This is a genomic window from Nocardioides sp. YR527 (assembly GCF_900101045.1).
Lineage (GTDB): Bacteria > Actinomycetota > Actinomycetes > Propionibacteriales > Nocardioidaceae > Nocardioides.
Genome location: NZ_FNFN01000013.1, coordinates 1 through 56832, shown reverse-complemented (window position 1 = coordinate 56832; position 56832 = coordinate 1). Strand labels below are relative to the sequence as shown.

52 protein-coding genes (1 of these 52 only partly in view) are annotated in these 56832 nt (G+C 69.7%); 28 read left to right on the top strand and 24 right to left on the bottom strand.

Going from position 1 to position 56832, the window contains the following annotated elements; translation table 11 throughout:
* The 3 genes in view from BLT25_RS27850 to BLT25_RS27840 are tightly spaced (at most 44 nt apart) and all read left to right on the top strand, a layout consistent with a single transcriptional unit that may run on beyond the window.
* Positions 1-299 carry the 3' portion of a 2'-5' RNA ligase family protein gene (locus BLT25_RS27850; RefSeq protein ID WP_091052823.1) on the top strand. The gene continues 226 nt to the left of window position 1, outside the view, so the window shows 299 of its 525 coding nt (coding positions 227-525); its start codon lies beyond the left edge, outside the window; its stop codon occupies positions 297-299.
* Positions 300-343: 44 nt separating this feature from the next.
* Entirely contained in the window at positions 344-1237 is an 894-nt protein-coding gene (locus BLT25_RS27845) for a YihY/virulence factor BrkB family protein (RefSeq protein ID WP_091052821.1), read from the top strand.
* 12 nt (positions 1238-1249) lie between these two features.
* Positions 1250-1474 (top strand): SCO4848 family membrane protein, encoded by a 225-nt coding sequence (locus BLT25_RS27840; protein ID WP_091052819.1) that lies wholly within the window; start codon positions 1250-1252, stop codon positions 1472-1474.
* Between the two features lie 3 nt (positions 1475-1477).
* On the opposite strand, the gene BLT25_RS27835 is transcribed toward BLT25_RS27840, so the two are convergent.
* Complete coding sequence (locus tag BLT25_RS27835) at positions 1478-1939, bottom strand: MarR family winged helix-turn-helix transcriptional regulator (protein WP_091052818.1); 462 nt, start codon at positions 1937-1939, stop codon at positions 1478-1480.
* Positions 1940-1987: 48 nt separating this feature from the next.
* Between BLT25_RS27835 and BLT25_RS27830 the strand changes: the two genes are divergently transcribed.
* Both BLT25_RS27830 and BLT25_RS29615 read left to right on the top strand, forming a co-directional pair.
* Positions 1988-2404, top strand: coding sequence for an organic hydroperoxide resistance protein (locus tag BLT25_RS27830; protein WP_091052816.1), 417 nt, complete (start codon positions 1988-1990; stop codon positions 2402-2404).
* A gap of 430 nt (positions 2405-2834) precedes the next feature.
* Complete coding sequence (locus BLT25_RS29615; RefSeq protein ID WP_143033891.1) at positions 2835-3095, top strand: hypothetical protein; 261 nt, start codon at positions 2835-2837, stop codon at positions 3093-3095.
* 80 nt (positions 3096-3175) lie between these two features.
* On the opposite strand, the gene BLT25_RS27820 is transcribed toward BLT25_RS29615, so the two are convergent.
* The 4 genes from BLT25_RS27820 to BLT25_RS27805 form a co-directional block, all read right to left on the bottom strand.
* Positions 3176-3916 carry a succinate dehydrogenase/fumarate reductase iron-sulfur subunit gene (locus BLT25_RS27820; RefSeq protein ID WP_091052813.1) on the bottom strand — a complete coding sequence of 247 codons (741 nt, stop codon included), beginning with the start codon at positions 3914-3916 and terminating at the stop codon, positions 3176-3178.
* Positions 3913-5967, bottom strand: a complete 2055-nt coding sequence (locus BLT25_RS27815; protein WP_091052811.1) for a fumarate reductase/succinate dehydrogenase flavoprotein subunit — start codon at positions 5965-5967, stop codon at positions 3913-3915. The genes BLT25_RS27820 and BLT25_RS27815 overlap by 4 nt, the downstream gene beginning before the upstream one ends.
* Before the next feature lie 13 nt (positions 5968-5980).
* Positions 5981-6700 (bottom strand): succinate dehydrogenase cytochrome b subunit, encoded by a 720-nt coding sequence (locus BLT25_RS27810; protein WP_176884358.1) that lies wholly within the window; start codon positions 6698-6700, stop codon positions 5981-5983.
* Between the two features lie 108 nt (positions 6701-6808).
* Positions 6809-7912: a glycosyltransferase gene (locus tag BLT25_RS27805; protein WP_091052808.1), complete on the bottom strand. Its 1104-nt coding sequence runs from the start codon at positions 7910-7912 to the stop codon at positions 6809-6811.
* Between the two features lie 104 nt (positions 7913-8016).
* Between BLT25_RS27805 and BLT25_RS27800 the strand changes: the two genes are divergently transcribed.
* From BLT25_RS27800 to BLT25_RS30100, 3 genes are read left to right on the top strand one after another with little or no spacing between them, the layout of a single operon-like run.
* The gene (locus BLT25_RS27800; protein ID WP_256328829.1) at positions 8017-9600 is read left to right on the top strand and encodes a sulfatase-like hydrolase/transferase; all 1584 of its coding nucleotides are present in this window, start codon (positions 8017-8019) and stop codon (positions 9598-9600) included.
* Positions 9601-9648: 48 nt separating this feature from the next.
* A complete protein-coding gene (locus tag BLT25_RS27795; RefSeq protein WP_091052804.1) occupies positions 9649-11193 on the top strand; it encodes a sulfatase-like hydrolase/transferase in 1545 nt (514 codons plus the stop codon).
* Positions 11190-11531, top strand: coding sequence for a DUF1707 SHOCT-like domain-containing protein (locus BLT25_RS30100; protein WP_176884356.1), 342 nt, complete (start codon positions 11190-11192; stop codon positions 11529-11531). Before BLT25_RS27795 ends, BLT25_RS30100 begins: the two co-directional genes overlap by 4 nt.
* Here the strand turns inward: BLT25_RS30100 and BLT25_RS27785 are convergent.
* The gene (locus BLT25_RS27785; RefSeq protein WP_091052801.1) at positions 11528-11983 is read right to left on the bottom strand and encodes a hypothetical protein; all 456 of its coding nucleotides are present in this window, start codon (positions 11981-11983) and stop codon (positions 11528-11530) included. The genes BLT25_RS30100 and BLT25_RS27785 overlap by 4 nt on opposite strands.
* An 89-nt stretch (positions 11984-12072) precedes the next feature.
* On the opposite strand from BLT25_RS27785, the gene BLT25_RS27780 reads away from it, so the two are divergent.
* The 5 genes from BLT25_RS27780 to BLT25_RS27760 are packed head-to-tail and all read left to right on the top strand — an operon-like array spanning position 12073 to position 20010.
* A complete protein-coding gene (locus tag BLT25_RS27780; RefSeq protein WP_091052799.1) occupies positions 12073-13863 on the top strand; it encodes a methylmalonyl-CoA mutase family protein in 1791 nt (596 codons plus the stop codon).
* Positions 13860-16052 (top strand): methylmalonyl-CoA mutase, encoded by a 2193-nt coding sequence (gene scpA / locus BLT25_RS27775; RefSeq protein WP_091052798.1) that lies wholly within the window; start codon positions 13860-13862, stop codon positions 16050-16052. The genes BLT25_RS27780 and scpA overlap by 4 nt, the downstream gene beginning before the upstream one ends.
* A gap of 57 nt (positions 16053-16109) precedes the next feature.
* Positions 16110-17801, top strand: a complete 1692-nt coding sequence (locus tag BLT25_RS27770; protein ID WP_176884354.1) for a serine/threonine-protein kinase — start codon at positions 16110-16112, stop codon at positions 17799-17801.
* Positions 17802-17814: 13 nt separating this feature from the next.
* Positions 17815-18813, top strand: a complete 999-nt coding sequence (gene meaB / locus BLT25_RS27765; protein ID WP_371113357.1) for a methylmalonyl Co-A mutase-associated GTPase MeaB — start codon at positions 17815-17817, stop codon at positions 18811-18813.
* A gap of 12 nt (positions 18814-18825) precedes the next feature.
* Positions 18826-20010: an amidohydrolase gene (locus BLT25_RS27760; protein ID WP_091052793.1), complete on the top strand. Its 1185-nt coding sequence runs from the start codon at positions 18826-18828 to the stop codon at positions 20008-20010.
* Here BLT25_RS27760 and BLT25_RS27755 read toward each other — a convergent pair.
* The 4 genes from BLT25_RS27755 to BLT25_RS27740 all read right to left on the bottom strand — a co-directional run bounded on the left by BLT25_RS27755 (position 20007) and on the right by BLT25_RS27740 (position 25315).
* The gene (locus BLT25_RS27755; protein WP_176884352.1) at positions 20007-21290 is read right to left on the bottom strand and encodes an ABC transporter permease subunit; all 1284 of its coding nucleotides are present in this window, start codon (positions 21288-21290) and stop codon (positions 20007-20009) included. The two genes, BLT25_RS27760 and BLT25_RS27755, sit on opposite strands and share 4 nt — an antisense overlap.
* Positions 21291-21295: 5 nt before the next feature.
* Positions 21296-22603, bottom strand: a complete 1308-nt coding sequence (locus tag BLT25_RS27750; protein WP_176884350.1) for an ABC transporter permease — start codon at positions 22601-22603, stop codon at positions 21296-21298.
* On the bottom strand, positions 22600-24114 hold the full coding sequence (locus BLT25_RS27745; protein ID WP_091052792.1) for an ABC transporter ATP-binding protein: 1515 nt from the start codon (positions 24112-24114) through the stop codon (positions 22600-22602). Before BLT25_RS27745 ends, BLT25_RS27750 begins: the two co-directional genes overlap by 4 nt.
* Before the next feature lie 112 nt (positions 24115-24226).
* A complete protein-coding gene (locus BLT25_RS27740; RefSeq protein ID WP_091052790.1) occupies positions 24227-25315 on the bottom strand; it encodes a BMP family lipoprotein in 1089 nt (362 codons plus the stop codon).
* Positions 25316-25494: 179 nt separating this feature from the next.
* Between BLT25_RS27740 and BLT25_RS27735 the strand changes: the two genes are divergently transcribed.
* The 3 genes from BLT25_RS27735 (at position 25495) to BLT25_RS27725 (ending at position 28392) form a co-directional block, all read left to right on the top strand.
* A complete protein-coding gene (locus BLT25_RS27735) occupies positions 25495-25908 on the top strand; it encodes a cytidine deaminase (protein ID WP_091052788.1) in 414 nt (137 codons plus the stop codon).
* Between the two features lie 17 nt (positions 25909-25925).
* Positions 25926-27209 carry a thymidine phosphorylase gene (locus BLT25_RS27730; RefSeq protein ID WP_091052786.1) on the top strand — a complete coding sequence of 428 codons (1284 nt, stop codon included), beginning with the start codon at positions 25926-25928 and terminating at the stop codon, positions 27207-27209.
* A 139-nt stretch (positions 27210-27348) separates the two neighbouring features.
* On the top strand, positions 27349-28392 hold the full coding sequence (locus BLT25_RS27725) for a S66 family peptidase (protein WP_091052785.1): 1044 nt from the start codon (positions 27349-27351) through the stop codon (positions 28390-28392).
* 6 nt (positions 28393-28398) lie between these two features.
* Here BLT25_RS27725 and BLT25_RS27720 read toward each other — a convergent pair whose 3' ends face one another.
* Entirely contained in the window at positions 28399-28854 is a 456-nt protein-coding gene (locus BLT25_RS27720; protein WP_091052783.1) for a MaoC family dehydratase, read from the bottom strand.
* A gap of 35 nt (positions 28855-28889) precedes the next feature.
* Here BLT25_RS27720 and BLT25_RS27715 point away from each other — a divergent pair, with 35 nt between their 5' ends.
* Positions 28890-29969 (top strand): adenosine deaminase, encoded by a 1080-nt coding sequence (locus BLT25_RS27715; RefSeq protein WP_091052781.1) that lies wholly within the window; start codon positions 28890-28892, stop codon positions 29967-29969.
* Here BLT25_RS27715 and BLT25_RS27710 read toward each other — a convergent pair.
* Positions 29944-30555: a uridine kinase family protein gene (locus tag BLT25_RS27710; protein WP_091052780.1), complete on the bottom strand. Its 612-nt coding sequence runs from the start codon at positions 30553-30555 to the stop codon at positions 29944-29946. The genes BLT25_RS27715 and BLT25_RS27710 overlap by 26 nt on opposite strands.
* A 30-nt stretch (positions 30556-30585) precedes the next feature.
* Entirely contained in the window at positions 30586-31254 is a 669-nt protein-coding gene (gene deoC, locus BLT25_RS27705; protein ID WP_091052779.1) for a deoxyribose-phosphate aldolase, read from the bottom strand.
* A gap of 45 nt (positions 31255-31299) precedes the next feature.
* Here deoC and BLT25_RS27700 point away from each other — a divergent pair, with 45 nt between their 5' ends.
* Positions 31300-31869, top strand: a complete 570-nt coding sequence (locus tag BLT25_RS27700; protein ID WP_091052777.1) for a hypothetical protein — start codon at positions 31300-31302, stop codon at positions 31867-31869.
* A 64-nt stretch (positions 31870-31933) separates the two neighbouring features.
* On the opposite strand, the gene BLT25_RS27695 is transcribed toward BLT25_RS27700, so the two are convergent.
* The 3 genes from BLT25_RS27695 to BLT25_RS27685 form a co-directional block, all read right to left on the bottom strand.
* Positions 31934-33583 carry a phospho-sugar mutase gene (locus tag BLT25_RS27695; RefSeq protein WP_091052776.1) on the bottom strand — a complete coding sequence of 550 codons (1650 nt, stop codon included), beginning with the start codon at positions 33581-33583 and terminating at the stop codon, positions 31934-31936.
* 411 nt (positions 33584-33994) lie between these two features.
* Complete coding sequence (locus BLT25_RS27690) at positions 33995-34792, bottom strand: purine-nucleoside phosphorylase (RefSeq protein ID WP_091052775.1); 798 nt, start codon at positions 34790-34792, stop codon at positions 33995-33997.
* Positions 34793-34821: 29 nt separating this feature from the next.
* Positions 34822-35274, bottom strand: a complete 453-nt coding sequence (locus BLT25_RS27685) for a gamma-glutamylcyclotransferase family protein (protein WP_091052774.1) — start codon at positions 35272-35274, stop codon at positions 34822-34824.
* 71 nt (positions 35275-35345) lie between these two features.
* Here BLT25_RS27685 and lpdA point away from each other — a divergent pair, with 71 nt between their 5' ends.
* Positions 35346-36749, top strand: a complete 1404-nt coding sequence (gene lpdA / locus BLT25_RS27680) for a dihydrolipoyl dehydrogenase (RefSeq protein WP_091052773.1) — start codon at positions 35346-35348, stop codon at positions 36747-36749.
* Between the two features lie 104 nt (positions 36750-36853).
* On the opposite strand, the gene BLT25_RS27675 is transcribed toward lpdA, so the two are convergent.
* On the bottom strand, positions 36854-37423 hold the full coding sequence (locus BLT25_RS27675) for a TetR/AcrR family transcriptional regulator (RefSeq protein ID WP_091052771.1): 570 nt from the start codon (positions 37421-37423) through the stop codon (positions 36854-36856).
* Positions 37424-37513: 90 nt separating this feature from the next.
* Here BLT25_RS27675 and BLT25_RS27670 point away from each other — a divergent pair, with 90 nt between their 5' ends.
* Positions 37514-38332: an oxidoreductase gene (locus BLT25_RS27670; RefSeq protein ID WP_091052770.1), complete on the top strand. Its 819-nt coding sequence runs from the start codon at positions 37514-37516 to the stop codon at positions 38330-38332.
* Positions 38333-38336: 4 nt separating this feature from the next.
* Here the strand turns inward: BLT25_RS27670 and BLT25_RS27665 are convergent, their stop codons facing one another.
* Positions 38337-40142 (bottom strand): flavin-containing monooxygenase, encoded by a 1806-nt coding sequence (locus tag BLT25_RS27665; protein ID WP_091052768.1) that lies wholly within the window; start codon positions 40140-40142, stop codon positions 38337-38339.
* Positions 40143-40278: 136 nt separating this feature from the next.
* Between BLT25_RS27665 and BLT25_RS27660 the strand changes: the two genes are divergently transcribed.
* A complete protein-coding gene (locus BLT25_RS27660; RefSeq protein WP_091052766.1) occupies positions 40279-41343 on the top strand; it encodes an SDR family NAD(P)-dependent oxidoreductase in 1065 nt (354 codons plus the stop codon).
* 3 nt (positions 41344-41346) lie between these two features.
* Here BLT25_RS27660 and BLT25_RS27655 read toward each other — a convergent pair whose 3' ends face one another.
* On the bottom strand, positions 41347-41880 hold the full coding sequence (locus tag BLT25_RS27655; RefSeq protein ID WP_091052764.1) for a TetR/AcrR family transcriptional regulator: 534 nt from the start codon (positions 41878-41880) through the stop codon (positions 41347-41349).
* 120 nt (positions 41881-42000) lie between these two features.
* Here BLT25_RS27655 and BLT25_RS27650 point away from each other — a divergent pair, with 120 nt between their 5' ends.
* The 3 genes from BLT25_RS27650 (at position 42001) to erm (ending at position 45006) form a co-directional block, all read left to right on the top strand.
* Positions 42001-42513, top strand: coding sequence for a DinB family protein (locus tag BLT25_RS27650; protein ID WP_091052762.1), 513 nt, complete (start codon positions 42001-42003; stop codon positions 42511-42513).
* Between the two features lie 35 nt (positions 42514-42548).
* Entirely contained in the window at positions 42549-43949 is a 1401-nt protein-coding gene (locus tag BLT25_RS27645; RefSeq protein WP_218131500.1) for an NAD(P)H-quinone dehydrogenase, read from the top strand.
* A gap of 298 nt (positions 43950-44247) precedes the next feature.
* Entirely contained in the window at positions 44248-45006 is a 759-nt protein-coding gene (gene erm, locus BLT25_RS27635) for a 23S ribosomal RNA methyltransferase Erm (protein ID WP_091052757.1), read from the top strand.
* Between the two features lie 193 nt (positions 45007-45199).
* Here the strand turns inward: erm and BLT25_RS27630 are convergent, their stop codons facing one another.
* On the bottom strand, positions 45200-48577 hold the full coding sequence (locus tag BLT25_RS27630; RefSeq protein WP_091052915.1) for a pyruvate carboxylase: 3378 nt from the start codon (positions 48575-48577) through the stop codon (positions 45200-45202).
* Positions 48578-48714: 137 nt separating this feature from the next.
* Here BLT25_RS27630 and BLT25_RS27625 point away from each other — a divergent pair, with 137 nt between their 5' ends.
* A complete protein-coding gene (locus BLT25_RS27625) occupies positions 48715-49635 on the top strand; it encodes a hypothetical protein (RefSeq protein ID WP_091052755.1) in 921 nt (306 codons plus the stop codon).
* A gap of 3 nt (positions 49636-49638) precedes the next feature.
* Here BLT25_RS27625 and BLT25_RS27620 read toward each other — a convergent pair whose 3' ends face one another.
* From BLT25_RS27620 to BLT25_RS27610, 3 genes are all read right to left on the bottom strand, one after another.
* Positions 49639-50304, bottom strand: coding sequence for a helix-turn-helix domain-containing protein (locus BLT25_RS27620; RefSeq protein WP_091052753.1), 666 nt, complete (start codon positions 50302-50304; stop codon positions 49639-49641).
* Positions 50304-51470 (bottom strand): sensor histidine kinase, encoded by a 1167-nt coding sequence (locus tag BLT25_RS27615; protein WP_143033890.1) that lies wholly within the window; start codon positions 51468-51470, stop codon positions 50304-50306. The genes BLT25_RS27620 and BLT25_RS27615 overlap by 1 nt, the downstream gene beginning before the upstream one ends.
* Positions 51471-51563: 93 nt before the next feature.
* The gene (locus BLT25_RS27610) at positions 51564-52472 is read right to left on the bottom strand and encodes a LysR family transcriptional regulator (RefSeq protein WP_091052750.1); all 909 of its coding nucleotides are present in this window, start codon (positions 52470-52472) and stop codon (positions 51564-51566) included.
* Positions 52473-52566: 94 nt separating this feature from the next.
* Between BLT25_RS27610 and BLT25_RS27605 the strand changes: the two genes are divergently transcribed.
* On the top strand, positions 52567-53952 hold the full coding sequence (locus tag BLT25_RS27605) for an MFS transporter (RefSeq protein ID WP_091052748.1): 1386 nt from the start codon (positions 52567-52569) through the stop codon (positions 53950-53952).
* Positions 53949-54737, top strand: coding sequence for a 3-hydroxybutyrate dehydrogenase (locus BLT25_RS27600; protein WP_091052746.1), 789 nt, complete (start codon positions 53949-53951; stop codon positions 54735-54737). The genes BLT25_RS27605 and BLT25_RS27600 overlap by 4 nt, the downstream gene beginning before the upstream one ends.
* 5 nt (positions 54738-54742) lie before the next feature.
* Here the strand turns inward: BLT25_RS27600 and BLT25_RS27595 are convergent, their stop codons facing one another.
* Entirely contained in the window at positions 54743-55672 is a 930-nt protein-coding gene (locus tag BLT25_RS27595) for an NAD-dependent epimerase/dehydratase family protein (protein WP_091052744.1), read from the bottom strand.
* A 125-nt stretch (positions 55673-55797) separates the two neighbouring features.
* Here BLT25_RS27595 and BLT25_RS27590 point away from each other — a divergent pair, with 125 nt between their 5' ends.
* On the top strand, positions 55798-56508 hold the full coding sequence (locus BLT25_RS27590) for a TetR/AcrR family transcriptional regulator (RefSeq protein ID WP_091052743.1): 711 nt from the start codon (positions 55798-55800) through the stop codon (positions 56506-56508).
* Positions 56509-56832 lie beyond the last annotated feature (324 nt).

Sequence of the window (56832 nt, the reverse complement as noted above, 5' to 3'; positions counted from 1 at the left end):
CCTTCCGGCCGGTCTCGCCGGTGGTGTTCGTGGCAGTGGTGCAGGGCATCTCGGGCTGTGAGCAGCTGGCCAACGCGGTTCGGCAGGGTCCGCTCGACCAGAAGCTCTCGTTTCCCTATCACCCGCATGTCACGATCGCTCACGACCTTCCCGACGCTAGCCTCGACAAGGCTTTCGGCGAGCTTGCCGACTTCGAGTGCGAGTGGTCGGTCGAGGCGTTCCATCTCTATGTCCACGACGACACGGACGGCTGGCGCCCGACGCGGGAGTTCGCGCTGAGAGCAGCACTGACTGGCTGAGGCGGGCTCGGGTCCGCCCACGAACGACGGATGGGGACCTCGGGATGCTCAAGGAGAAGGTCAAGGCGAAGATCGCCGAGCTGCGCGAGCGCTTCCCGGCGCTGGACCGGGTGGTGCGCACGCAGGAGCACTACGGTGAGGTCGGTGCCGCCCAGCAGGCCGGCGCGATCACCTACTTCGGCTTCCTGTCGACCTTCCCGATCCTCGCGCTCGCGTTCTTCGCCGTGGGCCAGATCGCCAAGGTCTACTCCGGAGCCGAGAGCGACCTCGTCGAGGCGATCGACCACGTCCTGCCCGGGCTGGTCGGCGACAGCCCCGGACAGCTGAAGATCGCCGACATCGAGAGTGCGGCCAGAACGGTCGGGATCATCGGTGTCATCGGTCTGCTCTACGCCGGCCTCGGATTCATCGACGGGCTGCGCAAGGCGCTCGACGCGGTCTTCTTGGTGCCCGAGGAGGAACAGCCGGGTTTCCTGGCGGCCAAGGCCCGTGACCTGGTCGCACTCATCGGGCTCGGCCTGATCCTGCTGGTGGCGGTGGCGTTCACCGGCCTCGTACGCACCTTCTCGGTCAACGTCCTGGACTGGATCGGCCTCGACGAAGGCTTCGGCTGGCTGATCGTCCTCCTCACCCTGGTGCTCGGCCTCGCCGCCAACACGGTGCTCTTCTTCGCGATGTTCCACCTGGCTCCCCAGAACGACACCCCGAAGCGTCCCCTGTGGGCCGGGGCCGTGCTCGGCGCGATCGGCTTCGAGATCCTCAAGCAGGCCTCGACCCTGCTGCTCCAGGCCACTCAGGGGCAGCCCGCCTTCCAGGCCTTCGGCATCGCGCTCATCCTGGTCGTCTGGATCCACTACACCTCGATGGTGATCCTGTACGCCGCCTCCTACGCCCACGTCCGCGCGACGCCCGAACATCAGAGTGTGGTCGGTGGATGAGAGAGTCGTCCCATGAAGCTCGAGAAGACTGACGGCGCTCTCCTCCTGGTCATCGGGGTCTGGACGATCGCGATCTGGACCAACTTCGGCCGCAACCTCGTCAAGACCGCCAAGGACCCGGAGCAGACCCGTCCGAAGCCCTACTACATCGCCCACGCGGTGCTCGTGGTCGTCGACGTCCTCCTCGGTGGCCTGCTGATCAAGCTCGGCGTGCAGCGGCTGCTGACCAGGGGATAGCCCTCAGGAGGACTCGGCCGTGTCGAGGTGGTCGACCAGGTCGGTGAGCTGGTCGCGCAGCGCGAGCGCCTCGTCACGGGTGATCCCCATCGAGGTGCCGAGCTGCTGAGGTACGCCGGAGACCTGCTCCTCCAGCGCCCGGCCGTCGCCGGTGAGGCTGACCAGCACCCGGCGCTCGTCGCCGGGATCGCGGTCGCGCCGCACCAGGCCGGCGGTCTCGAGACGCTTGAGCAGCGGCGTCAGGGTGCCGGAGTCGAGCCGTAGCCGATGGCCGAGGGAGGTCACCGAGCGCGGCTCCTCGCTCTCCCACAGGACCAGCATCACCAGATACTGCGGATAGGTCAGCCCGGTCCCCTTGAGCAGCGTCACATAGCGCTTCGTGACGGCTCGGGTTGCCGCGTACAACGGGAAGCAGAGCTGCAGGTCGAGCGCGAGCTGCGGATAGGTACGTCCGGACACATCCATCAGTCTACTCCCTTGCGCTATTGAGTTGTGCACAATATAGTTGTGTACATGACACCGATCTACACAGCCACCGCAGTCAGCACCGGCGACGCCCGTAACGGCCACGTCCAGTCCACCGACGGTCTCATCGACGCCGACGTCCGCATCCCCAAGGAGATGGGTGGTGAGGGCGGTGCCACCAACCCCGAGCAGCTCTTCGCCGCCGGGTACGCCGCCTGCTTCCACTCCGCGCTCAAGCTGGTCGCCGGCAAGGCCAAGGTCGACATGACCGACTCCGAGGTCGTCGCCGACGTGAGCATCGGCGACAACGGCCAGGGCGGCTTCGGCCTCGCCGTGCAGCTCGAGGTCACCATCCCCGGCGCCGACGCCACCACCGCCCAGCAGCTCGCCGAGCAGGCCCACCAGGTCTGCCCGTACTCCAACGCCACCCGCGGCAACATCGAGGTCAACCTCACCGTCGCCTGAGCGGTTCCTTCGTCAAGGTATGCAGACGAAAGAACACATCCCGTGCGGAGCTCCGCACGGGATGTGTTCCGTTTGCTGCACACCTTGACGAAGGGTCAATCGGCAAACAGATGGCGCGGCCGCCGATATTGTTCGGCGCGCCATGACATCTACAACGACACAACCCGAAAAAGCTCCATCGGTCCTTGCTTGGAGAAGCCGTCACATCCTGGTGATTCGGGGCCGACGGATTGACGATGTGAAGGGGATGCTCGACGAGCAGAGGATCGGATCTTGGTGGTCCGATGGGCTTCGGGTTCGGTACAGGGCCGGTCGCATCACCGCGAGGATCGTTGAGACTGGGCAGTATGGAAACCACCGCCCGGTGTTCCGGGCACGAATCGAGGCCCATGAGCGTGAAAGTCGCCTGGTGGGTCACGTCAGTTGGGGCATGCTGAACCTGCAGGCGGTGGTCTTCGCGGCATTGCCGATCATCGGCGTATGGGGAATCGCGTCCCTGATCAGCATCGCCCTCGACCGGAATGAGTGGCTCGACTGGGTCTTCATCCCCGTGTTCATCGGCATGACAGTGATGGCCGGCCACCTAGCCTGGATCTGCGGAATCGAGCGGATGCTGCCGGCATCTCGTATCGCTGAGATCGAAGATCTGGATGACGAGCTTCGTCAGGCGCTCGGCGCGCGCCGCTACTGATCTCGACACGCGCCGGCGTCGGAGGGGCACAGGGGCCGCCCTCCCGAAGGAGAGCGGCCCCTGTCGTTCGAACCGTGGTGTCAGCCGAGGATCAGCGACTTGCGCAGGTCCTTGTTGAGCTGGGAGATCACGTCGAGCGGGATCTCCTTGGGGCAGGCGGCGGCGCACTCACCGATGTTGGTGCAGCCACCGAAGCCCTCGGCGTCGTGCTGGCCGACCATGGACTGCACGCGGGAGTAGCGCTCCGGCTGGCCCTGCGGCAGCTCACCGAGGTGGGTGATCTTCGCGCCGAGGAACAGCGAGGCGGAGCCGTTGGGGCAGGCGGCGACGCAGGCGCCGCAGCCGATGCAGGTGGCCGTGTTGAAGGCACGCTGGGCCTTGTCACGCGGCGCGGGCACCGAGTTGGCCTCGGGGGCCGAGCCGGTGTTGGCCGAGATGTAGCCGCCGTTCTGGATGATCCGGTCGAACGCGGAGCGGTCGACGATCAGGTCCTTGACGATCGGGAACGACGAGGCGCGCCACGGCTCGATGGTGATGGTGTCGCCATCCTTGAACGAGCGCATGTGCAGCTGGCAGGTCGTGGTGACCTCCGGGCCGTGTGCCTCGCCGTTGATCATCAGCGAACACATGCCGCAGATGCCCTCGCGACAGTCGGAGTCGAACGCGATCGGCTCCTCGTCGTTGTGCAGGAGCTGCTCGTTGAGCAGGTCGAGCATCTCGAGGAACGACATGTCCGAGGACACCCCGTCCAGCTCGTACGTCTTGAGCGCACCCTTCTCGGACGCGTTGGCCTGCCGCCAGATCTTGAGGGTGAGCTTCACTTGTACGACCTCTGCTTCATCTCGATGGCGGTGTAGATCAGGTCTTCCTTGTGGAGGATCGGGGCGCCGTCCTCGCCGCCGAACTCCCAGGCCGCGACGTAGGAGAACTCGTCGTCGTGACGCAGCGCCTCGCCCTCCTCGGTCTGGGACTCGCCACGGAAGTGGCCGCCGCAGGACTCGCGGCGGTTGAGCGCGTCGATGCACATGAGCTCGCCGAGCTCGATGAAGTCCGCGACGCGGTTGGCCTTCTCGAGGTCCTGGTTGAGGGAGTCGGCGGAGCCGAGGACCTTGACGTTGGTCCAGAACTCCTTCTTGAGCTCCCGGATCAGGCCGATGGCCGTCTTGAGGCCCTCCTCGCGGCGGTCCATCCCGCAGTATTCCCACATGATCTGACCGAGCTCCTTGTGGATGGACTCCACGGAGCGCTCGCCGTTGATGCTCATCAGCTTCTCGACCCGGGAGGTGACCCCTTCGAGAGCCTCGACCACGGCCGGGTGAGACTCGTCGATCTTGTCGAACGGCCCGTCGGCGAGGTAGTCGGTGATGGTGTTCGGCAGCACGAAGTAGCCGTCGGCCAGGCCCTGCATCAGCGCCGAGGCACCGAGGCGGTTCGCGCCGTGGTCGGAGAAGTTCGCCTCGCCGGTGCAGAACAGACCGGTGATGCTGGTCTGGAGCTCGTAGTCGACCCAGAGCCCACCCATGACGTAGTGCACCGCGGGGTAGATCCGCATCGGCACCTCGTAGGGGTTCTCGCCGGTGATCCGCTCGTACATGTCGAGGAGGTTGTCGTACTTCTCCTCGATCTTGTCCTTGCCGAGACGCTCGATCGCGGCGCCGAGGTCGAGGTAGACGCCGCGGCGGAACTTCTTCACCGTGCCGTCGGCCTGGGTCTCGTCGACCTCCGGTCCGACACCGCGGCCCTCGTCGCACATGTACTTCGCGGCACGCGAGGCGATGTCGCGGGGGACCAGGTTGCCGAACGCCGGGTAGATCCGCTCCAGGAAGTAGTCGCGGTCGTCCTCGGGGATCTCGCGCGGGTCCTTGGTGCAGTCCTCGGCCTTCTTCGGCACCCAGATGCGGCCGTCGTTACGCAGCGACTCCGACATCAGCGTCAGCTTCGACTGGTGTGCGCCGGTGACCGGGATGCAGGTCGGGTGGATCTGCGTGTAGCAGGGGTTGGCCATGTAGGCGCCCTTGCGGTGCGCGCGCCACGCGGCCATGACGTTGGACCCCATCGCGTTGGTCGAGAGGTAGAAGACGTTGCCGTAGCCGCCGGTGGCGAGCACGACGGCGTCGGCCAGGTGGGTCTCGATCTCACCGGTGACCATGTCGCGGGCCACGATGCCGCGGGCACGGTCGTCGACGATGATCACGTCGAGCATCTCGTGCCGGGTGAACTGCTCGACGGTGCCGGCAGCGACCTGACGCTCCATGGCCTGGTAGGCGCCGAGGAGCAGCTGCTGGCCGGTCTGACCGCGGGCGTAGAACGTACGCGAGACCTGGACGCCACCGAAGGAGCGGTTGTCCAGCAGGCCGCCGTACTCGCGGGCGAAGGGCACGCCCTGCGCCACGCACTGGTCGATGATGTTGGTCGAGACCTCGGCGAGGCGGTAGACGTTCGACTCGCGCGAGCGGTAGTCGCCGCCCTTGACCGTGTCGTAGAAGAGCCGGTAGTCCGAGTCGCCGTCCGACTTGTAGTTCTTGGAGGCGTTGATGCCGCCCTGGGCGGCGATCGAGTGGGCGCGACGCGGGGAGTCCTGGTAGCAGAAGGACTTCACGTTGTAGCCGGCCTCGCCGAGAGTGGCAGCCGCGGCGCCACCGGCCAGGCCGGTGCCGACGATGATGACGTCGAGCTTGCGTCGGTTGGCCGGGTTGACCAGACGGTTCTCGAACTTGCGGGTGGTCCAGCGGTCAGCGATCGGCCCGGTGGGCGTCTTCGGGTCGACCAGCTTGTCGCCGAGGACGTAGTAGCCCGCGGCGTCGTCGGATTTCTGGACCGAGGCCTCGTTGGTCGGGGTGAGGCCCGGCAGGTAGTGGGTTCCAGCAGCCATGTGTCAGATGTCCTTACGAGATGACGCCGAAGACGGTGAACAGGGGGACCAGCGAGAAGCCGCCGGCGATCACGATCGCGACGACCCAGCCGGCGACGCGGGCCCTGGCACGCGACTCAGCGGTGTTGGTGAACCCGAGCGTCTGGATGGCGCTGAAGGTGCCGTGGTGCAGGTGGAACGCGAGCGCGAGCATGGCGAACAGGTAGATGAGGACCATCCACCACTGCTCCGGCTGGAACGCCGCGGTCAACAGCCGGTACGGGTTCTCGGTGATGTCCACAGCCTGTCCGCCCTCGCCCACGTTGATCTTCACGATCGTGAACTGGAGCAGGTGCCAGACGACGAAGAGGAGCAGGGCCACGCCGCCCCAGCGCATGGTGCGCGAGGAGAGCGACGAAGCCTTGTTCTTCTTCACCGCGTACTTCACCGGGCGCTGCGCGTGAGCGCGCATCGAGAGCGCCACCGCCGAGCCGACGTGAGCCACCAGCGACGCCAGGAGCACCACTCGCAGGATCCAGAGGAGGCCGCCGTACGGCAGCATCGGCTCCCCGAACGTACGCAGGTGCTCGGCATACTCGTTGTAGGCCAGCTCGCCGCTGAAGGCTTTGAGGTTGCCGTACATGTGCAGGAGCACAAACAGGATGAAGACGATGCCGCTGGCCGCCATAAGGAGCTTCAGGGCGATCGTCGAGCGCGTCGACCGCGCGCCTTTGATCAGAGTCGTGGTTGCCACGGCACGCACGCTACTACCCCTCATACCCGAACTTGAACGCAGGGAGTATGTGACATTTTCGGCGCTGCGGGGGCGGGCGGGGTTACTGATGAGTATCTTCGTAACGGGTTAGGCAAGCCTAACAGCAGGGTGCGCATTCTCCGTGGCGATGGCGTGAGATCGTGAGGACCGGGCCTCGCGCAGCGCGACCAGGCCGGCCAGCAGATCGTCGGCCGCATCGGTCCACGGCCGCGTCGCGACCAGCTCCCGACCGCGGTCGCCGAGCAGGTGTCGCCGGGGGTCGGAGACGACCGAGGCGACCGCGTCCGCGAGCTCGCGGGCGCGGGCCGGGTTGTAGAGGATCCCGGTCTCCATGTGCTGGACGATCTCGGCGGCAGCGCCGGCCCGCGGGGCGACCACCGGGAGGGCGCTGGCCGCGGCCTCACGCAGGATGTGGCCGCATCCTTCCTCCTCGCCGGGGTGGACGAGGACGTCGAGCGAGGCCAGCGCGATGGCCAGGTCGCCGGTGCCGAGAGGGCCGGTCAGCTTCGCCTGCGGGACCCGCTGCTTGAGCCAGCCGCGCTGGGGCCCGTCGCCGATGATGACGAGGCGGATCCCGGGCACCACGGTGAGCTCGGCGAGGCGGCGTACGCCATGGCTCTTGGCGAGGTTGCCCGCGTAGCCGACCACGACCAGAGGTGTCGGGCGGGACTTCGACCTGGACCAGCGGCGGTGGAGCCAGTCGTCGCGCAGACTGGGTGAGAACGCGGCCGCGTCGACCCCCGGCTCCCACACCTCGGCGGTGACGTCGATCGTCGCGAGCATGCGGCGCAGGAACTCGCTTGTGACAAAGATCTCATCGGCGTACGCGGCGATCGAGGTGCCCCAGGTGAGCGCCGCCTTCGGGGCGAGAGGGGACTGCTGGACGACCACGGTGGTCGCCGTTGTCGCCGTCGGCGAGGAGAGCGCCTTGCGGCCCAGTCGGCCCGGATCGAAGGTGACCACGACGTCCGGCTCGAAGGACTCCAGGGCGCTGCGTACCTGGCGGCCGGTCTTGGCGATCGGCGAGACGCGGACGACCCGGCTGTTGCGGTAGACCGGGAGCCCGGGGCCGGGTGCGATGAACCGCACCTCGTGGCCCGACTCGATCATGCGGTCGGCGATGGCCTTCACCGTGGTTGTGACACCATCGATGGTAGGAAAGAAGCTCTCGGTGACCAGCGCCATCTTCATGGGACCAGCGTCCTGGCCGGGGATGGCGAGAGCGCGACGTGTGCGTTGACCTGGGATGAACCATCGGCACGACCAGTAGACGACCAGCGTGATGAGGACAATCAGTGGCGCTATCCAGACGGGTCTGGACGCTTTCGGCAGCAGCACTCGCGGTTGCTGGGTTCGTAGGGATGTCGGGCTGTGGTCGGGCGCCGACCCAGCAGCCGACGGCCGAGCGTGTTGCTGAGCAGCCCTCGACCGCGACGCCGGCCTTCGAGATGCCGGTCGAGAAGCCCAACCTGCTGATGATCACGGTCGATGACCTCTCCGCCCTCGACATGGACTACCTGCCGAGCGTGAAGAAGCTGGTCGGCGAGAGTGGGGTGACCTTCACCGACGCGGTCGCGCCGACGCCGATCTGTGTGCCGGCCCGCGCCTCGCTGCTCTCGGGGCAGTACGCGCACAACCACGGTGCCCACACCATCCATGGTCCCGAGGGCGGATATCCGTCCTTCGACGACTCCGCGACCCTGGCCACCTCGTTGCAGGAGGCGGGCTATTCGACCGTGTTCACCGGAAAGTACCTCAACGAATACGGCGAGGCGGGGAGCGAGCGCGACCTGCCTCCGGGGTGGGACGAGTGGCGCGCAACCGTCGACCCCTCGACCTACAACTACCTGGGCGCCAAGTTCAACGTCAACGGACGCCTGGTGAAGCCGAAGGGCTACTCGACCACCGTCATCACCCAGCAGGCGCAGGCGGCGCTGAAGGCTGTGCTCAAGGATGGGCGAAAGAAGCCGGGGGTCGCGCAGAAGCCGTGGTTCCAGTGGGTCAACTACGTGGCACCGCACATCGGCGGCCCGACGGAGAAGGGCGACCCCAAGCAGCGCTTCCCCGGCACCAAGGGCGCGATCGGCGTGCCGGTGCCGGACAAGCAGGACCGGGACACGTACGCCGACAAGCCCATCCCGCAGCAGCCCAACCTGTTCCCGGAAGCGCGCAAGAAGTTCCCGAAGGGGTCGCCGTCGCGGAAGAACCCTTCGCAGATCGAGAAGGACGCCTACCGGCTCTCCTATCAGCGGCGGATCGAGTCGGCGCGCAGCCTGGACCGCAACATCGCCTCCCTGCTCGGCGGGCTGAAGAAGAGCGGCGACCTGGCGCGCACGCTGGTCGTGTTCACCTCCGACAACGGCTTCTCCAGCGGCTACCACAACTTCAACGGCAAGCTCTGGTACTACGAGGAGTCGCTGCGGATCCCCGTGCTGATGAGCGGACCCGGCGTACCGAAGGGGCGCGAGGTCGCGACCACGCTGACCAACCCGGACATCGCCACGACGCTGCTCGCGGCGGCCGGCGCGGGTGACCCGCACGAGCCCGACGGCATCGACATCATGCCGTGGCTGCGCGCGCCCGAGCAGACCCGCGTCGTCCCGATCGAGGCGTGGCCGACCACCGACGGCACCTCCCGGCTCTGGTCCGGGGTGCGCGTGGGGCGGTGGACCTATGTCGAGCTCGACAACGGCGAGGTCGAGCTCTACGACCGCACCAACGATCCCTACGAGATGACCAACCTCGCCGACGACCCGGGCCACGCCGAGACGGTCTCGCAGTTGGCCGACCTGACCGAGAAGTACCGCGACTGCGCAGGCGACAGCTGCCCGAAGAAGATGTACGCCGCGGATGGACCGCTTGATCTGACAGGGATCTAAGGGGTTAAAGTGGACTAAATAACTCTTATTACTTGGGAGTGTTTGGCCATGCCGGTAGGCAACCTGTTCACCCGTCGCAAGCGTGCTGCTGTCGCGACGGTGGCGATGAGCGCCCTCGCGGTGACCGGCCTGGTGCACGAGCCGGCCGCGGTGGCGGCGGCCCCGTCGCGTACGCCTGCACTGGAGCGGCCCGTGGAGAGGCCGAACCTGCTGATGGTCACGGTCGACGACCTCTCCTCCCTCGACATGGACTACCTGCCGCGGGTGCGGAGGCTGGTCGAGCGGACCGGGGTCGCCTTCTCCGAGGGGATCGCGCCGACGCCGATCTGCGTGCCGGCGCGGGCCTCGCTGCTGACCGGGCAGTACGCCCACAACCACGGTGCGCGCACGATCGAGGGGCCGTACGGCGGGTATCAGGCCTTCGACGACTCCTCGACGGTGGCCACCTCGCTGCAGGACGCGGGCTACTCGACGATCCTCGCGGGGAAGTACCTCAACGGCTACGGCGAGGGCGCGACCCGCGGCGACGTGCCGCCCGGGTGGGACCAGTGGCGCGCGACGGTCGACCCGTCGACCTACAACTTCCGGTCGCCGAAGTTCAACGTCAACGGCGAGGTCATCAAGTCCAAGGGCTACTCCTCGACCGTCATCACCGAGCACGCGAAGGCCGGGATCGCGGCCGAACGCGCGAGCGGCAAGCCCTGGTTCACCTGGGTCAACTACGTGGCGCCGCACCACGGCGGGCCTTCCGGGCCCGACGATCCGAAGAGGATCTACCCGGGCACCGACGCCGCGCTGTCCGTGACCGTGCCAGACACCCAGGACCGCGGGTTCTACGACAACGTGCAGATCCCGGCGCGGCCCAACCTCTTTCCCGAGGACACCTCCGGCTACGCGAAGGGCTCGCCCGGGCGCGGGAAGTTCAACCCGCGGAAGAAGGACGCCCTCCGGATCGCCTACCAGCGCCGCCTCGAGGCCATTCGCAGCCTGGATCGCAACATCGCCTCGCTCCTGGGCGGGCTGAAGAAGAGCGGTGAGCTGAAGCGGACGCTGGTCGTCTTCACCTCCGACAACGGCTTCTCCAACGGCTACCACAACCTCAACGGCAAGCTGTGGCACTACGACGAGTCGCTGCGGATCCCGGTGCTGATGAGCGGCCCCGGAGTGCCGCGCGGGCGGACGGTCCGGACCCCGGTCACCAACCCGGACATCGCCGCGACCCTGCTCGCGGCGGCCGGGGCGCGCGCTCCCGGCCCGCTGGACGGGATCGACATCATGCCGTGGCTGAGTGCGCCCGAGCAGGTCCGCGTGATCCCGGTCGCGGGCTGGCGGGTCACCGACGGGAGCAGGCAGCTGTGGTCCGGTGTCCGGGTCGGCTCCTGGACCTACGCCCGCCTGCACACCGGCCAGGTCGAGGTCTACGACCGCTCCTCGGACCCCTACGAGCAGCACAACCTCGCCGCGGACCCCTCCGCTGCGCAGACCGTGAAGGCGCTCGCCAGGCTCGCCGACCGCTATCAGGACTGCGCCGCCTCGACCTGCCCGAAGGATCTGTACGCCTCCGGCCGGGCGCTCGATCTGGAGGCGCTGTGACGCGGGTCGGCGACCTCGAGCGCGAGGCCGCGCGGGCGCGGCTCGTCGAGGCGTACGCCGCGGGGCGGATCGACGCGCCCGAGCTGGACTCGCGCGCCGAGGCGGTGTGGGGCGCGGCGAGGACTGCCGACCTCGCCGCGGTGGTCGACGACCTGGGGGAGGAGGAACCCGTCTCCTCGCCCGGGGCGGGGCGGCGCTTCGTACGGGATGTTCTGGTGTTCCTGATCTGTGGCGCGATCGCCGTGGTCGCGTGGCACGTCACCGGTCGGGGGTTCTTCTGGCCGGTGTGGGTGCTGGTCTACACGGGGCTGCCGCTGCTGCGCCTCTGGCGCGACTAGGACTGCTTGGCCGACTGCTTGGCCGGCTGCTTGGTGAGGGTGTCGGCCGGGACGTTGCCCGACTCGATCTCCCGCGCCAGCTCGGAGATACGTACGGCACTGGCGGCCCACCTGCCCGCGCGCTCCTCGTGGATGGGCGTGAAGCCGCGGCGCACCTCGACGGTCCAGTGGCGGCCGAAGACGACCCGGGCGCCGACGGCGAAGGGGAGGATCGCGAGCAGGAGGAGGAGCTCGATGCCGGTCAGGAGCATGACCGCGACGACCACGACGATGATCGGCAGCGCGATGATGAGCCAGAGCACCATGAGGATCGCGCTGATCGGATCGTCGCCCGAAGGCGGGCCGAGAGGGACGTCGAATCCGTCGAGACTCATGCGGCGCGACTTCCGCTGCCAGGGGACCCAGCGGCGGGTGATCCGGTAGGTCTGTCCGGCCGGGGTGCGTACCTTCACGGCGCTCAACCTAACGGCGCGTCTCAGTTAGCGGTTGTAAACCTCACACTTTGTGGTCACCGCCACTCCATCGGCCTAAGGTTCGATTCATGAACGACGCCGCTCGCGACGACTCGTTGCGCCTTGCCCAGCCGGCGGATGCCCATTCCCAGGCCGAGTGGGAGGCGGCGACTGCTGCCGTCCTCCGGAAGAGCGGTCGGCTGTCGGCCGACGACGCCGACTCGCTCGTCTGGGACAAGCTGACGCGCACCTCCCTCGACGGACTCAAGATCGCCCCGCTCGGGCTGCCGGAGGAGTCCTTCGCTGACGCGGCACGTCCCACGCGCTCCGGCGCCTGGGACATCCGCTCCCTCGTCTCCGGTCTCTCGGGGGTCGACGCCAAGACGGCCAACGAGGCCGCCCTGGTCGACCTCGACGGCGGGGTCTCCTCGCTGTGGGTGGCCGCCGACGAGACCACCGACCTCGCGGTGCTCCTCGACAAGGTGCTCCTCGACCTGGCGCCGGTCGTGCTCGACGCGCCGATCGGTGCGGTCAAGGTCGCCCAGAACCTGCTCGCGCTGATCGCCGAGCGTGGCGCCGGTCTGCACGCCGGGACCAACCTCGGCGCCGACCCGATGGGCGCACTGCTGCGCGACCTGCCGCTGGCGCCCGACGAGGCGTTCGCCGAGCTGGTCGACCTCGCCCGTCTGGCCCAGGGGATCGGGGTGCGCGCGATCGTTGTCGACGCCACGGCTGCGCACGACCTGGGCGCGTCCGACGTGCAGGAGCTCGGCTGGTCGATCGCGGTCGGCGTCGCCTACCTGCGCGCGCTGACCGAGGCGGGGTTCTCGCCGGCAGTCGCGGCGAGCCTCATCGAGTTCCGGTACGCGGCCACCGACGAGCAGTTCCCGACGACCGCCAAGCTGCGGGCCGCCCGCCAGCTGTGGGCACGAGTCCTCGAGCTCTCCGGGGCCGAGGGCGTGGAGATGCGCATCCACGCGGTGAGCTCGCGGCCGATGCTGTCGAAGTACGACCCCTACGTGAACATGCTGCGCGGCACCGTCGCCGCCTTCGCCGCCGGCGTCGGCGGCGCGGACGCGGTGACCGTGCTGCCCTTCGACTCCGCCAACGGCGTCCCGGACGGGTTCGGGCGACGGATCGCCCGCAACGTGTCCCACCTGCTGATCGACGAGTCCCACGTCGCGGCCGTCGCGGACCCCGCCGGCGGCTCCTTCGCCGTCGAGCAGTTGACCGCCGACATGGCCGCCGCCGGCTGGGAGGCGTTCATCCAGCTCGAGGAGGAGTGGACCGGGGCCAACACCGTCGGAGGCCACGACTTCTCGCCCTTCCGCGACCGGATCGCCGCGGTCTCCGCCGCGCGCGAGAAGGCGATCGCGCGGCGCAAGCGTCCGATCACCGGGCTCACCGAGTTCCCCAACCTCGCCGAGACGCTGCCCTCGCGGCCGAACGATCCTCTCAACGAGCGGGTCGTGCGCTACGGCGCCTCCTTCGAGGCCCTGCGGGACACTCCTGCCACCGCCAAGGTCTTCCTCGCCACCCTCGGCACGGTCGCCCAGCACACCGCCCGGGCAACCTTCGCGACCAACCTGCTCGCCGCGGGCGGGATCGGCGTCGAGGTCGCGGGTGCGACCGCGGACGCCGAGGAGCTGGCCGGAAAGTATCGTGCGGCCGGCACGCCACCGGTCGTCTGCCTGGCCGGGTCCGACAAGACGTACGCCGAGTGGGGCGCGGCCGCGATCGCGGCCCTCCGTGAGGCCGGCGCCACGCACGTGATCATCGCCGGGAAGCCCGACGCCGTCGACGCCGAGGTGGACGACGCCGCCTCGATGGGTGTCGACGCGCTCGCCTTCCTGACCGCTACGAGGGAGAAGCTCTCATGACGATTCCCGGATCCTTCAAGGGGCTGCCGCTCCTGGGTGACCGTGTTGGTTTCGACACGCCTTCGCCTAGCGGCTCCGGCGGCTCAACCAGCGGGGGGACGCCGTGGCTGAGCCCCGAGGGCATCGAGATCCAGCCGGCGTACGGGCCCGCGGACCTCGAGGGTCTCGACGCGCTCGACACCTTCCCCGGCCTGAGCCCGTTCCTGCGTGGGCCCTACCCGACGATGTACACGACCCAGCCGTGGACGATCCGGCAGTACGCCGGGTTCTCGACCGCGGAGGAGTCCAACGCGTTCTACCGCCGCAACCTGGCTGCGGGCCAGAAGGGCCTGAGCGTCGCCTTCGACCTGGCCACCCACCGCGGCTACGACTCCGACCACCCGCGGGTGCGCGGCGACGTCGGCATGGCCGGCGTCGCGATCGACTCCATCTACGACACCAGGACGCTGTTCGACGGCATCCCGCTCGACGAGATGTCCGTCTCGATGACGATGAACGGTGCGGTGCTGCCGGTGCTGGCGCTCTACATCGCCGCGGCCGAGGAGCAGGGTGTCCCGCCCGAGAAGCTGGCCGGGACCATCCAGAACGACATCCTCAAGGAGTTCATGGTCCGCAACACCTACATCTACCCGCCGGCGGCGTCGATGCGGATCATCGGCGACATCTTCTCCTACACCGCCGCGAAGATGCCCCGGTTCAACTCGATCTCGATCTCCGGCTACCACATGCAGGAGGCCGGGGCGACGGCCGATCTCGAGCTCGCCTACACGCTGGCCGACGGCGTCGAATACCTGCGCACCGGTCTGGCCGCGGGCCTCGACGTCGACGCGTTCGCGCCGCGGCTCAGCTTCTTCTGGGCGATCGGGATGAACTTCTTCATGGAGGTCGCCAAGATGCGCGCGGCCCGTGCGCTCTGGTCCCGGCTGGTGAGCCAGTTCGACCCGAAGAACCCCAAGTCGCTGTCCCTGCGGACCCACAGCCAGACCTCCGGCTGGTCGCTGACCGCCCAGGACGTCTTCAACAACGTCGGCCGCACCGCGATCGAGGCGATGGCCGCGACCCAGGGCCACACCCAGTCGCTGCACACGAACGCGTTGGACGAAGCCATCGCTCTGCCGACCGACTTCTCGGCCCGCATCGCCCGCAACACCCAGCTGCTGCTGCAGCAGGAGAGCGGCACGACCGAGATCATCGACCCGTGGGGCGGCTCCTACTACGTCGAGAAGCTCACCCACGACCTCGCCGAGCGCGCCTGGGCCCACATCCAGGAGGCCGAGGCGGCCGGTGGGATGGCCAAGGCGATCGAGCAGGGCATCCCGAAGATGCGCATCGAGGAGGCGGCCGCCCGCACCCAGGCGCGCCTCGACTCCGGTGCCCAGAAGCTGATCGGCGTCAACACCTTCCGGCTCCCCTCCGAGGACCCGCTCGACGTGCTCAAGGTCGACAACGACCAGGTCTACAAGCAGCAGCTCGCCAAGCTCGAGCGGCTGCGCGCGGAGCGCGACGACGAGGACGTACGCCGGGCCCTGGAGGCCATCACGAACTCCGCCGGTGCCGAGAAGTCCGGGGCGAACCTGGAGGGCAACCTGCTCGCCCTGGCCGTCGACGCGGCCCGGGCCAAGGCGACCGTCGGCGAGATCTCCGACGCGATGGAGAAGGCATGGGGCCGGCACCAGGCCGTCATCCGTACCATCTCCGGTGTGTACCGGGATGAGGCGACGACGTCGGGTGACTCGAAGGTGGCCGACGTGCTGAAGGCGACCAAGGAGTTCGAGGAGGCCGAGGGTCGCCGCCCGCGCATCCTGGTCGCGAAGATGGGCCAGGACGGCCACGACCGTGGTCAGAAGGTCGTGGTCTCGGCCTTCGCCGACCTCGGCTTCGACGTCGACGTAGGCCCGCTGTTCTCCACGCCCGAGGAGGTCGCGCAGCAGGCGGTCGACGCCGACGTACACATCGTCGGGGTCTCGTCGCTGGCTGCCGGTCACCTCGCACTGCTCCCCGCGCTGAAGGCGGCGCTGGAGGAGCAGGGGCGCCCGGACATCATGATCGTCATCGGCGGGGTCATCCCGCCCGACGACGTGGCCACGCTCGAGCAGATGGGCGCGGCCGCGGTCTTCCTGCCGGGCACGGTCATCGCCGACTCCGCCATCGACCTGCTCGGTCGTCTGCGGGAGCAGCTCGACCACTGACACTCCCGCCGCGGTATGTCCTCGCCGGGGGCGTCGGGCTCGTCTAGCCTCAGAGCTGTGACGGACCTACGCCCCGGGCGGGCATCCGGGGACGGGCTGGTGAGGGTCGGTGCCTACGAGCTCCTCACCAAGCTCGGCGAGGGCGGCATGGGAGTCGTCCACCTGGCCCGCCACGAGGAGACCGGCGAGCGGGTGGCGCTCAAGGTGCTGCGTACGCACGTCGTGGGGGACGAGGAGACCCGTGCCCGGCTCGAGCGCGAGGTCCGTTCGCTGCGGCAGGTGCGTAGCCCCTGGATCGCCGAGATCGTCGACGCAGACCCCTACGCGGACCTTCCCTACGTCGCGACCCGCTACGTGCCGGGGCCGACTCTCCACGACCGGATCAAGGACGACGGTCCGGTCCTCGGCGAGGACCGGTTCTGGCTGGCGCGCTGCCTGGCCGGCGGGGTCGCGGCCTGCCACGACGCCGGCGTGCTGCACCGTGACGTGAAGCCTTCCAACGTGGTGATGGAGGGGCGTACGCCGGTGCTCATCGACTTCGGGCTGGCCCGGGTCGCCGACGATCCCAAGATCACGCTCACCGGATGGCTGGTCGGCACCCCGGGCTATCTGGCGCCGGAGATCCTGGAGGGGACGCCCTCGACGCCGGCCAGCGACGTGCACTCGTGGGCGGCCACGACGACCTACGCGCTGACGGGTCGGCCTCCGTTCGGGACCGGTCCGTCGATGGCCGTCCTGGATCGCGTACGCCGCGGCCAGCACGACCTCGACGGCATCGAGGGTTCGATGCGGGAGGTCCTGACGGCGGCGCTGGCGACGGATCCCGCGGACCGGCCGGGCCTGGAGGAGCTGCGGGAGTGGCTGATGGAGCCCGAGGTGCCGTGGTCGGGAGGCGATGCCTCGGCGGTCACCGAGGTGCTGCCGGTGACGATGCCGCTGGCCGCCGCACCCGCGGACGCCGAGCTGAAGCCGACGCTGGTCGATGCGGACGCCGCCGACGATGCGATGACGGAGGTGGAGGAGGTGCCGCCGACGGCGGTGACCGACGCCGACGTGCCGGCCGAGCCCCTGGTGGTGCGCAGGTTCGACCCGCAGGCGCCGCCACCGGCTCCGTCGCCCGAGCCCGGGTGGAGCCCGCCCAGCAAGCACGCCAACCTCAAACGCTGGCCGGGTCCGATGCACTTCCTGATCCTGGTCGCGCTCGCCGCGATCCTCGCCGGGGTCGTCGCTGTGTACCCGTTCCTGGGAGCAGGCCTGCTCGGCCTCGGGGTCTGGCTTCTGCGGGCGACGTCGCTGGCCGCCGACCACCTGGCCAAGCGTCGGGAGGCACGCGGGCGGAAGTGGTACGACGGGCCGTGGGCGCTGGTCCGCTCGCCGTGGGACTTCTTGCGCGCTATCCCCGGCACGGTGGCGCTGACCGCGCTGACGGGAGTGATCGCGGCCGCCGTCGCGGTCGGATGTCTGGGCCTCGGCGTGCCCCTGACAGCGGTTCTCTACGCCGCCGCGATGACCTTCATGTCCGCGGCCTGGCTCGCCTCGCAACGGGTCCGTGACACCGTCGGGCCGGTCGCCCGTGCAGCCTCCGCGCCGTGGCAGCGCTGGGTCGTCGCCGTCGTCGGTCTGGTGATCATCGCCGCCGCCGTCGCCTGGTACGCCGTGCAGATGGGGGTCTCGTGGGTGCCGCTGGACGACGGGCGAGCGGGGCAGTTGCCCGACGCCGTCCGCGACGCCCTGTGGCGCGCTCGCTGACATCGTCGCGCGATTGGCTAAGGTGCTGGCCATGCCAGGGCCCGACGTACAAGACCTTCTCGACGGCATCAGCGACGGCAAGCGGGCGGCGGTGTCACGGGCGATCACCTTGGTGGAGTCGACCAAGCCCCAGCACCGCGACATCGCGCGCGAGCTGCTCACCAAGCTCCCCGCGGGCGACACCGTGCGGGTCGGGATCTCCGGGGTGCCGGGGGTCGGCAAGTCGACCTTCATCGAGGCGCTCGGCAGCCGGCTGACCGCCAACGGCCTCAAGGTCGGGGTGCTGGCGGTCGACCCGTCCTCGGTGCGCACCGGCGGCTCCGTCCTGGGCGACAAGACCCGCATGCAGCGGCTCTCGGTGGACCCCAACGCGTTCATCCGGCCCTCCCCGTCCGCCGGCACGCTCGGCGGGGTCGCCAGAGCGACCGTGCAGGCGATGGCGGTGCTGGAGGCGGCCGGCTACGACGTGGTGCTGGTCGAGACCGTCGGCGTCGGGCAGTCCGAGGTGACCGTGGCCGGGATGGTGGACACGTTCCTGTTCCTCACCATCGCGCGCACCGGTGACCAGCTGCAGGGGATCAAGAAGGGCATCCTGGAGATCTCCGACGTGATCGCGGTCAACAAGGCCGACCCCGACGACCCCCACCGCGCCCAGGAGGCGCGCGCGGCCGCTCGCGAGCTCGCCGGTGCGCTCCGGCTGGTGCGTTCGCGTGAGGAGTGGGCGCCGCCGGTGGTCACCGCCTCGGCGCTCCACGACGACGGGGTCGACTCGGTCTGGGAGCAGGTGATGGCCCACCGTGCCCACCTCGGCAAGGACGGACTGCGCACCAAGCGCGCCGAGCAGCAGCTCGACTTCACCTGGGCGCTCGTCCGAGACGAGCTCGACCAGCGGCTCAAGCACTCCGTAGGCGTCAAGGCGATCCGCGACGAGGTGCGCGACGAGGTGCTCTCCGGGGAGCTTCCGGCGACCGTCGCCGCGGACAGGATCCTCGCCGCCTACGACAAGGATTAGTCTGACGGGACCATGCTGGAGCCTGCTGCCTTCCTCGCCGAGCGAGTCGATGCCTACGACGCCGAGCTGACCGACCTGCGCCGGGACATCCACGCGCACCCGGAGCTGTCCTGGCAGGAGCATCGCACCACCGAGCTGATCGCCGAGCGACTGGAGAAGGCGGGCTGGCAGGTCGACCGGCCCTCTGCGACCGGCCTGATCGCCGACCTGGGCCAGACGGACAGGGTCGTCGCGCTGCGCGGCGACATGGACGCACTGCCCGTCGACGACGTCACCACCGACGTCTGGACGAGCACCGTCCCCGGCGTCGCGCACGCCTGCGGCCATGACGTACACACCACGGCGCTGCTCGGCGCCGGCCTCGCCCTGGCCGACCTGCATCGCGAGTCACCGCTGCCCGGAGGCGTACGCCTGCTGTTCCAGCCCGCCGAGGAGGTCATGCCGGGCGGGGCGCTGCACCTGATGAGCCTGGGTGCGCTCGACGACGTGGAGCGGATCTTCGCGCTGCACTGCGACCCGACCGTCGACGTCGGCCGGGTCGGGATCCGCTCCGGCGCGCTGACCAGCGCGGCCGACCTGATCGACGTGCACCTCAGCGGCACCGGCGGTCACACCTCCCGCCCGCACCTGACCGGCGACCTCGTCTTCGCGCTCGCCAAGGTGACCACCGAGCTGCCGGTGATCCTGAGCCGGCGGATGGACCCCCGGGCCGGTGTGAGCGTCGTCTGGGGCAAGGTGACGGCCGGCCAGATCCACAACGTGATCCCCGCCCACGGGTCCGTCGGAGGCACCGTGCGGATCCTCGACAGCGACGCCTGGAGCGAGGTCGAGCACGTCGTACGCGAGGTCGTCGCCGAGATCATCGCGCCCTACGGCGTGACGGCCGCCGTCGACTACACCCGCGGGGTCCCGCCGGTCAGCAACGACGAGGAGTCCCACCAGATCCTCGTCGAGAGCGTCCGCGCGGTTCTGGGGGAGCGGGGTGCCGTCGTCTCCGCGCAGAGCCTCGGTGGCGAGGACTTCGGCTGGTACCAGGAGCAGGTCGCCGGCTCGATGTTCCGTCTCGGAGTACGCACCCCCGGCGGCCCGACCTACGACCTCCACCAGGGCGACCTGCGCATCGACGAACGAGCGGTGGGCGTCGGCGCCAAGGTCCTGGCCGCCGCCGCCCACCGCGCACTGGTCCAGCCGGGCTAGCCCTTTCGGTACGGCACCCCGTCTGCGGCCGGGGCACGTGAGTGCCCGACGAGGCCGGCGACGGCGAAGATCGTCACCACGTACGGCAGCATCAGCATGAACTGCGACGGCACCGGAGAGCCGATCACCGAGAGCACGGACTCGACGTTGGACGCGAAGCCGAAGAGCAGCGCCGCCAGGGTCGCCTTGATCGGGTCCCACTTGCCGAAGATCACCGCGGCCAGCGCGATATAGCCCGCGCCGCCGGTCATCTCACGACCGAAGGACGGCACCGAGACGAGCGTGTAGGTCGCCCCGCCGATGCCCGCGATCGCGCCGGCCAGGAGCACGGTGCGGTAGCGGGTGGCGATCACGTTGATGCCGACGGTGTCCGCCGCCTTCGGGTGCTCGCCGACCGCGCGCACGCGCAGGCCCCACTTGGACCGGTAGAGGGCCCAGGCGATGAGGAAGACGGCGGCGTACATGATGTAGACCAGCACCGTCTGGCGGAAGAAGATCGGGCCGAGCACCGGGATGCCGGACAGCAGCGGGATCTCCAGGCGCGGGAAGTGGGGCGGGTTGTTGAGCGCCGCGGCGTTCTCCGAGAGGACCTGGGAGAACATGAAGCTGGTGAAGCCGATCACGAGCACGTTGAGGACGACACCGACGATGACCTGTTCGACCCAGTAGGTGATCGCGAAGAGGCCCAGGAGCAGCGCGACCAGCATCCCCGCGACCATCGCGGCCACCAGGCCGGCCCAGGGGCTGCCGGTGAGGGAGGCGACGATCGCGGCACCGAAGGCGCCGAAGAGCAGCTGGCCGTCGATGGCGATGTTGACGACGCCCGACCGCTCACCGAGTACGCCGCCGAGCGCACCGAACACGAGCGGCACCGCCAGCGCCAGCGCGCCGGCGAGCAGGCCGACCACGGGAAGCGTCTTGCCCGCGACCGCCCAGGCCAGGAACCCGGACACCGCGATCACGGCGAAGGCCGCGACCAGCACCAGGGGAGTCTTGCGGCCGGCGCGAGCGGTCCAGGCCGCGTACGCCGTGCACAGCAGGCACAGCACCACGGCCGTCCACACGACGGCGTTGGCCGGCAGCGTGATGTCGGGGATGGCGAACCAGTCACCGTCACGGCTCCACCTGAAGGTGGAGTCGCCGGTGCGAGGAGCCAGGATGACGAGCAGCGCCACCAGCACGGTGAACACCGCCATGACGATGGGCGTCTTCCACAGGCCCGGGATGCGCTCGGCGACGACTGGTTCGTCGGAGTTGACCGGAAGATCGACGATGGACACGGTCCTCAGGCCTCCTTCGTGGGGAGTCGGAAGATCGCCTTCACCAGAGGTGGCGCGGCGAGGAACAGCACGATCAGGGACTGGATGACCAGCACGATGTCGACCGGGATCCCTTCGGAGGCCTGCATGAAGAAACCGCCGGACTTGAACGCGCCGAACAGGAGCCCGGCGGCCAGGATGCCGAACGGACGCGAGCGTCCCAGCAGCGCGACGGTGATCGCGTCGAAGCCGATCCCGGCGTCGAGGCCGCTGGTCGCGCCGTCGGTCACCGAGCCGAGCACCTGGTTGACCCCGGCCAGGCCGACCAGGGCGCCGGAGATCAGGAACGCGCTGAGGTAGGCGACCCCGACGTTGATGCCGGCAGCCTTCGCGGCCGAGGGGTTCTCGCCGACCGCGCGGAAGCGGTAGCCGAGCGAGGAGCGATTGAGGATCCACCAGACCAGGAACGTCGCCAGCACCGCGAGCAGGAACCCGGCATGCAGGTTGAACTGCGGTCCGAGCAGGTCCGGCAGGATCGCGGACTCCGGCATCGGCGAGGACTTGGGGTTGCCCGACCCGGGCGCCTGGAGCAGCGACTTGCGGGTCAGCGCGTAGAAGACCAGGTAGTAGCCGATGTAGTTGAGCATGATCGTCACGATCACCTCGTGGGCACCGGTGAGCGCCTTGAGGAGACCGGCGATCCCGCCCCACAGGGCGGCGACCAGCGCTCCGACGAGGATCGCCAGCGGCAGGTGCACGATCATCGGCAGGTCGAGCCTGACCGCCACGAACGCGGCCGCGGCGCCGCCGAGCAGCATCTGACCACGGCCGCCGATGTTGAAGAGCCCGGCGCGGAAGGTCAGGCCGATGCCGAGCCCGGCCAGCGTCAGCGGCGCGGCGAACTTCATCGTCTCGGTGATCGGCTTGATCTGCTGGGTGAACGTGCCGCCCAGGTCGTTGTAGACAGCACCCCGCCACAGCGAGACGTACGCCCCCGAGATGGCCTCCCACGCGTAGAAGAACGTGTCGGAGGGGCGGGCGAAGAAGTAGGAGAGCCCGTAGCGGACGTCCTCGTCGGTGAAGAGGATCATCAGCGACCCGAAGAACATCGCGAGCACCACCGAGAGCACTGCGACCAGCGCGTTGCCCGTGGTGATCTCGCGCATCGCCAGGTGCCAACGGCTCGCCTCGGGTACCCGGTCGGCGTCGGAGGACGCCTTCACCTCATCGGCCGACTCAACCAGCTCGGTCGGCTCGGTCGGCTCGGTCGGCTCGGTCGGCTCGGTCGGCCCGGTCGTCTCGGCCGGCTCGTTCTCCGGCCCCTTCTCACTCACGACTCAATCCCTTCAGGAGTCTCGCCGGCCATCATCAGGCCGAGGGTGTCGCGGGAGGTGTCGGCGGGCACGATGCCCACGACCCGTCCGCGGTAGAGGACCATGATCCGGTCGGCGAGAGCGGCGATCTCGTCGAGCTCGGTGGAGACCACGAGCACCGGGACGCCGGTGTCGCGCGCGGCCACGATCTGCTGGTGGATGAACTCGATCGACCCGACATCGACGCCGCGCGTCGGCTGCGCCGCGACGAGAAGTCGCAGGTCACGTGAGAGTTCCCGGGCGACGACGACCTTCTGCTGGTTGCCGCCCGACAGCTGCCCGGCCAGGGTCGAGACCCCGGGGGCGCGTACGTCGTACTCGGCCAGCTTCTCCTTGGCGAAGGTGTCGAGCTTCTTCAGGTTCAGCGAACCGCGCGAGACGAAGGGCTCGTCGTAGCTGCGGTTGAGCATGAGGTTCTCGGAGATGGTGAAGTTGCTGACCAGGCCGTCGACCTGGCGGTCCTCGGGGATGAACCCGATCCCCGCCTCGAGCGCCTTGCGGACCGAGCGGCCCACGATCTCGCGGCCGTCGAGACTGATCGAGCCCTCGACGTGCGGGGCCAGGCCCACCATCGCCTCGGTGAGCTCGGTCTGGCCGTTGCCCTGGACCCCGGCGACGGCCAGGATCTCACCGGCGTCGATGTGGAAGCTGATCGAGTCGACGTGGACACGCCCGTCCTCGTCGGCCACCGTGAGGTCGGAGACGACGAGTGCGCGCTCGCCCGGCTCCGCCGGGTCCTTGTGCACCTTGAGCTCGACCGGGCGCCCGACCATCAGTGCCGCGAGCTCGGCGTTGGAGGCCTCCGGGGAGGCCTCGCCGACGACCGTGCCGCGGCGGATGACCGTGATCCGGTCGGCCACCTCGCGCACCTCGCGCAGCTTGTGGGTGATGAACACGATGCCCGTGCCCGACTCCTTGAGCTGGCGCATGATCGCCATCAGCTCGTCGGTCTCCTGTGGCGTCAGGACGGCGGTCGGCTCGTCGAAGACGAGCACCTCGGCGTCACGCGAGAGCGCCTTGATGATCTCGACCCGCTGCTGCACGCCGACGGGGAGATCCTCGACGAGCGCGTCAGGGTCCACCTGGAAGCCGAAGCGGTCGGAGATCTCCCGGACCCGCCGGCGGGCGGCGACGAGGTCGAGGCTGCCGGCGAACCCGGTGGTCTCGTGGCCGAGCATGACGTTCTCGGCGACGGTGAAGACGGGGATGAGCATGAAGTGCTGGTGCACCATGCCGATGCCGGCGGCCATCGCGTCGCCGGGACCCTTGAAGTGCTGGGGCTCGTCGTCGATGACGATCTCGCCCTCGTCGGCCTGGTAGAGGCCGTAGAGGACGTTCATCAGCGTGGACTTGCCCGCGCCGTTCTCACCGAGGAGGCAGTGGATCTCACCCGGCTCGACGGTCAGGGAGATGTGGTCGTTGGCGACCAGGGAGCCGAAGCGCTTGGTGATGTCGCGAAGCGCGAGTCTCATGGCACGGATCATTCCTTGCAGGTGGAGAAATTCCGAAGGTACGAGGCGAGGGGGCCGGGTGCACCCGGCCCCCTCGTCATGGTGGTCCCGACGGGCGGGGCCACCGGGGTGATCACTCCGCCAGGTAGGAGTTGACCTTGATCGAGCCGTCCTTGATGCCGGCGGTGACTTCGTCGATCTCGTCGGGGAGGGTCTCGGAGACCTTCGACTCGAAGTTGTGGAACGGCGCCAGGCCGACCCCGTCGTTCTCGAGCGTGCCGACGTACGGCGTCGCGTCGAACTTGTCCTCACCCGCGGCGAGGATGACATCCGTGGTGGAGGTCTTCATGTTCTTCAGGATGGAGGTGAGCACGACGTCCTGGGTGTTCGGGTCGGTCTCGTAGAAGTCGGCGTCGACACCGATCAGGGCGACCTCCTTGCCGGAGTCGGCGATCGCGGTGAGCGCACCCTGGTAGATCGGGCCGCCGACCGGCAGGATCACGTCGGCGTTCTGGTCGATGATCTGGCGGGCGGTGTTGGTGGCCTTCTCGTTGGCGACGAACTCGCCGGTGAAGGAGCCCTTCTCGCCGCCCTCGTAGCCGACGACCTTGACGTCCTTGTTCTTCGTCTTCGCGTAGTACTCGACGCCCTGCTTGAACCCGTCCATGAAGATCGTCACGGTCGGGAACGGCTGGCCGCCGTAGGTGCCTACGACGCCGGTCTTGGTGTAGTCGGCGGCGACGTAGCCGGCCAGGAACGCGGCCTGGGCGGTGTCGTAGAGGATCGGCTTGATGTTCTCAGCGTCCGTCTTGCCGTCGAAGTCGGCGTCGGCCGCGTCGTCGATCAGGACGTACTCGGTCTCGGGGTTGGCCTTGGCGGACTCGATGGTCGCAGCCGAGAGCGCGAAGCCGACGGTGACGATCGTGTCGCAGCCCTGCCCGACGAGGCTCTCCAGGTTGGAGGTGTAGTCGTTGGGGCTGTTGGACTCGACGTCCTTGAACTTCGAGCCGAGCTCGTCGGCGGCTTCCTTCACGCCCTCGTAGCTGAGCTGGTTGAACGACTTGTCGTCGAACCCGCCCTCGTCGGAGACGATGCAGGGAAGGTAGTCGCTGTTCCCCTCCCCAGCGCGCTCGGCCGGCGCCTCTCCACACGCGGCGAGCGCGGCAGCGGTCAGGACCGCGGCGAAGCCGCCGGCGGCGGCCTTCTTGATGTTGTTCTTCACTGGTGCCTCCAGGTCGTTGCTCCGCGGAACGCGGCGCAAAGGACATTCATGTCCGAACGCTCTCCCCAAAGACCGAGCATTGCCAGGGATTACGCGAACGGTTACCAACTTTTGATCTCGACGAAGCCTAAGCCTCCTAGCTTGTGCTTGGTTGTCCGGACAGGCTTTAAGGTCGAACCATGACCGAGAAACATACGTACGCCGCAGAGGGCTTTGACTGGGAAGGCCTGCGTGCGCACGCGGTCGAGGCCGCAAAACATGCGTACGCGCCCTACTCCAACTACCCGGTCGGAGTGGCCGGATACGCAGACGACGGACGCCTTCTCCAGGGGTGCAACGTGGAGAACGCCGGCTACGGCGTGACGCTGTGCGCCGAGTGCGGGCTCGTCTCGTCGCTGCACATGACCGGCGGCGGCCGCCTCACCCACGTCGTCTGCGTCAACGGGTCCGGCGAGGTCATCATGCCCTGCGGCCGCTGCCGTCAGCTGCTCTGGGAGAACGGCGGCCCCGAGCTGCTGCTGATGACCGTCTCAGGCGTGAGGCCGATGTCCGAGGTCCTTCCGGACGCCTTCGGTCCGGAGGCTCTGGCCTGATGCCTAGGGTGGTACCCATGTCACAGCATGATGCGGTCGAGGTGATCCTCGCCAAGCGCGACGGCGGCGAGCTGAGCGACTCGCAGATCGACTGGATGATCGCGGCCTACACGGCGGGGGTCGTCGCTGAGGAGCAGATGTCGGCGCTCAACATGGCGATCCTGCTCAACGGGATGTCCCGGCGCGAGATCGCGCGGTGGACCGCGGCGATGATCGCCTCGGGAGAGCGGATGTCGTTCGACTCCCTGGCCCGGCCGACCGCCGACAAGCACTCCACCGGCGGCGTCGGCGACAAGATCACGCTGCCGCTGGCGCCGCTGGTCGCGGCGTGCGGGGTGGCGGTGCCGCAGTTGTCCGGCCGCGGCCTCGGTCACACCGGTGGCACGCTCGACAAGCTCGAGTCGATCCCCGGGTGGCGGGCGTCGATGTCCAACGAGGAGATGCTGGCCCAGCTCGGTTCCGTCGGCGCGGTGATCTGCGCGGCCGGTGAGGGGCTGGCCCCGGCTGACCGCAAGCTCTACGCGCTGCGCGACGTCACCGGCACCGTCGAGTCGATCCCGCTGATCGCCTCCTCGATCATGTCCAAGAAGATCGCCGAGGGCACCGGGGCGCTGGTGCTCGACGTCAAGGTCGGCGCCGGGGCGTTCATGAAGACGCTCGCCTCCGCCCAGGAGCTGGCGCGCACCATGGTCGACCTCGGCACCGACGCGGGCGTCAACACGGTCGCGCTCGTGACCGACATGGCCACCCCGCTCGGCCTGACCGCCGGCAACGCGATCGAGGTCACCGAGTCCGTCGAGGTCCTTGCCGGCGGCGGGCCCGCAGACGTCGTCGAGCTCACCGTCGCGCTCGCGCGAGAGATGCTGACCGCCGCCGGTGTGTCCGGCCCCGACCCCGCCGACGTACTCGCCTCCGGCAAGGCCATGGACGCCTGGCGGGCGATGATCTCGGCGCAGGGCGGTGACCCCTCGGCGACGCTGCCGGTCGCCCGCGAGACCCACGTGATCACCGCGCCGACCTCTGGCGTGCTGACCCGGCTCGACGCGATGGCCGTCGGGCTCGCGGCCTGGCGTCTCGGCGCCGGGCGGGAGCGCAAGGAGGACGCCGTACAGGCCGGGGCCGGCGTCACCTGGCACGCTCGCCCGGGCGACTCGGTCGCTGCTGGTACGCCGCTGTTCACGCTCCACACCGACACCCCTGAGCGCTTCGACCGCGCGCTCACCGCGCTGGAGGGTGGCTACGAGATCGGGGACGGGACCGCGTACGAGGCGACGCCGCTGATTCTCGACCGGATCGGCTGACCGTCCGCCGCTGGTCGAGCCGCGAGGCCGTCCGCGGTCTCGACACGCCTCCGCCTAGCGGCTCCGGCGGCTCGACCAGCGGGGATGACCGCGCGATAACGGGTCGCTTCTCGGGTCGGCAAACGGCCAGACTTCACCCATGAAGATCGTCAAGCCACCCAAGGCCGTCGCGGGCGACAAGGTCGCCGTACTGTCACCCTCCTTCGCCGCGCCGGGGGTGGGGCCGGCGATCCACGAGCAGGCGCTGACGCGGTTGACCGAGGTGACCGGGCTGGTGCCGGTGGAGTATCCGACGACCCGGAAGGTCGGTGCGACGCCGCAGGAGCGCGCGGCCGACCTGAATGCCGCGTTCGGCGACCCCGAGATCAGGGCGGTGCTGGCCACCATCGGGGGCGAGGACCAGATCACCGTGATCCCGCACCTGGACGCGGACCTGGTCCGCAAGGACCCGAAGCCGTTCCTCGGCTACAGCGACAACACCAACCTGCTCAACTGGCTGTGGACCAACGGCGTCGCGGCGTTCCACGGCGGCTCTACCCAGGTCCACCTCGGGCCGGGGCCGGGGCTCGACCCGATCCACGAGGCCTCGCTGAAGGCGGCGCTGCTGACCGGCGAGCGGCTCGAGATCACCGAGCCCGGGGAGTCCGAGGACATCGGTCGCGACTGGAACGACCCGCGCGCGCTGACCGAGTACGGCGAGCGTGAGGCGACCGAGCCCTGGACCTGGGCCGGGCCGTCCCGCGAGGTGACCGGGCGCACCTGGGGCGGCTGCATCGAGATCCTCCAGTGGGCGCTCACCGCCGGACGCTTCCCGGCCGACCCGGCGGTGGTGGCGGGCGGCGTACTCCTGCTGGAGACCTCCGAGGAGCTCATCCCGGCGCAGGAGTTCGGCTGGATCACGCGCTCGCTGGGCGAGCGCGGGCTGCTCGAGGCGATCGACGCGGTGGTCGTCGCTCGCCCGCCGACGTCCGACTTCGAGCGTCGCCCGAGCGCTGAGGAGCGCGCCGCCAAGCGCGCCGAGCAGCGCGATGCCGCGATCGAGACCGTCGCTCGTTACAACCCCGACGCCGTGGTCGTCGTCGGCCCACCGTTCGGGCACACCCGACCGCAGTGGATCCTGCCCTACGGTGGCGAGATGACCGTCGACGGCACGACCCAGCGCCTGTGGGCCGACTACTCCTGAGCGGGCTCAGGCCTCCAGCAGGAGCACGACCGACTCGGCGACACATGCGGGCTTGGCCGAACCCTCGATCTCGATCGTCGTCTTCACGACGAGCTGGAGGCCGGTGGGGAGCTCGGTGACCTCGCCGAAGGTGATGACCGGACGGATCCGGGAGCCGACCAGGACCGGGGTGGGGAACCGGACCTTGTTGAGGCCGTAGTTGAGCTTCGCGCCGGGCGTCTCCAGCGAGTAGACACTGACACCGAGGTAGGGGATCAGCGACAGCGTCAGGTAGCCGTGGGCGATGGTGCCGCCGAACGGTCCCTCCTTGGCCCGCTCCTCGTCGACGTGGATCCACTGGTGGTCGCCGGTGGCGTCAGCGAAGGCGTTGACGCGGTCCTGGTCGACCTGGAGCCATTCGCCGGTGCCGATCTCGGTGCCTGCGGCGTCGGATACTTCTTGGAGAGTGGTGAATGTACGCACCCCCGGAATCTAGCGGCATACGGAATAATGGGCCCATGGAACCGTCCGACATGCAGATCAAGGCCGCCCCGAAGGTGCTGCTCCACGACCACCTCGACGGTGGCGTACGTCCCTCGACACTCGTCGAGCTCGCCGCTGAGGTGGGCCACCGGCTGCCGGAGGGTACCCAGGACGATCCGGTCGCGCTGGAGGAATGGTTCGTGACCAGCGCGGACTCGGGGTCGCTGGAGCGCTATCTCGACACCTTCGCGCACACGCTGGCGGTCATGCAGACGCTGCCCGCGCTGACGAGGGTGGCTCGGGAGTGCGTCGAGGACCTCGCCGAGGACGGCGTCGTCTACGCCGAGGTCCGCTGGGCACCGGAGCTGCACCTGGCCAACGGCGGCGAGCTGGAGGAGGTCGTCGCGGCAGTTCAGGCCGGGTTCGACGAGGGCATGGCGAGGGTCGCGGAGAGCGGTCGGAAGATCGTCGTACGCCAGCTGCTCACCGCCATGCGGCAGGCCGCCCATGCCACCGAGATCGCCGATCTCGCGGTGGCCTGGCGCGACCGCGGCGTCGCCGGGTTCGACATCGCGGGCCCTGAGAAGGGCTTCCCGCCGAGCCGGTTCCTGGCGGCGTTCGAGCAGCTCGCCGCCGACAACATGCGGTTCACCATCCACGCCGGCGAAGGGTTCGGGCTGCCCTCGATCTGGGAGGCGGTGCACCCCTGCGGCTGCGACCGGCTCGGTCACGGCGTACGCATCGTCGACGACATCACCCTCGAGGAGGGGGAGGCGCCGCGGCTCGGCCGGCTCGCTGCGTACGTCAGGGACCGGCGGATCCCGCTCGAGCTCTGTCCTCGCTCCAACGTGCAGACCGGGGCGGCGAAGTCGATCGCCGAGCACCCGATCGGGTTGCTCTACGACCTCGGGTTCCGAGTCACCATCAACACCGACAACCGACTGATGTCACGGACCTCGATGTCGGCGGAGATGGCCGGCATCGTGGAGGCCTTCGGCTGGGGGCTGCCCGAGCTCCAGCGGCTGACGACCAACGCGATGAAGTCCGCGTTCCTGCCCTACGACGAGCGGGTCGACCTGATCCACGAGATCAAGGACGCGTACGCGGCCCTGTGAGTCGTCCGATGGCGACGTAGCCGTGCTTCGGGTAGACCGCGGTGCAGCCCTTGGCGACCGCGTCGGCGACGACCTGCGGCTGTGCGCGCATCAGCGCCAGGCCCCGCTTGACCAGCACGAACGGTGGTTTGCGGCGCTCGCGGAGATCGCGGGTGAGCCGGCGCCAGAAGGTCACCGTCGGTGAGTGGGTGACGCAGTAGGCAGCGGCCAGCAGGCCAGCGTCGCGGCACTCGGCCACGATGTCCTGGGCGAAGATCCCCTCGGCGACGAAGAACGGCGCGTCCCCGAGGGTCAGCGACTGCCAGCCGGTGCGGCCGTCGTGGGCGATGTCGTAGACGGGTACGTCGGCCATGCCCGTCTCGCAGAGCGCCGTGATCGCCTTCATCGCGTCATCGGGATGCCAGGAGTCGGGGTGGTCCCAGTCGACCAGGCCCGCGTTGGGGCCCTCGGTGATCCGGGGGAGCGAGGGGTCGGAGCCGTCCTTGTAGAAGTCGTCCAACCTCAGGACCGGCAGGCCGAGCCGCTCGGCCAGACGGGACTTGCCGGCACCCGAGGGGCCGGCGAGGACGATGACCTGAGCGCGCACCGCAGCATTCTCGCCTGTGCCGGGCCGAAGTCAGTAGCCGGCGCCGGGAGCCGACCCGGCCAGCAGCGCGCGCGAGCCCGAGACCCCGAGCCGGGTCGCCCCGGCGGCGATCATCTGCTCGGCCTGCTCCATGGTCCGCACGCCGCCCGAGGCCTTGACGCCGAGGTCGGGGCCGACGGTCTCGCGCATCAGCTCCACGGCGTGGACGCTGGCGCCACCGGCGGGGTGGAAACCGGTGGAGGTCTTCACGAAGTCCGCGCCGGCGTCGACGGCAGCCCGACAGACGCCCACGATCTCGTCGTCCTCCAGTGCGGCGGACTCGATGATCACCTTCAGCACCGTCGGGGCCGGGGCCGCGGCGCGCACGGCGGCGATGTCGGCCTCCACATCGGCGTAGCGCTTCTCCTTCGCGGCGCCGATGTCGATGACCATGTCGATCTCGTCGGCACCGGCCTCGACCGCGGCCGCCGCCTCGGCGGCCTTGACGGTGGAGAGGTGCTTGCCGCTCGGGAAGCCGCAGACCACGGCGACCTTCAGGCCGTCCGGGACAGTGACCGGGAGCATCGACGGGGAGACGCACACCGAGTAGGTGCCGAGCTCGGCGGCCTCGGCGATCAGCGCGTCGACGTCGGCGCGGGTCGCCTCGGGCTTGAGGAGGGTGTGATCGATCAGCTTCGCGATCTCTGCGGGGGTAGGCACAGGCTCAGCATATGCATCTACCTCGCGAAGGCTAAGGTTTGCGCCGTGAGCGATGATCAGCCCGAGGAGTGGTTCCGCAACTCCAGCAGCACCACGTGGGGATTCCTCGCGGCAGGAGGCGCGGTCGCGGTCATCGTGATCGATGCCGTCACCGACTGGCACCCAGAGACGACGGCCGGCGGGGTGCTCTTCGCGCTGATCGCGTACGCCGCGTTCATCCGCACCAGGGTCGGGGTCAGCGAGGGCGACTTCGTGCTCCACCACCTGTACTCGACGGTGCGCTTCCCGATGGCCGCCCTGGAGAGTGTCTCGGTCGGTCGCACCCTCGGCGCCTACGCGGGCGGCCGCACCTACGTCAGCGGTGCCGTCGGGCGTCCGATACGGGAAGCGATCAAGGGCGCCAAGCGCGACCACAAGCCGCTGAGCAACCACGCCGACTTCATCGAGGACCGGCTCAACGCGCTCGCCCAGGATGCCCGCGACCGGCGCCGGATCAAGCGCGACTCCGACGAGCAGTTCGCCCTCGCCGAGGACGTACGCCGCAGCTGGGACTGGCCGCTGATCGCCGCCACCGGCGTCGTGGCCGTCGTCTTCGTGATCCTGCTCTTGGTCTGACGCTTCCCGCTGGTCTCGACACGCCTCCGCCTAGCGGCTCCGGCGGCTCGACCAGCGGGAAGCTCTACAGCCCCATCGCCGCGCGGATGTCGACCTTGAGCGCGCCGAGGGCGATCTCGGCGTCCGTACGGGCCTGTGCCAGGGCCTCCGGTGAGGCGACCGGCTCGACGACCTCGAGGTAGCACTTGATCTTCGGCTCGGTGCCGCTGGGCCGCACGATCACCCGTGACCCACCGGCCAGCTGATAGCGGATCCCGTCGGTCGGCGGCAGGCCGCCGATACCGGTGGTGAGGTCGTCGAGCTGCTGCACGGCGGCCCCGGCCAGGGCGGTCACCGGCCGGTCACGGAGGCGCTGCATCGCGCCGGCGATCTGAGCCGGGTCCTCGAGCCGGATGGAGAGCTGGGTGGTGGCGTGCAGGCCGTGCTCGACCGCGAGCTCGTCGAGCAGGTCGGCCAAGCCACGACCCTCCGCCTTCAGCGACGCGGCCAGCTCGCACAGGAGCAGCAGCGCCGAGATGCCGTCCTTGTCGCGTACGTGCTCGGGGTCGACGCAGTAGCCCAGCGCCTCCTCGTAGCCGAACGCGAGCCCGGGGGCGCGAGAGATCCACTTGAAGCCGGTGAGCGTCTCGGCGTAGGCCTGCCCGGCGGCCGCGGCGATCTTGCCGAGCAGCGAGGAGGAGACGATCGATGCCGCGTACGTCCCCTTCACGCCCTTGCGGATCAGGTGGGTCGCGAGCAGCGCGCCGACCTCGTCACCGGTCAGCATCCGCCACTTCTTGCCGACGGGGATGGCGGCGGCACAGCGGTCGGCGTCGGGGTCGTTGGCGATGACCAGGTCGGCGCCCTTCTTGCTGGCGAGGGCCATCGCCCGGTCCATCGCGCCGGGCTCCTCGGGGTTGGGGAACGCCACGGTCGGGAAGTCGGGGTCGGGTCGCTCCTGCTCCTTGACCACGAACGGCGCGGGGAAGCCGGCGAACTTCATCGCCAGGTGCACCAGGTCGCCGCCGACACCGTGCAGCGGCGTGTAGACGGTCTCGAGGTCGCGCGGGCCGCCTTCGGTGAGAAGTCCGACGACCGTGTCGAGGTAGCTGTCGACGAGGTCCTCGCTGATCGTCTGGCCGGCCGGACCCTGCGGGACCGAGCTCACCTTGTCGACCGCCGCGATCCGCTTCGCGATCTCGACGTCGGCCGGCGGCACGATCTGCGATCCGTCACCGAGGTAGACCTTGTAGCCGTTGTCCTGCGGCGGGTTGTGGCTGGCCGTCACCATCACCCCGGCGCTTGCCCCCAGCGCCTTGACGGCGTACGCCAGCACCGGCGTCGGCAGCGAGCGCGGCATCACCAACGCGTGAAGGCCCGCTCCGGTCATCACCTCGGCGGTGTCCTGGGCGAAGACGTCGGAGTTGTGCCGGGCGTCGTAGCCGATCACCACCGGCCCCTGCGCGCCGGTCGCGAGCAGGTAGCGGGCCAGCCCCGCGGCAGCCTTGATCACGACCACACGGTTCATCCGGTTCGGCCCGGCCCCGAGCGCGCCCCGCAGCCCGGCGGTGCCGAACTGCAGCATGCCCGAGAACCTGTCGGCCAGCTCGGCCGTGGCCCCCGGGGCGGTGGAGTTCAGGAGGCTCTCGAGCTCTGCTCGGGTCTGTGCGTCCGGGTCATCGGCAAGCCATTCCCGGGCTCGGACGACGAGCGCGGAGTGATCTGTGGGGACCATGATCTGACCCTAGGTCATCGGGTGCCTGAGATCGACGATCGGCTTCGGGTTCTGTTGGGCTGATGTTCTTGTGGTTGGTGTTTGCCGCCGACCCTTTCGGGGTCGCCGAGAATTTTGGCTGGCTATCGGGTCGGCGGCAGGGGTTTGGTGCGGAGATGTGGGTTGGGTAGGGGCCTGGGAATGGGCTGATCGCTTCGCCGGTGGGGAGTGAGGTGAACGAATTTTCGTTCGCCAGGTGAGCCGGTCTCTTCCGGGTGTGGGTTCTGCTGGTGGAAGGAATTTTCTTTCCGCTGGAGGTGCCTCTGCTCGGTGGGGCGAACGAATTTTCGTTCGCCCGGAGAAGCCTTCCCCTGCCCGGAGCGGTTCCCGGCCCACCCCAACCCCGATGAAACGGTTAGAGGCGAACCAGGCTCAGATCTTGGGGACCAGGTTGCTCAACAACCCACCCATCCGAGCAGCCGCACTACGCCCAGCCTCCAGCACCTCCGCGTGGTTCAACGGCTGGTCAGAGATGCCGGCCGCCAAGTTGGTGACCAGCGAGATCCCGAGGATCTCCATCCCCGCCTCGCGGGCCGCGATCGCCTCGAGGGTGGTGCTCATGCCGACCAGGTCACCGCCGATGATGCCGGCCATCTTCACCTCGGCCGGGGTCTCGTAGTGGGGGCCGGGGAACTGGACGTACACGCCCTCGTCCAAGGAGGAGTCGACCTGCTTCGCCAGCTCCCGCAGACGCGAGGAGTAGAGGTCGGTGAGGTCGACGAAGTTGGCGCCGACCAGCGGAGAGGTGGCGGTGAGGTTGATGTGGTCCCGGATCAGCACCGGGGTGCCGGGCGACCAGGACGGGTTGAGCCCGCCGCAGCCGTTGGTGAGCACCATCGTCGAGCAGCCGGCTGCGGCCGCGGTGCGGACCGGGTGCACGACCGCGTCGACGCCCTTGCCCTCGTAGTAGTGGGTGCGGCTGAGGAAGACCAGCAGGTTGCGACCGCTCGCCGACCGGATCGAGCGGATCTTGCCGCTGTGGCCCTGGACCGCGGCGGCGCTGAAGCCGGGCAGGTCGGTGGTGGCGATCTCGGTGTAGTCCTCGCCGAGCGCGTCGACTGCGGGCAGCCAGCCCGAGCCCAGCACCAGCGCGATGTCGTGCTTCTCGACGCCGGTCTTCTCCGCGAGAGCGGAGGCGGCTTCCTTGGCGAGTTCGTAAGGCGTGGTCACTCGCTGAGTTTAGACCTGACCGGACCGGCTCAGTCGTTGGACCGGCAGGGCCGCGTACGCAGCGCGTGTACGTAGTCGGCCGGCGCCCCGGCCGCCTCGGCGGCGTCGGCCAGCGCGCCCAGCTGGCGGGCGTCCGGGATGCCACCCTCGTACGTGTCCAGGACATAGGTCTCGCAGAGGAGATCCTCGGCGAGCGCGGAGATCCGCACCTTGGTCTTGAAGTAGAGGCCGATGTCGGCCAGCTCCCACTTCTCCAGGGCTTCCATGTCCTGATCCACGACGTCGTAGACCGCGACGAAGACCTGCTCGAACGGGTCCTGGACGATCGTGGCCGTCGGCCCGTCGCCGAGCACGTTGTCCTCGCCCCCGAAGGTGAGCCGCCAACCGCCCAGCCACCCGGTGGTACGCAACGGCGAATGCGGGCACCGCTCGCTCATCAGCGCCGGGTCGAGATTGACGCCATAGGCCGCGTAGAGAGTCACAGGTCACGAGGTTACCGCCCAGTCCTCACCCGCTTGGGATCTATCTGGTATTGCCGGTCTACCCTTGATGTGTGACCCACTTTGATGTTCTCGTCCTCGGCGCTGGCCCTGGTGGCTACGTCGCCGCCATCCGTGCCGCTCAGCTCGGCAAGTCCGTCGCCGTCGTCGAAGAGAAGTACTGGGGCGGTGTCTGTCTCAACGTCGGGTGCATCCCGTCCAAGGCCCTGCTGAAGAACGCGGAGCTGGCCCACACGCTGAACGACCCGAAGGAGAAGCAGAAGTTCGGGATCGTCGGTGACGCCCACCTCGAGTTCTCCACGACCCACGCGCGCTCCCGCCAGGTGAGCGCCGGGATCGTCAAGGGCGTCCACTTCCTGATGAAGAAGAACAAGATCACCGAGATCGACGGCTGGGGCACGCTGACCGGTCCGAAGTCGATCACGGTCGCGAAGGACGGCGCGAACACCGACTACACCTTCGACAACCTGATCATCGCTGCCGGCGCCACCGTGCGCTCGGTGCCGGGTGTGGTGCCGAACGGCAAGAACATCGTCACCTACGAGGAGCAGATCCTCGACTCCAACGTTCCGAAGTCCATGGTGATCGGCGGCTCCGGCGCGATCGGCGTCGAGTTCGCCTACGTCATGAAGAACTTCGGCGTCGACGTCACCATCGTCGAGTTCCTCGACCGGATGGTGCCGACCGAGGACGCCGAGGTGTCCAAGGAGCTGGCCAAGCACTACAAGAAGCTGGGCGTCAACGTGCTCACCTCGACCGCCGTCAAGTCCGTCGAGGACACCGGCTCTGGTGTGCGCGTGACCGTCGCGCCGGCCGCCGGTGGCGAGGAGACCGTCATCGAGGCTGACAAGTTCCTGGCCGCCTTCGGCTTCGCTCCCCGCGTGGAGGGCTACGGCCTGGAGAACGTCGGCGTCGAGCTGACCGACCGCAAGGCCATCGCGATCGACGGCCGCGGCCGCACCAACGTCGAGAACGTGTACGCCATCGGTGACTGCACCGGAAAGTTCATGCTCGCCCACGTGGCCGAGGCCATGGGCATCGTCGCCGCCGAGACCATCGCCGGTGCCGAGACCATGGAGATCAACTTCGACATGGTGCCGCGGGCGACCTACTGCCAGCCCCAGATCGCCTCCTTCGGCTACTCCGAGGAGCAGGCCAAGGAGAAGGGCTACGACGTCAAGACGGCGAAGTTCCCGTTCTCGGCCAACGGCAAGGCGATGGGGTTGGGCGACGCTGTCGGCTTCGTGAAGATCGTCGCCGATGCCGAGCACAACGAGCTCCTGGGTGCTCACATGATCGGCCCGGACGTCACCGAGCAGCTCCCGGCGCTGACCCTCGCGCAGCAGTGGGACCTCACCGCCGACGAGATCGGGCGCAACATCTTCGCGCACCCGACCCTCTCCGAGGCCGTCAAAGAGGCCATCCACGGCATCGCAGGTCACATGATCAACCTCTGATCCTGCAGCGCCCGACGTGGCCGGTGCCCCTGAGGGGTGCCGGCCACGCGGCATTTCCCCGCCATGGCGGGGAAATGCCGCGTCGCGTCGTGCTGAACCGCCCGCTAAGGAGCGACGAGTCTGCGTACGGACTCGATGACGAACTCCCGCTGCTGAGCGACGGTGAAGTCCCGCTCGATCATGTCGAAGCCGGGCGGCAGGTCGGTCCAGGCCGAGGCGATGGTGACGATGAGGCCGAGGAGAACGGCCGCGGGTAGGCGGTTGGTGACGATCCCGTCCGACTGTGCCTTCTCGATCGCGCGGATCTTGGCCGCGTTGGCGTCCTCCAGCGCGGGCATCGGGGCGTCCAGGCTGGTCGCCTCGACGCGCAGCCAGTTGGCGAGGCGGGCGAGGTCGGGGTTGTCGACGAAGGTGTCGAAGATCGCCGCCGCGGTCTCGGGAAGTGCGGCGGCGTCGAAGTAGTCGGTGGCGAAGGTCGCCTCGACGTGTGCGCCGATGACGGCTGCGAAGAGGCCGTCCTTGCTGTTGAAGTAGTGGTAGATCTGCGCCTTGTTGGACTGGGCGGCGGCCGCGATCCGCTCGACCCGCGCGCCGGCGACGCCGTAGCGGGCGAACTCGGCTGCGGCAGCGGTCAGCAACCGGGTGCGGGTCGCGTCGGCGTCACGTGGCGGCATGAGGGCCAGAGTAGTTTCTAACCGGTTGGTTGAAAAAGGCGGAGAGGGCGTGTTCACTTCTAACTAACCTTTCAGTTAGGAGTTGGGACAATGACCAAGGTCGCCCTCGTGACCGGTGCCTCGTCGGGCATCGGCGCTGCCACCGCCCGCCGCCTGGCGCGGGCCGGATGGATCGTCTACGGCGCCGCCAGGCGCATCGACCGCCTGGCGGAGCTCGAGCCGGACGGCGTACGACCGCTGGCGCTCGACGTGACCGACGACGCCGCGATGGTGGCCGGCGTCGAGAAGATCCTGGCCGAGGAGGGCCGGGTGGACGCGCTGGTCAACAACGCCGGCTACGGGTCCTACGGCTCGATCGAGGAGGTGCCGCTGGAGGAGGCGCGACGCCAGATCGAGGTCAACCTCTTCGGCCTGGCCCGGCTGACCCAGCTGGTCGTGCCGGGGATGCGTGAGCGCGGCAGTGGCACGATCGTCAACATCACCTCGATCGGAGGCAAGATCACGACGCCGTTCGGCGGCTGGTACCACGCCAGCAAGTTCGCGGTCGAGGGTCTCTCGGACGCGCTGCGCGTCGAGCTGGCGCCGTTCGGCGTCGACGTCGTGGTCGTCGAGCCCGGGGCGATCGCCACCGAGTGGGGCGACATCGCGATGGAGTCCGGTCGCAAGGTCTCCGGCGAAGGCCCCTACGCGGAGCTCGTCGAGAAGATGGCGTCGTCGCTGGAAGGCGACGGCATGGCCCGGATGGCCTCCGACCCCGACGTCGTCGCCCGCGCGATCGAGAAGGCGGTGACCGCGAAGCGCCCCCGGACGAGGTACGCCGTCGGCTTCGGTGCCAAGCCGATCCTGGCCGCGCGGAAGGTGCTCCCCGACCGGGCGATGGACTGGATCCAGCAGAGGGTCGTCGGCTGACCCCTCAGCGCAGGCTCAGTGCCTCCTCGATGGAGGTCTCGCGCCAGGCGCGGAGCTCCTCGTGGAAGGCGACGGCTGAGCCCGGGTAGCCGGTGGGGACGTCGGAGCGTCCGGCACCCTCGGCGTTGTAGTAGCCCGGGGTGCACTCGGCGTGGAACCAGGCGTGCTTCGGGGCGCCCTGGGTGAGCCGGTGGGCCCAGGCGTCCTCGGTCTCGCGGGACGGCTCGATGACGGCTCCCCGGGCCTCGGCGGCGGCGACGAGCGCCGCGGCATGGACGGCCTGCTCGTCGAGGATGTGGCTGAAGTTCACGCTGTTGGCGTTGTGCAGCGAACCCATCTTGAGCAGGTTGGGGAAGCCGTTGGACGCGAAGCCGTGCAACGACCGCGGCCCCTCGGCCGCCCAGGCGTGGAGGAGCTGGACCCCGCCTCGGCCGGTCACCGGCAGCCTGCCCGAGGTGATCCCCGAGACGCCGACGGAGAAACCGGTCGCGAAGACCAGGGCGTCGATCTCGTACTCGACCCCGCCCACGACCACGCCGCGTTCGGTCATCCGCTCGATGCCGTGGGAGTCGGCGGTGTCGACGAGGGTGACGTTGTCACGGTTGAACGCCGGCAGGTACGTGTCGGAGAACGTCGGCCGCTTGCAGGCGTAGCGATACCAGGGCTGGAGCGCCGACGCGGTCGCCGGATCCTCGACGATCTCGGTGACCCGGGCACGGATCCGTTCCATCGTGGCGTGGTCGAGGTCCTCGTACGCGGCCTCGAAGCCCGGCTCGAAGTCGCGGCGGAAGCTGGGCAGCAGCTTCTCGAGCAGGGCCGCCGACTCGGTCCAGGCGTCGTCGATGAGATCCTCGTCGATGCCCGGGACGGCCTCGCCGGAGACGAGCCGCAGGAAGTTCTCGCGACGCTGCTCGGCCCAGCCCGGGCGGTCCGCGCCGAGGTCGGCGGCGGTGAGCGGGCGCTGGCCACGTACGCCGACGGTCGAGGGCGTGCGCTGGAAGACGTAGAGGTGCTCGGCGTCCTCGGCGAGCTTCGGCACCGCCTGGATGCCGGTCGCGCCGGTGCCCACGATGCCGACCTTCCGGTCGGCGAGGCCGGTCATGCCGCCCTCTGGCGTGCCGCCGGTATAGCCGTAGTCCCAGCGCGAGGTGTGGAAGGTGTGACCCGTGAATGACTCGATCCCGGGGATGCCGGGCAGCTTCGGCTCGGTCAGCGTGCCCGTCGCCGTGATGACGTACGTCGCCCGGAACTCGTCGCCGCGGTCGGTGGTCACCAGCCACTGCTGTTCGGCGTCGTCCCAGGTCAGCGAGGTCACGGCGGTCGAGAAGAGCGCGTTCTCGTAGAGGTCGAACTTCTCGGCGATGCGCACGGCGTGCTGGCGGATCTCCTCGCCCGGTGCGTACTTCCACCGTGGGATGTAGCCGGTCTCCTCGAGCAGCGGGAGGTAGACGGCCGCGTCGATGTCGCAGTGGATGCCGGGGTAGCGGTTCCAGTACCAGGTGCCGCCGAAGTCTCCGCCCTTCTCGACCACGCGCACCGACCCGATGCCCCGCTGGCGCAGCCGCGCGCCGGCGAGGATGCCGCCGAAGCCACCGCCGACGACCGCGACATCGACCACGTCGCGGACCGGCTCGCGCTCGGCGCGCTCGGTGTAGGGGTCCTCGGCGAAGTAGCCGAACTCGGCCGCGGCCGGCCGATACTGCGCTGTCCCGTCGGGACGCACCCGGCGCTCGCGCTCGGCGGTGTAGCGCTCGCTGATCTGGGCGGCGCGCTCAGGGGTGACCGGGTTCTGGCAGCGCGGCAGGGTCATGTCGCGGCTCCTCTCGTGGGGTGGGGTGTGCCCGGTGCGCCGACGAGGGTCGCGAAGTGCCCCGAGCGGCATTCGCGGTTACGATAGCCGAAACGGACAAGTGTGTCCGGATTGCCTCCGATGAAAGGCCGCCGCCATGTCGACCCTCACCCCCTCCTCGCCCGTGCGCAGCTTCCTGGCCCATCCGGTGGCCGGGAGAGTCCTGCGCGGCATCATCGCGGCCGGCGGCGGCACCGAGGAGGCGCTCGCGCCGGCGCTCGGGCTGCCGCTGGACAAGCTCGTGGAGATGTCCGGTGGCAGGTTCCCGGCCGAGGTCGTCGGGTTGCTGGTCGGTGTCGCCGAGACCGGCGTGATCCCGGACGGGGTGCCGACCGCCGATGCGGTGACGGCGACTGTGGCTGCGGCGCCGGCCGATCTCGGCGTCGAGATCGGCTCGCCTCAGCCCTGGACCGAGGCGCTCACCGGTGGCCGGTTCGCCGGCCAGACGGTGGTGGTCACCGGGGCCGCGGGTGGGATCGGGAAGGCGGTCGCGGCTCGGATCGTCGGGGAGGGCGGACGGGTGGTCGGGATCGACGTCTCGGCCGAGAAGCTGTCCACGACCGCGACCGAGCTGGGTGAGAGGTTCCACGCGCTGGCCGCGGACATCACCGCGCCCGAGACCGCCGCCGCGGTCCTGGCCGCGGCCGGGGAGCGCGTCGACGCGCTCGCCAACGTGGCCGGCGTGATGGACGACGACGCCGCCCCGCACGAGGTCGACGACACGATCTGGGCGCGCTGCCTGTCGGTCAACGTCGATGGGCCGATGCGGCTGATGCGGGCGGTGCTGCCTGTGATGCTCGCCGCGGGCGAGGGCCGGATCGTCAACGTCGTCTCCGAGGCCGGGCTTCGCGGCTCGGCGGCCGGTGCTGCGTACACGACCTCGAAGCACGCGCTCGTCGGTCTGACGAAGTCGGCGGCGTTCCAGTATGCGGGGACCGGGGTGCGCGTCAACGCGCTCGCTCCGGGCGCGGTCGCGACCGGCATCCACGTGCCCGAGGGCGCGCCCTACGGCTCGTCCCGGACGGCCGGGATGCGCGTCGCGATCCCGGGGATCGCCACCGCCGAGGAGCTCGCCGCGTCGATCACCTTCCTGCTCTCGCGCGACTCGGTGAACATCAACGGGGCCGTGGTCGCCTCTGACGGCGGCTGGTCGGCCGCCTAGTGGTCAGACCCCGGGGGTGACCGCGCCGATCTCGATCCCGAGCAGCCCCCATGCCCGGCGGGCGGCGGTCTCGCGCGCCTCCGGCGTCGGGCCGTGGACTCCGCCGGAGACCATCGCGACGGCGAGCATGAGGTCGTCGGTGCCGTAGGCCCCCTTCGGGAGTCCGTCGACGGCGGTGCGCACGCGGTCGGCCAGGAAGAGGGAGCTCTCCTCGCCGCCGTAACGGATGATGCCGAGGAAGGCGGTCGAGTGGATCATCTGCCAGGTGACGACGCCGAGCACGTCGGCCAGCGTGGCATCCGGGCGGGCGGCGACCTGCTCGATGTCGCGTACGTTCTCCTCCAGCACCGCGGTCGCCAGGGCGAGACGGTCGGGGAAGTGCCGGTAGAGGGTGCCCTGGCCGACGCCGGCGCGCTTGGCCACGGCCGACATCGGCGCGTCGAGACCCTGCTCGGCGAGCACCTCGCGGGCGGCGGTGACCAAGAGGTCCCGGTTGCGGACCGCGTCGCTGCGGGTCGGGTTCGCGGGGCTCGTCATCCCAGCAGGGTAATGGTCAGCGGATCTATTTCGGATGTCCGTCGAATACGGACAGAAACTGACCTGAAGGGCTTCTAGCGTTGTGGGTGTCAGAGGGACACATCACCAAGGAGCTGAGCCATGACCGCCACCGCCACCCTGAGCCGCGAGCGCACCGATCTGCTGGAGACCCTGGCCAAGCACCGCGGCTTCCTGCGCTTCGCCGTCCGCAACCTCACCGACGAGCAGGCCCGGCTCACCCCGACCGTCTCCGTGCTCAGCGTCGGCGGCCTGGTCAAGCATGTCGCCGCCGTTGAGCGAGGATGGGCCGACTTCATCGTCCGTGGCACGGTGGCCCAGGAGCTCAGCCCCGAGAAGTACGCCGAGTTCGCCGCCGACTTCGTGCTCGCAGAGCACGAGACCCTCGAAGGAGTGCTCAAGGCGTACGAGGACGTGGCCGCCGCCACCGACGAGCTGATCCGGACCGTCGACCTCGACGCGGACCACGCCCTTCCGGAGGCCCCGTGGTTCGAGTCGGGCGCGCGCTGGTCCAACCGCCGCGCTCTCGCCCACATCCTGGCCGAGACCGCGCAGCACGCCGGCCACGCCGACATCATCCGGGAGACCATCGACGGTCAGAAGACGATGGGCTGACTCTGCCGTTCCGGGCGCGTGAAAGAATGCGGCCCATGGCGCGGGTGACGATCATTGGTGGGGGTCCAGGCGGGTACGAGGCGGCGCTGGTCGCGCAGCAGCTCGGGGCGGAGGTCACGGTCGTCGACCGTGACGGCCTCGGCGGCAGCGCGGTGCTCACCGACTGCGTTCCCAGCAAGACCCTGATCGCCACCTCCGAGCTGATGTCGGACATGACGCTCGCCCGCGACCTGGGCATCAACTTCCGCGACCACCACGGCGACCCGGCCACCGAGCTCTACGCAGACCTCGGCCTGGTCAACAAGCGCGTGAAGTCGCTCGCGCTCGCGCAGTCGAGCGACATCGAGAGCCGGTTGACCCGCCGCGGGATCCGCATCGTCAAGGGCACCGGGCGCATCGACGCCGACAAGCGACAGGTGATCGCGACCCGGGCTCAGGACGGAACCGAGGAGGCGATCGAGAACGACGCGGTCCTGATCGCCACCGGCGCCCGCCCGCGGGTGCTGCCCACCGCCCAGCCCGACGGCGAGCGGATCCTGACCTGGGAGCAGGTCTACGACCTCGACGAGCTGCCCTCGCACATGATCGTCGTGGGCTCGGGTGTCACCGGTGTGGAGTTCGCCAACGCCTACCTCAACCTCGGCTCCCAGGTCACCCTGGTCTCCTCCCGCGACCGTGTCCTCCCCGGTGAGGACGCGGACGCGGCGACGGTCCTCCAGGACGTACTCGAGCGGCAGGGGATGAACATCCTCAGCAAGTCGCGGATGGAGTCGGTGACCCGTTCCGGCGACGTCGTCACGGTCAAGCTGACCGACGGCCGCGAGGTCACCGGCAGCCACTGCATCCTCGCGCTCGGCTCGATCCCCAACACCGAGGGCCTCGGCCTCGAGGAGGCCGGTATCGAGCTCGACGAGGGCGGCTTCATCCGCACCGACAAGGTGTCGCGCAGCTCCGCCTATGGCGTGTACGCCGCCGGCGACTGCACCGGCGGCTTCATGCTCGCCTCGACCGCCGCCATGGCCGGCCGGATCGCGATGCGCCACTTCCTCGGCGACGCGGTCATCCCGATGGACCTCAAGGAGGTCGCGGCCAACGTCTTCACCTCGCCCGAGATCGCCACCGTGGGCTACTCGCAGGCCCAGGTCGACTCCGGCGAGGTCGTCGCCGACACCCTCCGGCTCGACCTCAAGGGCAACCCGCGGGCGAAGATGCAGGGCATCTTCGACGGCTTCGTGAAGCTCATCTCCCGCCCCGGCACCGGCGTCGTCATCGGCGGCGTCGTCGTCGGCCCGCGCGCCTCCGAGCTGATCCACCCGATCACCCTCGCGGTGTCGACGGGCCTCACCGTCGACCAGATCGCCAACACCTTCACGGTCTACCCCTCGATCTCCGGCTCCACCGCCGAGGCAGCCCGCCGCCTCCACCACGTCGAGTAGTCACCCGCGTCGGCCGAGACGTCACCTACGCCGGTCGAGATGGCACAGAGATGCCACCTCGACCGACCGAAGTGACGCCTCGGCGTGGCGTTGTAAACCGTGTGCGCGCACAGCTGCTGCTTCGCTAGCGTGAGCGTCATGGGTAACTGCTGCATGACGTTCGTTCGGATCCGCCGCCGCTGACGGCGCGGATCCCACCGAAGCACTCGTTCGCATTCGCGCCGCCTCCTGGCACCCTGCCGGGCGGCTCTCGAGTGCTACCCACATGCCGCCCGGCTCCTTCTCACGAGGAGCATCCATGCCCGACGTACGCCCTGGCCGACACGAGCTCGGCCAGAACTTTCTCACCGACAGGTCGGTACTCGACCGCATCGTCCATCTCGTCTCACAGCGGCAGGGTCCGCTGGTGGAGTGGGGCACCGGAAACGGTGCCGTCACCCTGGCGCTGGCCGAGCTGGGCCGTCCGCTGGAGGGGGTCGAGATCGACTCCCGCCGGGCCGCCGAGCTGCGCCGACGGACCGGTACGCACGTGTGCATCGCCGAGGGCGACATCCTGCGGCACGCGCCACCGCGGGACGCGGTCGTCGTCTCCAACGTCCCGTTCCACCTGACCACACCGATCCTGCGCCACCTGCTCGCCTCGACGACGTGGCGCCATGCCGTACTCCTCACCCAGTGGGAGGTCGCCCGCAAGCGCGCCGGCGTCGGCGGCACCACCCAGTTGACCGCGCAGTGGTGGCCGTGGTTCACCTTCACCCTCGACCGCCGCGTCCCGTCGACCGCGTTCCGTCCGCGGCCGAACGTCGACGGCGGACTGCTGCTCATCGACCGCCGCCCGGAGCCGCTGCTCCCCGACACGGACGTCCACGACTTCCAGGCGTGGGTGGCGAAGGTCTTCAGCAGCCGCGGCCGCGGGGTAGCCGAGATCCTGCGCCGCAACGGCGTCCCGGTTCGCCTCGCCGATCAGATCGCGCGGCGCCGCCGGCGATCGCAGGCGCCGGTGCTGCCGCGAGACCTACGCGCGGAGGACTGGGGCGAGGCGTACGCGGCGGTCTGATCCTTCGTCGAGGTATGCGGGAAAAGGCGCACATCCCCAGCGGAACTCCGCTGGGGATGTGCGCCTTCGGCTGCATACCCTTCGACAGGCTCAGGACACCGCCTTGACGAAGGTACGCCCCGCCGACACGTCACCACGGCCGGCCGAGGCGGCACCGACGTGCCATCTCGGCCGACGCGGCTGACGTCTCGGCTCAGCCGAGGACGAGCACGAGGTCGCCGCCGTCGACCGCCTGGGTGCCGGAGAAGGCGAGGCGGGAGACGGTGCCGTCGACCGGGGCGGTGATGGCGGCCTCCATCTTCATCGCCTCGATGGTGGCGACGGTGTCGCCGGCCTTGACCGTCTCGCCGGCCGCGACCGCGATGGTCACGACGCCCTGGAAGGGCGCTGCGACCTGGCCGGGCACCGAGGGGTCGGCCTTCTCGGCAGCAGCGACCTCGGCGGCGACGGAGCGGTCACGCACCCCGATCGGGCGCAGGTGACCGTTGATCGTCCCCATGACGGTGCGGATGCCGCGCTCGTCGGGCTCGGAGACGGCGGTGAGCCCGAAGATGACGGTCTTGCCCTCGGAGAGCTCGACGACGTGCTCCTCACCCTCGCGCAGCCCGTAGAGGTAGTCGAGCGTCGAGATCACCGATACGTCGCCCCACTTCGAACGGGCCTCGGCGAAGTCCTTCGTCGGGCCGGGGAAGAGCAGCCGGTTGAGCGTCCCGCGGCGGTCGGAGGCGAGCCCGGCGGCGTCCTCGGCCGACAGGGTCGGCGACGGTGCCTTCCAGGTGCGGCCGCCGATCGCCTTGCTGCGGAACGGCTCGGGCCAACCGCCCGGCGGGTCACCGAGCTCCCCGTTGAGGAAGCCGATGACGGAGGCCGGGATGTCGTACGCGGCAGGGTCGGCCTCGAACGCGGCAGGATCGGCCCCGGCTGCCACCAACGACAGAGCCAGGTCGCCGATGACCTTGGACGACGGGGTGACCTTGGGGACGCGCCCGAGGATCGAGTTGGCCGCGGCGTACATGTCCTCGATCTGCTCGAACTTCTCGCCCAGCCCGAGCGCGATCGCCTGCTGGCGCAGGTTGGAGAGCTGGCCGCCCGGGATCTCGTGGCGGTAGACCCGGCCGGTCGGCGCGGGCAGTCCGGACTCGAAGGGCGCGTAGACGCGGCGTACGGCCTCCCAGTAGGGCTCGAGCGAGTTCACCGCGGCCAGCGAGAGACCGGTGGCGCGCGGGGTGTGGTCGGTCGCCGCGACCAGCGAGGAGAGCGGCGGCTGGGAGGTGGTCCCGGCCATCGACGCGGTGGCCGCGTCGACCGCGTCGACACCTGCCTCGATCGCGGCAGTCAGGGTGGCCAGCTGGCCACCGGCGGTGTCGTGGGTGTGCAGGTGGACCGGCAGGTCGAACCGCTCCCGCAGCGCGGTCACGAGCGTACGTGCGGCATGCGCCCGCAGCAGCCCGGCCATGTCCTTGATCGCCAGCACGTGCGCCCCGGCCGAGACGATCTCCTCGGCCAGCCGCAGGTAGTAGTCGAGCGTGTAGAGCTTCTCGTCCGGCGAGGAGAGGTCGCCGGTGTAGCAGAGCGCCACCTCGGCGACGGACGTCCCGGTCGCGCGCACCGCGTCGATCGCCGGCCGCATCTGCGAGACGTCGTTCAAAGCGTCGAAGATCCGGAACACGTCGATGCCGGTCTCGGCGGCCTCGGAGACGAACGCGTCGGTGACCTCGGTCGGGTAGGGCGTGTAGCCCACCGTGTTGCGACCGCGCAGCAGCATCTGCAGGTTGACGTTGGGCACCGCCTCGCGCAGCGCGGCCAGCCGCTCCCACGGGTCCTCGGAGAGGAACCGGAGAGCCACGTCGTACGTCGCGCCACCCCATGCCTCCAGCGACCACAGCTGCGGTGTCAGCCGGGCGACATGGCCGGCGACGCCGAGCAGGTCGGTGGTGCGGACCCGCGTCGCCAACAGCGACTGGTGGGCGTCGCGGAAGGTGGTGTCGGTGACCGCCACCGCCTCCTGGGCGCGCAGTGCGGCGGCGAAACCCTCCGGCCCGAGCTCGCGAAGTAGGTCGCGAGAGCCGGCCGGCGGAGCCACCGACAGGTCGAGCTTCGGCAGCTTCTCGACCGGGTGGAGCGAGACCGGGGCGGCGCCGTGCGGCTGGTTGACGGTCACGTCTGCCAGGTAGGTGAGCAGCTTGGTGCCGCGGTCACCGGAGGCCCGCGCCGTCAGCAGCTGCGGGTGGGTCTCGATGAACGAGGTCGTGATCGAGCCCGAGATGAAGTCGGGGTCGTCGAGCAGCGCCTGCAGGAACGGGATGTTCGTCGCGACCCCGCGGATCCGGAACTCCGCCACGGCCCGGCGCGCCCGCGTCACGGCGTCGGCGAAGGTACGCCCGCGGCAGGTGAGCTTGGCGAGCATCGAGTCGAAGTGGGGCGAGACCTCGGCCCCGGCGTACGTCGTGCCGCCGTCGACGCGGATCCCGGCACCGCCGGGGGAGCGGTAGGTGGTGATCATGCCCGTGTCGGGGCGGAAGTTGTTGGCGGGGTCCTCGGTGGTGATCCGGCACTGCATCGCAGCGCCGCGCAGCTGTACGGAGTCCTGGGTCAGCCCCAGGTCGGCCAGCGTCTCGCCGGCGGCGATCCGCATCTGCGAGCGGACCAGGTCGACGTCGGTGACCTCCTCGGTCACGGTGTGCTCGACCTGGATGCGCGGGTTCATCTCGATGAAGACGTAGTTGCCGGCCGGGTCGAGCAGGAACTCGACGGTGCCGGCACACGAGTAGCCGATCTCCTTCGCGAACCGCACCGCGTCCGCACACATGCGTTCGCGCAGCTCAGGGTCGAGATTCGGGGCGGGCGCGATCTCCACGACCTTCTGGTGGCGGCGCTGCACCGAGCAGTCCCGCTCGAAGAGGTGGATCACCTCGCCGGTGCCGTCGGCGAGGATCTGCACCTCGATGTGACGCGGCTCGACCACCGCCTGCTCGATGAAGACGGTCGGGTCGCCGAAGGCGGCCTCGCCCTCGCGCATACAGGTCTCCACGGCCTCCCGCAGCTTCTCGGGGTCGTCGACCCGGCGCATCCCGCGACCGCCACCACCGGCGACGGCCTTCACGAACAACGGGTAGGGGAGGGCTGATGCGGCGGAGACGAGCGCGTCGACGTCGGTGGACGGCTCGACGGACTGAAGAGTGGGTACGCCGGCGGCCTTCGCCGCCGCGATGGCGGTGGCCTTGTTGCCGGTCAGCGTGAGGACCTCCGCCGACGGCCCGACGAAGGTGATCCCCGCCCGGGCGCAGGCCTCGGCCAGCGCCGGGTTCTCGGAGAGGAACCCGTAGCCGGGGTAGATGGCGTCCGCGCCGCTCTGCTTGGCGACCTCGACGATCGCGTCTGGATCCAGATAGGCCCGGATCGGATGGCCGAGCTCTCCGATCTGGTAGGCCTCGTCGGCCTTCAGCCGGTGCTCGGAGCCCCGGTCCTCATAAGGGAAGACGGCAACCGTCTTCGCACCCAACTCAAAGCCCGCACGGAAAGCTCGGATCGCGATCTCGCCGCGGTTGGCTACCAACACCTTCTTGAACATGGCGGTCACGCTACCCATCCGACGTAGGCCGTCCCAGGTTATGGGACGTTTCCTTTCAGTTGGTGGACACCGGACCTGCGCGAAGTGTGCGGATTCGTTGGGACCGCGTGACGGCTCGCGTCGATACCGTCGGTGGAATGAGACCCAAGACTCGACAGCGTCGTTCAGCCCTGGTCGCCCTCGCGGGCACGGCCCTGCTGGCCGGATCGCTCACCGGGATCGGGGCGGCGGGCTCGCCGGCCGCCGCGGCCGGCACCGTGAACTGCTCCGGTTCGATCAACGGCAAGGCCAGCGGCTACGTCCGGAAGCGCTCGATCAAGAACAGCACCGTGACCCAGAACTACCGCAGCGCCGCCACTGTCAGCTGGTCCCCGCGAGCCTGGATCGAGGTCGGCGGCGCCGGCGACGAGACCACCTGGAAGACCAGCTACATCGTGCCCGGCACCGACGGCACCGGCCGCACCGTGACCATCGGCGGGACCAACGGACAGTCCGTGCTGAGCGAGACCAAGGCCGCGCAGCTCTACCGCACCAACGGCTCCGCGGTGACCGGCTGGAGCCCCAAGAAGGTCGTCAACGGCCCGACGACGGCCGTCTACAGCGTCACCACCTCCGGCGTCGTACAGCAGACCGCGATCTCCTACTCCAGCGCGGGTGCTCGTCTCGGCACCACCACGAACCTGCCGGTCACCCTGCCGAGCACCACGACCGTCGCGGGCGTGTGGACGAGCCACAACGGGGTGATGTACAACCTGCTCTACTCGATCAACCCGAGCACCAACAAGCTCGAGCAGATCGTCGTACGTCCCGACCGCCCGGCCGAGGCGAAGAAGTACGTCGTCCGCAGCCTCGGCACCGGCTGGCGCTACCTGTCGGTGCACAACTGCTACGACGCCGACGGGGCGGTCGCGGCCAAGGACATCGTGCTGATCAACCCGACGTCCGGCAACGCGGTGCGCATCCGCCAGAGCAGCGGGATCGGGCACAGCACGACCTTCTCGGCCTCGACCGCGGTCGGTACGAACGGTTCGTGGAAGTGGAGCGGGATCAGCAGCTAGGGGTCACCCTGGCCAGAGGTCGAGCAGGTCCCCCGGGCGCAGCCCGAGGGCGTGCTCGATGTCGCCGGGCGAGGTCTCGCGCAGATACTCCGAGACCAGCTGGGCCAGTTCCATCCAGTAGCCGCGCAAGGTCGACTCGGACAGGTACATCGACCGGCTCATCTCCGCGTACGTCAGTCCGCGGGCTCGATGGGCGAGGACCTCGCGTTGCCGCGGGGTGAGGACGGTGATGCTGCGGCGGCGTACGAGCACCTCGATGAGTCCGGTGATGCCCGGGGGGATCACCGGCTCGCCGGCGGCGACCGCGCGGAACGCGGTCGCCGCCTCGGCCAGCGAGGCCGACTTCGAGACCACGCCCGTCGCACCGGCGGCGAGGCAGGCCGCGAGCACGAACCGGCGCTCCTCCTGGGAGTAGACGCAGACCCGGTAGCCGGACTCGACGATGCGCCGGATGGCCGTGGTCCCCTGTGAGGCGTCGGGCTGTCCGGTGTTGGCGAGGTGGAGGTCCAGGATCACCACGTCGGCCTCGGGTCGCGCCGTGAGCAGTTCCTCGACGGATCCGTGGCTCGACACGAAGGTGAGATCGGGCAGGAGCAGGCTCAGCGAGGCGCGCATCACCGTCGCGTCGTCCACATGGGTGAATCGCGGCCCGGAGGTCACCTCAGACATCACGACACCTCCGCGACGGTCGTCCGCGTGAGCGTGACCGTGGTGCCGAGGTCACGGATGCTGCTGATCTCGACGGAGACGCCCGAGCGGGCCAGCTGCTCGACGACCACCTCCCGCAGACCGACGCCGAAGGCGGTCGCCGAGGTGTCGAAGCCGATGCCGTCGTCGTGCAGGGTGACCTCCCAGCCGGTGCCGTCCTCGTCCTCGGCGGCGTGCAGGACGACCCGGCCCGCCCGCGCGTGCTGGCGTACGTTGAGGAGCAGGCTGCGCAGCGCGGCGGCCAGGTCGTCGGCGAGATCCCGCGGGAGCGCGACGTCCTGGGCGAGGTCGGCGACGACAGTGATCGGGAGATCGTCGAACTCCGCGCCGACGGCGGTGACCACCGCGGCCAGGTTGGTCGCCTCGTTCACCGGCGGCGGGGTCTGACCGCTCAGATACGCGCGCATCCGGTTGAGCTCGACCTCGGCCTGCGACCGCAGCGCACCGTTGCCGTCGGCGGAGTCGGTCTCCACGAGCAGCCGCATCATCGCGGTGCCGTTGTGGATCGCGAGCCGGGCACGCCGCTCCTCCTCGGCCTTGGCCGCCTCGGCGGCATAGCGCCGCGCATCATCGGCCTCCGTCCCGATCCGCACGATCGTCTGACAGCCGAACCAGGCCAGCGGCCCGAGGACCAGCAGCGTCAGGCAGGTGCTCAGCGCAGCGGTGAGGTCGGCCCAGCCGTCCACGGTCGGCGCGATGTAGACCGCCTCGGCGACCGCCAGTGAGGCGAGCAGGAACATCCACAGCCACCGCGAGCGTACGGCCGAGAGCCCGCAGGACACGCACAGCGCATAGCCCAGCTGGAACCCGACCCAGGTGCCCGTACGCAGCTCCACGGGGACCGTCCACAGCCCCACGATCAGCAGCGCCACGGCCACGGCTACATCGAGCACGGCGTACGGCACCCCCGGCGGCCGCCGGGTCACCAGAGTGATCGCCGTGATGGCGACGAGCATGCCGGTGGCCAGGATCCAGCTCGCTCCGGTCAGCCACGGGTGGTCGACACGGGAGAGCGCGGGCATCGCCGTCAGCAGCGACGGCGCCATCTGCGCGAGGGTCGCCAGACGCATCCCGGCCACGAAGAACGCCACCAGACGCACGGCGGCTGCCCGAGTCGAATGTGGCACCCGTGAATTGTCGCTGATGGGCGGGGGAACGGCGGAGCATGGGGCCAGGATCTGGCATCCGACGCCGGGCCGGTACCAACGAATCCGCGGGCGTCACCGGCCGATCAGGGTGTCTCGCTGTTCGTCCATCTGCTCCCGCAGGCCACCCACGACGGCGGCCACGGCGGGCCGCCGCCAGGACTCCGGATGCACGACCGCCCAGTAGGGCAGCCGCTGGTGGATGTCCTCGTGGAGCATCCGGACGAGGTCGGGGTGCCGGTCGGCCATGAAGCAGGGCAGCAGGCCCAGGCCGGCTCCGGCCCGGGTCGCCTCGACGTGGACGAACACGTTCGTCGAGGTGACCGCGTCGCGGATGCCGGGCAGCAGCCGCCGGGGGATGTCGAGGTCGTCGACCTGGAGCATCGAGTCGACGAAGTAGACCAGGCGGTGGCGTACGGCCTCCTCGATCGTGCCGGGGGCGCCGTGACGCTCCAGATAGCCGGGGGAGGCGTAGAGACCGAGCTCGTACTCGCCCAGGTGCATCGCCCGGCCGCGGTTCACCGCCGGCTCGCCGACGACCACCTCGATGTCGACGCCGGAGCGGTGCTGCGCCGCCTGCCGGGTCACGGTGACGATCTCGACCGAGAGCTCGGGGTGGTCCTGCCGCAGCGCGGCCACCGCCGGCGAGGCGATGTACGCGGCGAACCCGTCGGTCGTCGACATCCGGACCACGCCGGCCACCGGGTCGGCCGGCTCGTCGGCCGCCAGCCGGGCCAGCGACTCGGCGACTCCTTCGGCGGCCCGCGCGGCGCGCTCACCCAGAGCGGTCAGCGCCCACCCGTCGGATCCGCGTACCAGGACCCGGCCGCCGAGGGCGCGCTCGAGGGCGGAGATGTTGCGACTGACCGTCGTGTGGGTCAGGCCCAGCGAGCGCGCGGCGGCGGTGAAGCGGCCGCTGCGGGCCACCTCCAGCAGCACCAGCAGCTGGTCGGCGGAGGGCGGCGTCGACGGAGGGGTGGCCATGGGGTGACCATATCCGCGAATGTGCATTTGCGTTCATGCTGTGTGCCAACATGCGCGTTGCAAGCACATTATGACCGCTGTCACACTCCCAGCCATGACCTCCACACAGCCGGGCGCCACCGCCGCCCCCAACGACCCAGTCGACGAGCAGGGCCTGCTCCGCAGGACCGTGGCGGCCTCCATGGCCGGCACGGTCGTGGAGTGGTACGACTTCTTCCTCTACGCCACCGCCTCGGCGCTCGTCTTCGCGAAGGTGATCATGCCGGCCACCGGCAACGCCTACGACGCGATCATCGCCGCCTTCGTGACGTACGCCATCGGGTTCGTCGCCCGCCCGCTGGGCGGCGTGGTCTTCGGCCACATCGGCGACCGCCTCGGCCGCAAGTACACGCTGCAGCTGACCATCATGCTGATCGGTGTCGCCACCGTGCTGATGGGCTGCCTGCCGACGTACGACCAGATCGGCCTCGCCGCGCCGATCGCGCTGGTGGTGCTGCGGTTCGTGCAGGGGCTCGCGCTGGGCGGTGAGTGGGGCGGTGCCGTCCTGCTGGTCGCCGAGCACGCCCCCGACGACAGGCGCGCGACCTGGGCCGCCTGGCCGCAGGCCGCGGTGCCGGTGGGCAACCTGCTCGCCACGCTGGTGCTCACCGTGATGACCCTCGCGCTCTCCGACGCCGCCTTCCTGGCGTGGGGCTGGCGGGTCGCGTTCTGGCTCTCGGCCGTGGTGGTCGTCGTCGGCTACTTCATCCGCCGCTCGGTGACCGACTCGCCCATCTTCGAGGAGGCGAAGGCGGAGCAGAGCGATGCCGCCTCGACCGGCTACGGAGTCTTCGAGGTGCTCCGCCGCTACCCGCTGGGCGTGCTGAAGGGCATGGGTCTGCGGTTCGCGGAGAACATCATGTACTACCTGGTGGTCTCCTTCTCGATCGTCTACCTCGTCGAGGACCAGAAGATGGACCAGGGCGCGCTGCTCGGCCTGATCGCGGTCGCGCACGCCTGCCACTTCTTCTTCATCCTCGCCGTCGGCCGGATCGCCGACGGTGTCGGCCGCAAGCCGGTCTACCTGCTGGGTGCGGTGCTGGGCGCGACCTGGGGCTTCTGGGCCTTCCCGATGCTCGACACCAAGAACAACCTCGCGATCGTCGCGGCGCTGATCGCCGGTCTGGCCATCCACGCGCTGATGTACTCCACGCAGCCCGCGATCATGGCCGAGATGTTCCCGACCCGGATGCGCTACTCGGGCATCTCGATCTCCTACCAGGTGACCTCGATCTTCGCCGGCTCGCTCGCGCCGCTGCTGGCCATCGCCTGGCTCAAGGACACCGGCACCTGGACCAACACCGCGATCTACCTCGCCGTGGCCGGCATCATCACGGCACTCGTCGTGCTCACCCTCAAGGAGACCCGGGGCACCTCGCTGCGGGCCCTGGACCGCGCCGACGCCGAGCGTGCTGCCGAGCGCGAGGTGAGCCCCGCGTGAGCTCAGCGACGACGGCCCCGCCTGCGTCGGTCGACTCCGGACGTACGCTGCGTGGCCGCCGCGCCCTGGTCACCGGCGGCGCCTCGGGGATCGGCGCGGCGGTGGCCCGCGAGCTCGCCGCCCGTGGCGCGCGGGTCGTCGTCGCCGACCTGGCCGGCGACGCCGCCCATGCCCTCGCCGAGGAGATCGGCGGCGAGGCGTGGGTGGTGGACCTGACCGCCACCGAGGCCTTGGACGACATCTCGCTGGAGGTCGACATCCTGGTCAACAACGCCGGCATCCAGCGGGTCAGCCCGATCGAGGAGTTCGACCCCGACGACTTCCGCACGATCCACTCGATCATGCTCGTCGCTCCGTTCCTGCTGGTCAGGGCCTGTTTGCCGCACATGTACGCCAACGGTTGGGGCCGCATCGTCAACATCTCCTCCGTGCACGGCCTGGTCGCCTCGCCCTTCAAGAGCGCCTACGTCTCGGCCAAGCACGGCCTGGAGGGACTCTCCAAGGTGACCGCCCTCGAGGGCGGTCCGCACGGGGTGACCAGCGTCTGTATCAACCCGGGCTACGTGCGTACGCCGCTGGTGGAGAAGCAGATCGCCGACCAGGCCAAGGTGCACGGCGTCCCGGCCTCCGAGGTCGTCGAGCAGGTGCTCCTGCAGGACGTCGCGGTGAAACGGCTGGTCGAGCCCGACGAGGTCGGCTCCCTGGTCGGCTGGCTCACCGGCCCGGACGCTTCGATGGTCTCCGGCGCCTCGTGGGCCATGGACGGTGGCTGGAGCGCCCGCTAGCCCTCTCAGGCCTGCGTACGCCACCAGTCCACCGTCGCCTTGGCCCCGGTCTCGAGCGGGGTGGGAGCCAGGCCGAGCAGGGCCTCGCTGGCCGAGGAGTCCAGCACGAACGGCTTGTCGAACTGGTAGATCATCTCGGCCAGCTCCCGGGTGCCGCCGTGCACCGCGCCGATCGCCTTCATCGTCCAGGTGGGGATGCGGCTGACGCGCGGGGCGGCGACCCCGGCCACGTCGGCGTAGAGCTGGACCAGGGCACGCTGGGAGATCGCCGGCGCGGTGGGCGCGTGCAGGAAGGTGTTCCACAGGCTCTGCTCATCGGCGGCCTTGATCATCGCGGCGCCCAGGTCGGGGACGTACGTCCAGGAGTGTGGCGCGTCCGGGTCGCCGAGGACGCGCATGGTGCGGCCGGCGAGGACCGTCGGCACCATCCGCTCACCAGCGTGAGCGGTACGCACCAGCGGACCGTAGAAGTCCGAGGCTGCGACGCTGACCGTCGGGGTCGGGGAGGCGTCCCGGGCGCGGAGGAGCTCGACCCGCACCGCGGGCTTGCCGAAGTCGGCGTCGCGCGGCGTCTGCTCGGTCATCGGCCCGGTGACGTGGCCGTAGGCATAGAGGCTCTCCGGGAAGACGACCACGGCGCCGGCCCGACCGGCCGCCTCCAGCACGACCTTCTCGGCCCGCGGGAGCTCGGCGCGCCAGGTGTCGGCGGCGTAGGCGCTGCCGTGCATGCAGTGGAAGACGGCGCTCGCGCCTGCCGCGGCCTGGGTGACGGTGTCGAGATCCGTGGCGTCGCCGCGGAGCCGCTCGATGCTCGCGTGCACCGGGCCGCTGCCGGAGCGGGTGAGGAGGCGTACGCGATCCCCGCGGCCGGCGAGCTGCTGGGCGATGGTCGCGCCGACGGGGCCGGCGCCGATGACGAGGTAGGTGCTGTTCATGGTTGTCTCCTTCGTGGTTTAGAGAGCAGTGCTCTCGGAATGAGTCTGACGCAGGTCGGCGACAAATGCAAGAGCAGTGCTCTCTTTTGTTGACAGTGCTCTCCTCGCCGGGTCACGATGGCCCCATGACAGCCACCTCACGAGACGGGACTCCACGCGAGCGGGCGCGGGCGCAGACGATGGACGAGATCGTCCGGATCGGTCGCGAGCACCTGGCGGTCGACGGCGCCGCCGCGCTCTCGCTGCGCGCGGTCGCCCGCGACCTCGGCGTGGTCTCATCGGCGGTCTACCGCTACGTGAAGAACCGCGACGAGCTGCTGACCCTGCTCCTCGTCTCCGGGTACGACGAGCTCGGCGACGCCGTCGACGCCGCCGTCGCCTCTGCCCCGACGGACGACTACCGCGCCCAGTTCCTGGCGCTCGGCCGCGCGGTCAGGTCCTGGGCGCTCGCCGAGCCGGCGACGTACGCACTGCTCTTCGGGTCACCGGTCCCCGGCTATGCCGCACCTGATGAGCGCACCAGCGTGCCCGGCACCCGGGTCCCGACCGCGATGCTGCGGGTGTGCGCCGGTGCGCTTGCCGCCGGGCGGCTGGCTGTTCCCGAGCGGCCGGCGGGGATCTCGCCCGAGCTCGAGGTGGGGCTCCAGGGCATCCGCGACCAGCTCGGTCTCGACCTTCCCGATGCCTCGCTCGCCCGCGGCGTACTCGTCTGGACGAGCCTCTTCGGCCGGGTCAGTTTCGAGGTCTTCGGCCAGTTCGGCCCCGACGCGTTCGGCGACCCCGCCACCCTCTTCGAGCTCCACCTGGCCGTGTTGGCCGACGAGCTCGGGTTGTGACGCGCGGGATGCTCACCGAGGTGACTCGGTGAGCGTGCACTGACTTCGTGGAGTTCCGCGAGGGAAGCGGCCGCTGACCGAGTTACCTCGGTGAACGGCCGCCGCCCGAGCTCGCTCGGGCGGTGACCCTTCAGCAAGGTATGCAGGAAAAGGCGCACATCCCTCGCGGAACTCCGCGAGGGATGTGCGCCTTCGGCTGCATACCTTGACGAAGGAACAGCCCGGACGAGCTACTTGATCTCGGCGATGACCGCGCCGTTGGCGACGGTTTCGCCGATGGTGGCGTTGAGGCCGGTGATGGTGCCGGTCTTGTGGGCTTTGAGG

Coding starts and splice junctions, on each gene's coding strand:
- BLT25_RS27845 (WP_091052821.1), top strand. CDS start 344: ATGCTCAAGGAGAAGGTCAAGGCGAAGATCGCCGAGCTGCGCGAGCGC.
- BLT25_RS27840 (WP_091052819.1), top strand. CDS start 1,250: ATGAAGCTCGAGAAGACTGACGGCGCTCTCCTCCTGGTCATCGGGGTC.
- BLT25_RS27835 (WP_091052818.1), bottom strand. CDS start 1,939: ATGGATGTGTCCGGACGTACCTATCCGCAGCTCGCGCTCGACCTGCAG.
- BLT25_RS27830 (WP_091052816.1), top strand. CDS start 1,988: ATGACACCGATCTACACAGCCACCGCAGTCAGCACCGGCGACGCCCGT.
- BLT25_RS29615 (WP_143033891.1), top strand. CDS start 2,835: ATGCTGAACCTGCAGGCGGTGGTCTTCGCGGCATTGCCGATCATCGGC.
- BLT25_RS27815 (WP_091052811.1), bottom strand. CDS start 5,967: ATGGCTGCTGGAACCCACTACCTGCCGGGCCTCACCCCGACCAACGAG.
- BLT25_RS27805 (WP_091052808.1), bottom strand. CDS start 7,912: ATGAAGATGGCGCTGGTCACCGAGAGCTTCTTTCCTACCATCGATGGT.
- BLT25_RS27795 (WP_091052804.1), top strand. CDS start 9,649: ATGCCGGTAGGCAACCTGTTCACCCGTCGCAAGCGTGCTGCTGTCGCG.
- BLT25_RS27780 (WP_091052799.1), top strand. CDS start 12,073: ATGAACGACGCCGCTCGCGACGACTCGTTGCGCCTTGCCCAGCCGGCG.
- scpA (WP_091052798.1), top strand. CDS start 13,860: ATGACGATTCCCGGATCCTTCAAGGGGCTGCCGCTCCTGGGTGACCGT.
- BLT25_RS27760 (WP_091052793.1), top strand. CDS start 18,826: ATGCTGGAGCCTGCTGCCTTCCTCGCCGAGCGAGTCGATGCCTACGAC.
- BLT25_RS27745 (WP_091052792.1), bottom strand. CDS start 24,114: ATGAGACTCGCGCTTCGCGACATCACCAAGCGCTTCGGCTCCCTGGTC.
- BLT25_RS27735 (WP_091052788.1), top strand. CDS start 25,495: ATGACCGAGAAACATACGTACGCCGCAGAGGGCTTTGACTGGGAAGGC.
- BLT25_RS27730 (WP_091052786.1), top strand. CDS start 25,926: ATGTCACAGCATGATGCGGTCGAGGTGATCCTCGCCAAGCGCGACGGC.
- BLT25_RS27725 (WP_091052785.1), top strand. CDS start 27,349: ATGAAGATCGTCAAGCCACCCAAGGCCGTCGCGGGCGACAAGGTCGCC.
- BLT25_RS27715 (WP_091052781.1), top strand. CDS start 28,890: ATGGAACCGTCCGACATGCAGATCAAGGCCGCCCCGAAGGTGCTGCTC.
- BLT25_RS27695 (WP_091052776.1), bottom strand. CDS start 33,583: ATGGTCCCCACAGATCACTCCGCGCTCGTCGTCCGAGCCCGGGAATGG.
- BLT25_RS27675 (WP_091052771.1), bottom strand. CDS start 37,423: ATGCCGCCACGTGACGCCGACGCGACCCGCACCCGGTTGCTGACCGCT.
- BLT25_RS27670 (WP_091052770.1), top strand. CDS start 37,514: ATGACCAAGGTCGCCCTCGTGACCGGTGCCTCGTCGGGCATCGGCGCT.
- BLT25_RS27665 (WP_091052768.1), bottom strand. CDS start 40,142: ATGACCCTGCCGCGCTGCCAGAACCCGGTCACCCCTGAGCGCGCCGCC.
- BLT25_RS27660 (WP_091052766.1), top strand. CDS start 40,279: ATGTCGACCCTCACCCCCTCCTCGCCCGTGCGCAGCTTCCTGGCCCAT.
- BLT25_RS27655 (WP_091052764.1), bottom strand. CDS start 41,880: ATGACGAGCCCCGCGAACCCGACCCGCAGCGACGCGGTCCGCAACCGG.
- BLT25_RS27650 (WP_091052762.1), top strand. CDS start 42,001: ATGACCGCCACCGCCACCCTGAGCCGCGAGCGCACCGATCTGCTGGAG.
- BLT25_RS27645 (WP_218131500.1), top strand. CDS start 42,549: ATGGCGCGGGTGACGATCATTGGTGGGGGTCCAGGCGGGTACGAGGCG.
- erm (WP_091052757.1), top strand. CDS start 44,248: ATGCCCGACGTACGCCCTGGCCGACACGAGCTCGGCCAGAACTTTCTC.
- BLT25_RS27630 (WP_091052915.1), bottom strand. CDS start 48,577: ATGTTCAAGAAGGTGTTGGTAGCCAACCGCGGCGAGATCGCGATCCGA.
- BLT25_RS27625 (WP_091052755.1), top strand. CDS start 48,715: ATGAGACCCAAGACTCGACAGCGTCGTTCAGCCCTGGTCGCCCTCGCG.
- BLT25_RS27620 (WP_091052753.1), bottom strand. CDS start 50,304: ATGTCTGAGGTGACCTCCGGGCCGCGATTCACCCATGTGGACGACGCG.
- BLT25_RS27610 (WP_091052750.1), bottom strand. CDS start 52,472: ATGGCCACCCCTCCGTCGACGCCGCCCTCCGCCGACCAGCTGCTGGTG.
- BLT25_RS27605 (WP_091052748.1), top strand. CDS start 52,567: ATGACCTCCACACAGCCGGGCGCCACCGCCGCCCCCAACGACCCAGTC.
- BLT25_RS27595 (WP_091052744.1), bottom strand. CDS start 55,672: ATGAACAGCACCTACCTCGTCATCGGCGCCGGCCCCGTCGGCGCGACC.
- BLT25_RS27590 (WP_091052743.1), top strand. CDS start 55,798: ATGACAGCCACCTCACGAGACGGGACTCCACGCGAGCGGGCGCGGGCG.